This window comes from Natronobacterium haloterrestre (assembly GCF_900112205.1).
Lineage (GTDB): Archaea > Halobacteriota > Halobacteria > Halobacteriales > Natrialbaceae > Natronobacterium > Natronobacterium haloterrestre.
On sequence record NZ_FOKW01000008.1, the window covers coordinates 169,357 to 224,002 of the forward strand.

Annotated in this window: 56 protein-coding genes (1 of these 56 cut by a window edge); 28 read left to right on the top strand and 28 right to left on the bottom strand. The window is 66.4% G+C overall.

From position 1 onward, the window contains the following. A protein-coding gene (locus BM113_RS15745; RefSeq protein WP_089789083.1) for a nitroreductase family protein crosses the window boundary here: on the top strand, nt 1-16 show its final stretch. 602 nt of this gene lie to the left of the window's left edge; 16 of the gene's 618 nt are visible here — the last part of the coding sequence; its start codon lies off the left edge, out of view; its stop codon occupies nt 14-16. A 433-nt stretch (nt 17-449) separates the two neighbouring features. Here BM113_RS15745 and BM113_RS15750 read toward each other — a convergent pair whose 3' ends face one another. Beyond that, a complete protein-coding gene (locus BM113_RS15750; protein WP_089789001.1) occupies nt 450-1,622 on the bottom strand; it encodes an RNA-guided endonuclease InsQ/TnpB family protein in 1,173 nt (390 codons plus the stop codon). A gap of 2 nt (nt 1,623-1,624) precedes the next feature. Continuing rightward, a complete protein-coding gene (tnpA, locus tag BM113_RS15755; RefSeq protein ID WP_089789002.1) occupies nt 1,625-2,014 on the bottom strand; it encodes an IS200/IS605 family transposase in 390 nt (129 codons plus the stop codon). Nucleotides 2,015-2,318: 304 nt separating this feature from the next. Here tnpA and BM113_RS15760 point away from each other — a divergent pair, with 304 nt between their 5' ends. The 5 genes from BM113_RS15760 to BM113_RS15780 all read left to right on the top strand — a co-directional run bounded on the left by BM113_RS15760 (nt 2,319) and on the right by BM113_RS15780 (nt 8,532). Continuing rightward, nucleotides 2,319-3,416, top strand: a complete 1,098-nt coding sequence (locus tag BM113_RS15760; protein ID WP_089789003.1) for a BMP family lipoprotein — start codon at nt 2,319-2,321, stop codon at nt 3,414-3,416. Nucleotides 3,417-3,455: 39 nt separating this feature from the next. Beyond that, nucleotides 3,456-5,027 carry an ABC transporter ATP-binding protein gene (locus BM113_RS15765; protein WP_089789004.1) on the top strand — a complete coding sequence of 524 codons (1,572 nt, stop codon included), beginning with the start codon at nt 3,456-3,458 and terminating at the stop codon, nt 5,025-5,027. 53 nt (nt 5,028-5,080) lie between these two features. Then, on the top strand, nt 5,081-6,157 hold the full coding sequence (locus tag BM113_RS15770) for an ABC transporter permease (RefSeq protein WP_089789084.1): 1,077 nt from the start codon (nt 5,081-5,083) through the stop codon (nt 6,155-6,157). After that, a complete protein-coding gene (locus BM113_RS15775; protein WP_089789005.1) occupies nt 6,154-7,167 on the top strand; it encodes an ABC transporter permease in 1,014 nt (337 codons plus the stop codon). The genes BM113_RS15770 and BM113_RS15775 overlap by 4 nt, the downstream gene beginning before the upstream one ends. A gap of 393 nt (nt 7,168-7,560) precedes the next feature. Then, nucleotides 7,561-8,532, top strand: a complete 972-nt coding sequence (locus BM113_RS15780) for a carbohydrate kinase family protein (protein ID WP_089789085.1) — start codon at nt 7,561-7,563, stop codon at nt 8,530-8,532. 17 nt (nt 8,533-8,549) lie between these two features. Here BM113_RS15780 and BM113_RS15785 read toward each other — a convergent pair whose 3' ends face one another. Beyond that, on the bottom strand, nt 8,550-9,419 hold the full coding sequence (locus BM113_RS15785; RefSeq protein WP_089789006.1) for a DUF8054 domain-containing protein: 870 nt from the start codon (nt 9,417-9,419) through the stop codon (nt 8,550-8,552). 297 nt (nt 9,420-9,716) lie between these two features. Between BM113_RS15785 and BM113_RS15795 the strand changes: the two genes are divergently transcribed. The 8 genes from BM113_RS15795 to BM113_RS15830 all read left to right on the top strand — a co-directional run bounded on the left by BM113_RS15795 (nt 9,717) and on the right by BM113_RS15830 (nt 18,402). Beyond that, nucleotides 9,717-10,793 carry a TrmB family transcriptional regulator gene (locus tag BM113_RS15795; protein WP_089789008.1) on the top strand — a complete coding sequence of 359 codons (1,077 nt, stop codon included), beginning with the start codon at nt 9,717-9,719 and terminating at the stop codon, nt 10,791-10,793. A 316-nt stretch (nt 10,794-11,109) separates the two neighbouring features. Next, nucleotides 11,110-12,570: an extracellular solute-binding protein gene (locus BM113_RS15800; protein WP_089789009.1), complete on the top strand. Its 1,461-nt coding sequence runs from the start codon at nt 11,110-11,112 to the stop codon at nt 12,568-12,570. 2 nt (nt 12,571-12,572) lie between these two features. Next, nucleotides 12,573-13,586 (top strand): carbohydrate ABC transporter permease, encoded by a 1,014-nt coding sequence (locus BM113_RS15805; RefSeq protein WP_089789010.1) that lies wholly within the window; start codon nt 12,573-12,575, stop codon nt 13,584-13,586. A 1-nt stretch (nt 13,587) separates the two neighbouring features. Next, the gene (locus BM113_RS15810; protein ID WP_089789011.1) at nt 13,588-14,601 is read left to right on the top strand and encodes a carbohydrate ABC transporter permease; all 1,014 of its coding nucleotides are present in this window, start codon (nt 13,588-13,590) and stop codon (nt 14,599-14,601) included. Nucleotides 14,602-14,604: 3 nt separating this feature from the next. Beyond that, a complete protein-coding gene (locus tag BM113_RS15815) occupies nt 14,605-15,822 on the top strand; it encodes an ABC transporter ATP-binding protein (protein ID WP_089789012.1) in 1,218 nt (405 codons plus the stop codon). Continuing rightward, nucleotides 15,815-16,042, top strand: coding sequence for a DUF8005 family protein (locus BM113_RS15820; protein ID WP_089789086.1), 228 nt, complete (start codon nt 15,815-15,817; stop codon nt 16,040-16,042). The genes BM113_RS15815 and BM113_RS15820 overlap by 8 nt, the downstream gene beginning before the upstream one ends. A gap of 78 nt (nt 16,043-16,120) precedes the next feature. Beyond that, entirely contained in the window at nt 16,121-17,287 is a 1,167-nt protein-coding gene (locus BM113_RS15825; protein WP_089789013.1) for a Gfo/Idh/MocA family protein, read from the top strand. Between the two features lie 146 nt (nt 17,288-17,433). After that, entirely contained in the window at nt 17,434-18,402 is a 969-nt protein-coding gene (locus BM113_RS15830) for a sugar phosphate isomerase/epimerase family protein (RefSeq protein ID WP_089789014.1), read from the top strand. A 27-nt stretch (nt 18,403-18,429) separates the two neighbouring features. Here the strand turns inward: BM113_RS15830 and BM113_RS15835 are convergent, their stop codons facing one another. Further along, nucleotides 18,430-19,014, bottom strand: coding sequence for a riboflavin synthase (locus BM113_RS15835; protein WP_089789015.1), 585 nt, complete (start codon nt 19,012-19,014; stop codon nt 18,430-18,432). Between the two features lie 140 nt (nt 19,015-19,154). Between BM113_RS15835 and BM113_RS15840 the strand changes: the two genes are divergently transcribed. Next, nucleotides 19,155-20,285 carry a Gfo/Idh/MocA family protein gene (locus tag BM113_RS15840; RefSeq protein WP_089789016.1) on the top strand — a complete coding sequence of 377 codons (1,131 nt, stop codon included), beginning with the start codon at nt 19,155-19,157 and terminating at the stop codon, nt 20,283-20,285. A gap of 5 nt (nt 20,286-20,290) precedes the next feature. On the opposite strand, the gene BM113_RS15845 is transcribed toward BM113_RS15840, so the two are convergent. After that, on the bottom strand, nt 20,291-20,542 hold the full coding sequence (locus BM113_RS15845) for a hypothetical protein (RefSeq protein WP_089789017.1): 252 nt from the start codon (nt 20,540-20,542) through the stop codon (nt 20,291-20,293). Between the two features lie 272 nt (nt 20,543-20,814). Here BM113_RS15845 and BM113_RS15850 point away from each other — a divergent pair, with 272 nt between their 5' ends. From BM113_RS15850 to BM113_RS15860, 3 genes are all read left to right on the top strand, one after another. Continuing rightward, a complete protein-coding gene (locus BM113_RS15850; RefSeq protein WP_089789018.1) occupies nt 20,815-22,053 on the top strand; it encodes an HD domain-containing protein in 1,239 nt (412 codons plus the stop codon). Nucleotides 22,054-22,145: 92 nt separating this feature from the next. Beyond that, complete coding sequence (locus BM113_RS15855) at nt 22,146-23,168, top strand: amidohydrolase family protein (RefSeq protein WP_089789019.1); 1,023 nt, start codon at nt 22,146-22,148, stop codon at nt 23,166-23,168. A 108-nt stretch (nt 23,169-23,276) separates the two neighbouring features. Beyond that, nucleotides 23,277-23,750, top strand: a complete 474-nt coding sequence (locus BM113_RS15860) for a universal stress protein (protein WP_089789020.1) — start codon at nt 23,277-23,279, stop codon at nt 23,748-23,750. A gap of 86 nt (nt 23,751-23,836) precedes the next feature. Here the strand turns inward: BM113_RS15860 and BM113_RS15865 are convergent, their stop codons facing one another. From BM113_RS15865 to BM113_RS15885, 5 genes are all read right to left on the bottom strand, one after another. Next, a complete protein-coding gene (locus tag BM113_RS15865; protein WP_089789021.1) occupies nt 23,837-24,805 on the bottom strand; it encodes a biotin--[acetyl-CoA-carboxylase] ligase in 969 nt (322 codons plus the stop codon). 111 nt (nt 24,806-24,916) lie between these two features. Further along, nucleotides 24,917-25,417, bottom strand: coding sequence for a small multi-drug export protein (locus BM113_RS15870; RefSeq protein WP_089789022.1), 501 nt, complete (start codon nt 25,415-25,417; stop codon nt 24,917-24,919). Between the two features lie 126 nt (nt 25,418-25,543). Continuing rightward, nucleotides 25,544-26,524, bottom strand: a complete 981-nt coding sequence (locus BM113_RS15875) for a tyrosine--tRNA ligase (protein ID WP_089789023.1) — start codon at nt 26,522-26,524, stop codon at nt 25,544-25,546. Nucleotides 26,525-26,622: 98 nt separating this feature from the next. Further along, nucleotides 26,623-26,820, bottom strand: a complete 198-nt coding sequence (locus BM113_RS15880) for a hypothetical protein (RefSeq protein WP_089789024.1) — start codon at nt 26,818-26,820, stop codon at nt 26,623-26,625. A gap of 104 nt (nt 26,821-26,924) precedes the next feature. After that, nucleotides 26,925-27,215, bottom strand: a complete 291-nt coding sequence (locus BM113_RS15885; protein ID WP_089789025.1) for a HalOD1 output domain-containing protein — start codon at nt 27,213-27,215, stop codon at nt 26,925-26,927. A 192-nt stretch (nt 27,216-27,407) separates the two neighbouring features. Between BM113_RS15885 and BM113_RS15890 the strand changes: the two genes are divergently transcribed. Beyond that, a complete protein-coding gene (locus BM113_RS15890) occupies nt 27,408-28,073 on the top strand; it encodes a hypothetical protein (protein ID WP_089789026.1) in 666 nt (221 codons plus the stop codon). A 34-nt stretch (nt 28,074-28,107) separates the two neighbouring features. Here the strand turns inward: BM113_RS15890 and BM113_RS15895 are convergent, their stop codons facing one another. From BM113_RS15895 to BM113_RS15905, 3 genes are all read right to left on the bottom strand, one after another. Next, nucleotides 28,108-28,959, bottom strand: a complete 852-nt coding sequence (locus BM113_RS15895) for an SDR family oxidoreductase (protein ID WP_089789027.1) — start codon at nt 28,957-28,959, stop codon at nt 28,108-28,110. Nucleotides 28,960-29,271: 312 nt separating this feature from the next. Further along, nucleotides 29,272-30,810, bottom strand: a complete 1,539-nt coding sequence (locus tag BM113_RS15900; RefSeq protein WP_089789028.1) for a sodium:solute symporter family transporter — start codon at nt 30,808-30,810, stop codon at nt 29,272-29,274. A 1-nt stretch (nt 30,811) separates the two neighbouring features. Then, nucleotides 30,812-31,327 carry a hypothetical protein gene (locus BM113_RS15905; RefSeq protein ID WP_089789029.1) on the bottom strand — a complete coding sequence of 172 codons (516 nt, stop codon included), beginning with the start codon at nt 31,325-31,327 and terminating at the stop codon, nt 30,812-30,814. Nucleotides 31,328-31,757: 430 nt separating this feature from the next. Here BM113_RS15905 and BM113_RS15910 point away from each other — a divergent pair, with 430 nt between their 5' ends. From BM113_RS15910 to BM113_RS15925, 4 genes are read left to right on the top strand one after another with little or no spacing between them, the layout of a single operon-like run. Next, nucleotides 31,758-32,945: a thiolase domain-containing protein gene (locus tag BM113_RS15910; RefSeq protein WP_089789030.1), complete on the top strand. Its 1,188-nt coding sequence runs from the start codon at nt 31,758-31,760 to the stop codon at nt 32,943-32,945. Beyond that, nucleotides 32,942-33,358 carry a Zn-ribbon domain-containing OB-fold protein gene (locus BM113_RS15915; RefSeq protein WP_089789031.1) on the top strand — a complete coding sequence of 139 codons (417 nt, stop codon included), beginning with the start codon at nt 32,942-32,944 and terminating at the stop codon, nt 33,356-33,358. The genes BM113_RS15910 and BM113_RS15915 overlap by 4 nt, the downstream gene beginning before the upstream one ends. Then, the gene (locus BM113_RS15920; RefSeq protein WP_089789032.1) at nt 33,355-34,377 is read left to right on the top strand and encodes a CoA transferase subunit A; all 1,023 of its coding nucleotides are present in this window, start codon (nt 33,355-33,357) and stop codon (nt 34,375-34,377) included. The genes BM113_RS15915 and BM113_RS15920 overlap by 4 nt, the downstream gene beginning before the upstream one ends. Continuing rightward, nucleotides 34,374-35,159: a CoA-transferase subunit beta gene (locus BM113_RS15925; RefSeq protein ID WP_089789033.1), complete on the top strand. Its 786-nt coding sequence runs from the start codon at nt 34,374-34,376 to the stop codon at nt 35,157-35,159. Before BM113_RS15920 ends, BM113_RS15925 begins: the two co-directional genes overlap by 4 nt. On the opposite strand, the gene BM113_RS15930 is transcribed toward BM113_RS15925, so the two are convergent. Both BM113_RS15930 and BM113_RS15935 read right to left on the bottom strand, forming a co-directional pair. Then, nucleotides 35,149-35,928, bottom strand: a complete 780-nt coding sequence (locus tag BM113_RS15930) for a helix-turn-helix domain-containing protein (protein WP_245758076.1) — start codon at nt 35,926-35,928, stop codon at nt 35,149-35,151. The two genes, BM113_RS15925 and BM113_RS15930, sit on opposite strands and share 11 nt — an antisense overlap. A gap of 182 nt (nt 35,929-36,110) precedes the next feature. Then, on the bottom strand, nt 36,111-36,887 hold the full coding sequence (locus BM113_RS15935) for a 4-phosphopantoate--beta-alanine ligase (RefSeq protein WP_089789034.1): 777 nt from the start codon (nt 36,885-36,887) through the stop codon (nt 36,111-36,113). A gap of 147 nt (nt 36,888-37,034) precedes the next feature. Here BM113_RS15935 and BM113_RS15940 point away from each other — a divergent pair, with 147 nt between their 5' ends. Next, nucleotides 37,035-38,210, top strand: a complete 1,176-nt coding sequence (locus tag BM113_RS15940; protein WP_089789035.1) for a M48 family metallopeptidase — start codon at nt 37,035-37,037, stop codon at nt 38,208-38,210. A gap of 122 nt (nt 38,211-38,332) precedes the next feature. On the opposite strand, the gene BM113_RS15945 is transcribed toward BM113_RS15940, so the two are convergent. From BM113_RS15945 to BM113_RS15955, 3 genes are all read right to left on the bottom strand, one after another. Continuing rightward, a complete protein-coding gene (locus tag BM113_RS15945; protein WP_089789036.1) occupies nt 38,333-41,254 on the bottom strand; it encodes a DUF1508 domain-containing protein in 2,922 nt (973 codons plus the stop codon). 305 nt (nt 41,255-41,559) lie between these two features. Then, nucleotides 41,560-42,393 (bottom strand): pantoate kinase, encoded by an 834-nt coding sequence (locus tag BM113_RS15950; RefSeq protein ID WP_089789037.1) that lies wholly within the window; start codon nt 42,391-42,393, stop codon nt 41,560-41,562. 64 nt (nt 42,394-42,457) lie between these two features. Continuing rightward, nucleotides 42,458-43,516, bottom strand: coding sequence for a zinc-dependent alcohol dehydrogenase family protein (locus BM113_RS15955; RefSeq protein WP_089789038.1), 1,059 nt, complete (start codon nt 43,514-43,516; stop codon nt 42,458-42,460). A 172-nt stretch (nt 43,517-43,688) separates the two neighbouring features. Between BM113_RS15955 and BM113_RS15960 the strand changes: the two genes are divergently transcribed. Then, a complete protein-coding gene (locus tag BM113_RS15960) occupies nt 43,689-44,093 on the top strand; it encodes a hypothetical protein (protein ID WP_089789039.1) in 405 nt (134 codons plus the stop codon). Between the two features lie 398 nt (nt 44,094-44,491). On the opposite strand, the gene aspS is transcribed toward BM113_RS15960, so the two are convergent. Continuing rightward, nucleotides 44,492-45,796 carry an aspartate--tRNA(Asn) ligase gene (gene aspS / locus BM113_RS15965; protein ID WP_089789040.1) on the bottom strand — a complete coding sequence of 435 codons (1,305 nt, stop codon included), beginning with the start codon at nt 45,794-45,796 and terminating at the stop codon, nt 44,492-44,494. Nucleotides 45,797-45,948: 152 nt separating this feature from the next. Here aspS and BM113_RS15970 point away from each other — a divergent pair, with 152 nt between their 5' ends. Further along, nucleotides 45,949-46,428, top strand: a complete 480-nt coding sequence (locus BM113_RS15970; protein ID WP_089789041.1) for a cupin domain-containing protein — start codon at nt 45,949-45,951, stop codon at nt 46,426-46,428. Nucleotides 46,429-46,453: 25 nt separating this feature from the next. On the opposite strand, the gene BM113_RS15975 is transcribed toward BM113_RS15970, so the two are convergent. After that, a complete protein-coding gene (locus BM113_RS15975; protein WP_089789042.1) occupies nt 46,454-47,803 on the bottom strand; it encodes a cytochrome P450 in 1,350 nt (449 codons plus the stop codon). A gap of 150 nt (nt 47,804-47,953) precedes the next feature. Between BM113_RS15975 and BM113_RS15980 the strand changes: the two genes are divergently transcribed. Further along, on the top strand, nt 47,954-48,673 hold the full coding sequence (locus tag BM113_RS15980; RefSeq protein WP_089789043.1) for a helix-turn-helix domain-containing protein: 720 nt from the start codon (nt 47,954-47,956) through the stop codon (nt 48,671-48,673). A gap of 76 nt (nt 48,674-48,749) precedes the next feature. Continuing rightward, complete coding sequence (locus BM113_RS15985; RefSeq protein ID WP_089789044.1) at nt 48,750-49,664, top strand: SIR2 family NAD-dependent protein deacylase; 915 nt, start codon at nt 48,750-48,752, stop codon at nt 49,662-49,664. A gap of 26 nt (nt 49,665-49,690) precedes the next feature. Here the strand turns inward: BM113_RS15985 and BM113_RS15990 are convergent, their stop codons facing one another. The 8 genes from BM113_RS15990 to BM113_RS16025 all read right to left on the bottom strand — a co-directional run bounded on the left by BM113_RS15990 (nt 49,691) and on the right by BM113_RS16025 (nt 54,363). Then, the gene (locus BM113_RS15990) at nt 49,691-49,897 is read right to left on the bottom strand and encodes a hypothetical protein (RefSeq protein WP_089789045.1); all 207 of its coding nucleotides are present in this window, start codon (nt 49,895-49,897) and stop codon (nt 49,691-49,693) included. Next, the gene (locus tag BM113_RS22380) at nt 49,894-50,190 is read right to left on the bottom strand and encodes a HalOD1 output domain-containing protein (protein WP_177209192.1); all 297 of its coding nucleotides are present in this window, start codon (nt 50,188-50,190) and stop codon (nt 49,894-49,896) included. The genes BM113_RS15990 and BM113_RS22380 overlap by 4 nt, the downstream gene beginning before the upstream one ends. A 69-nt stretch (nt 50,191-50,259) precedes the next feature. Further along, a complete protein-coding gene (locus BM113_RS16000) occupies nt 50,260-50,928 on the bottom strand; it encodes a helix-turn-helix domain-containing protein (protein WP_089789046.1) in 669 nt (222 codons plus the stop codon). Nucleotides 50,929-51,009: 81 nt separating this feature from the next. Next, nucleotides 51,010-51,717: a phosphoglycerol geranylgeranyltransferase gene (locus BM113_RS16005; RefSeq protein WP_089789047.1), complete on the bottom strand. Its 708-nt coding sequence runs from the start codon at nt 51,715-51,717 to the stop codon at nt 51,010-51,012. A 78-nt stretch (nt 51,718-51,795) separates the two neighbouring features. Further along, nucleotides 51,796-52,545 (bottom strand): class I SAM-dependent methyltransferase, encoded by a 750-nt coding sequence (locus tag BM113_RS16010; RefSeq protein WP_089789048.1) that lies wholly within the window; start codon nt 52,543-52,545, stop codon nt 51,796-51,798. A gap of 60 nt (nt 52,546-52,605) precedes the next feature. Continuing rightward, nucleotides 52,606-53,799 (bottom strand): threonine synthase, encoded by a 1,194-nt coding sequence (locus tag BM113_RS16015; protein WP_089789049.1) that lies wholly within the window; start codon nt 53,797-53,799, stop codon nt 52,606-52,608. Nucleotides 53,800-53,959: 160 nt separating this feature from the next. Beyond that, nucleotides 53,960-54,136, bottom strand: a complete 177-nt coding sequence (locus BM113_RS16020) for a 50S ribosomal protein L37e (RefSeq protein WP_007143349.1) — start codon at nt 54,134-54,136, stop codon at nt 53,960-53,962. Beyond that, on the bottom strand, nt 54,133-54,363 hold the full coding sequence (locus BM113_RS16025) for an LSM domain-containing protein (protein ID WP_089789050.1): 231 nt from the start codon (nt 54,361-54,363) through the stop codon (nt 54,133-54,135). Before BM113_RS16025 ends, BM113_RS16020 begins: the two co-directional genes overlap by 4 nt. Nucleotides 54,364-54,646 lie beyond the last annotated feature (283 nt).

A 54,646-nucleotide genomic window follows, 5' to 3' on the forward strand; every position in this document is an offset into this window, starting at 1 on the left:
CGGCGGCTTCGCGTGATCGTTTCGGACGCAGAGTACCCGTCGATCTCGCCGTAGTCTCTCGCCCACGAATAGAGAACGGCGGAACCGGAGATCGTCTTCGTCGTCCGCGGCGGTTCCGGCGCGGTCGCCACCACCTTCGACGGGGCAACCAGTCACGCCGGCTACGATCTCGACGCCGTCGACACGATCGGCGCGGGGGACGCGTTCGCGGCCGTGGACGATCACGGGGCTGCGCGAAGGACGGCGGTAGACGAAACGCCCGGGTTCGCCAACGCGGTTGGAGCAGCCGCCACGACGGTCGCGCGATGGAAGCGCTTCCGGACCGCGTGTGCGCCGCGTCGTTCGTGGGAGGTGACGGACCGTATCGCTGGAACCATCTCGGCGATTCGATAGCTGTCCGGTCGAGACCACCGGTAGTCCCTGTTTTCGATAGGTGACTTCTCCCACGACTAAAGTCGTGGGCTTCCCTCACGGAGGGTTAGGCCCACGTCGTCTGGGGAGTTCGCAGGTTCCATCTCGCCATTGGTTCCTTCGAGTACGACCTGCGTTTCGGGCTGAGCCACAACAGCCCCCACCGTCGATAGCGGACTCTGAATGTTCTTACCGACGGCTCGTTTGCCGATGTTCGTCGCGCCATTCTTGTCGCCGTTGTCGTCCAGTCCACAGTCGTGGCATTCAACACGCCCCTGTACTTCCCGCGATGTGTTCTGTGACCCACACCGCCAACACGTCACGGACGTGTCGTACTCCTTGACCGGAACGCACTCTCGTCCGTCGAGGTGGGCTTTGTACGTGAGGATGTTCGCCATCTTCGCATACGGCATCTTGTGGGTCTTGTCATTCACGTACCGTCCCTTGTCGTTGTCGAAGCGCAACCCGGTCATATCACCGAACACGATGACGGCGTTGCGTTCGCGGGCGCGAGCGACGAGTTCGTTCGCCACTTGGTGCAGTTCGTGTTCGACCGTTCGGGATTCCTTGTCACCGAGGCGTTCGATGACCTGCGCTCCCGAGCGAACCTTCGCCTTCCCGATGCTCTTGCGGAGTTGCTTGTAGTGTTCACGGACGCGACGGACTTCCGCGCCGTGGAACTGCGTGTCGCGGTCAGAGAGGAACGTGCTGACGGCTATCCACTTCGCACCCATGTCAACAGCAAGAACATCGTCGTACTCGTCTGAGACGGCCACAGACCGCTTGCAGACGAGATGGATATACCACTCACCGTCCCGGTGGACGAGTTCCGAGTCGCGGATGTACTCGTCGGTGAGCAGGTGCGTATCCTTCTCGGGGACGCGGACGGGAACCCAGATGCTATCTCCGCGTTCTTTCTCGGGGTTGTAGACGGGGAGTTTGAACCACCACGACGAGAGAACCGTGTCCTCGTCGTGTTCGATGGTGATGCAGTCGTTGCGGAGGACGACAGGCTGTTCGGTGTCCTCTCGCGGGTTCTTGTTCGACCGGACTTTGTCCGCCTGTTGCTTGGTGGCGGAGTAGAGGTTCGCGTCGTCGTCACCGTGAACGGCGTCTTGGAACGCGGAGTATTCGCGTTCGACGAATCGGGTTTTCCGCTCGGTGAGTGAGTGGAGTTTGACCCGTACCGTGGTGGTGACTTCTCGGCGCATCGTTATCGTCCAGTCTGTGCTTCGATGTACTCCTCGATGGTCTGACTCGACACCTCGCCTGCTGAGGAGACGAAGTACGAGCGCGTCCATAGCGAGGGGAGGCCGAAGTCGAACTCGTCACGGAGGTTCCGCGAGGTGTAGCCCTTGACCTGTTGGATGATTTTGTTCGGGGCGAGTTTCGGGTCGCCCGTGATGAAAAGGTGTACGTGGTCGGGCTGGATTGCCAGTCGGAGGATGTCGAGGTTGAGTTCGTCGGCTTTCTCCTCGATGAGTTGTTCGAGGCGGTCGGCAACCTCGTCAGTGAGTACCGGCTTGCGGTACTTCGGGCACCACACGAAGTGGTAGTGGAGGTTCTGTACCGACGTTCGCTCTCGACTGTACCCGCGTGGCATACGATTAGATAGACGCCAATCTATATTAGGTGCTACCACTACATCAACTCTCGGTCGGCTATCGAGGATGGTTTGTGTCGTGTGTGGTCGGATTCATCCCACGACTGAAGTCGTGGGCTTTCTCCTCGATTTTGTGTAAAGAGATGAGACAACCGTCACCGACGAGTATTATCCTCGTTGTTTAATATGTATATTACGAAGTAAATAGCATGCATTTTTCATTCTTGGCCATATCTGAACACGTGTCGAAGGAAGTATTCAACTATGAGGAAATATTATGGTGTTGGGTCATACGTACTAATGTATGGCACGGAAGGGAACTGGTGTGAACAGGGGGAAACGCTTCGAGATGGACCGTCGGACGATACTCGCAACGGGTGCTGCAGCGGTCTCCAGTGTTTCGATAGCTGGGTGTCTCGGTGAGGACGAAGGGAGTGCGGGGACGGAGGTCGCGATCATCTCCAGTCCTGCCGGCTTCGACGACAACGCGTTCAACGATAATGCAGTTGAGGGTCTCGAAGCTGCCGCAAATGACTTCGATCTCGAGTACACGACGATCGAAGAAACCGAGGAAGCGCAGTACGAGTCGACCCAGGCCGACACCGCCGAGAGCGGATACGACCTCATCATCTGTGTCGGTGACAACCACACGGATGCGATGGAGACGAACGCCGCGGAGTATCCGGACCAGAACTGGATGCTCATCAACAACATGATCGACGGGGCGGACAACGTCTCCGGGTGGATCGAAATGAACAACGAGATGTCGTTCCTCGCCGGGGTCGTGGCCGGCGTGATGACCGACGAGGAGTTCGCACACGAGGACAGCGAAACGGACCCGGACGAGTCGATCGTCGGTTTCGTCGGCGGCGAAGACATCCCGTTGATCAACGCCTTCGAACAGTCGTACATCGAGGGCGTCGAGTGGGTAAACGACGACGCGGAAGTACTGACCGGCTACGCCGGTAGCTTCTCCGACACCGGCGCAGCAAACGACGTTGCCGAGTCCCAGATAGACGACGGTGCCGACATCGTCTGGCACGCCGCATCGGCTGCCGGCGCAGGGGCGTTCTCGGCGGCACAGGACAACGACCGCTTCGCGCTCGGTGTCGACGTCGATCAGTCGGTCACCGAGGACCAGTACCAGGACGTCATCCTCGGTTCGGCCGTCAAGGCGCTCGACGAAGCGACCTACCAGGTCAGCGAGGCGGTAGTGAACGACGACTTCGAGAGCGTCGTCGGCGAACAGAACCTCAGTATCGAACAGGGAGGCATCGATTTCGTGGTCGGCCAGTCGTTCGAGGGCGAGTTGCCGGCAGCGGTCGGGGAGAACCTCGAGGAGGCAAAGGGGGCCTTCGAGAACGACGAGATCGAACTCACCTGCGGTCCGACCAGCTGTTAACGACCGCAGTTTTCTATGCAGATCGCAGCTTCATGATCAATGACCGGAAGTAATACACCGCCGGCCGTTCGGCTCGAGGGAATCACCAAACGATTCGGGGACGTGGTTGCGAACGACGACGTCGACTTTACGCTCGAACGGGGGACGATCCACGCGCTACTCGGCGAGAACGGATCGGGAAAAACCACCCTGATGAGCGTCCTCTACGGTCTCTACGATCAGGACGCCGGAAGGATTCGTGTCGAGGGCGAGCCACGGACGTTCGAGTCCCCTCGCGATGCGATGGGGGCCGGGATCGGCATGATCCACCAGCACTTCAAGCTGGTGGAGCCGATGACCGTGCTCCAGAACATCGTTTTAGGGCACGAACCGACCGAAAACGGGATGGTCGACGAGTCCGACGCCAGAGCGGATATCGAGGAGATCTGTTCCCGATACGGGTTCGACGTCGACCAGTACCTGGATACGCCGGTGGAGGAACTCGACCTCAGTGCACAACAACGCGTCGAGATCGTCAAGAGCCTGTATCGCGGGGCGGAGGTACTGATACTCGACGAACCGACGGCGGTCCTCACTCCGCAGGAGGTCGAGAGCCTGATGGACGTAATGAACGACCTCCGCGCCGACGGTCGCTCGTTGATCTTCATCTCCCACAAACTCGACGAGGCGCTGACGATCGCCGACGAGATCACCGTACTCCGGGACGGGAAAGCCATCGGTACCGTCCGCGCCGACGAGACCTCGGAACAGGACCTCGCGAGGATGATGGTCGGACGCGAAGTGTTGTTCGATCGACTCTCGCGGGAAACGACGCCGGGCGATCCCGTCCTCGAGGTCGAAGGATTGCGAATGCGGGGCGATCGGGGTCGCGAACGGGTTTCCGGCGTCGATCTGACGGTCCGCGAGGGCGAGATCCTCGGCATTGCCGGCGTGCAAGGAAACGGCCAGGGTGAACTCGTGGAGGGGATCACCGGCCTCCGTTCCGTCGCGGAGGGGACGATCCGTCTCCACGGGGACGACATCACCGATACGAGTCGGCGACAGCGGATCGAGGACGGGATCGCGTACGTTCCGGAGGATCGACAGCGGGACGGTCTCGTCCAGGAGTACAGCCTCGTTCGGAACGCACTTCTCGGGAACCAGACCATCGAACCGTATGCCAACGGCGGCATCCTCGACTGGGATGCAGTAGCGGCCCACGCGGCCGAGATCGTCGACGAGTTCGACGTCCAGCCCGCCGACCCCGAAGTCGACGCGAAATCCCTCTCCGGCGGTAACCAACAGAAGTTCATCGTCGGGCGGGAGATCGGTCACGACCCAGACGTGATGATCGCGTCCCATCCGACCCGGGGCGTCGACGTCGGCTCGATCGAATTCATTCACAATCGACTGATCGAACTCCGTGACGAGGGACTGGCGATCGCCGTCGTCTCGTCGAAACTCGAGGAGATTCGGAAACTCGCCGACCGAATCGCGGTCATGTACGAGGGCGAGTTCATCGACATCGTCGATCCGGAAGCGGTCGACGAGGAGGACCTCGGCCTGTTGATGGCGGGCCACTCGCTAGAGGAGAGTGACGCAAGCGAAACCGACCGGGGGGTTCAGGCGTGACCGACGACCGCGAAGGTCGGGTCCGGGCGATGGTCGACCGTGCCGCTTCCCGTATGCTCGACGCGACGGTCCTCGAGCGGATCGGGATCGCGATCGCGTCGACGCTCCTGGCGTTGCTCATCGGCCTGGGGATCGTCGCGGCGGCGGGACACAACCCGTTCCGCTTTGCCTACCAGTTGATCGTCGGCTCCTTCGGGAGCGAACGGGCAGTAGCGCGTACGTTGCGTTACTCGGTGCTTTTCGTCCTCGCCGGCGTCGCCGTGGCCGTCGCGTTCCGGGCGGGCGTGTTCAACATCGGCGTCCAGGGCCAGTTCGTCGTCGGCGGGTTCGCAACGGTCGTCACGATCGTCCGGGTCGCACCGCACTTGCCGAACGGAACCGGCAGCGGGATCGTTCTGATGCTGATCGGAACGATCGCGGCCATCGTCGCCGGGGGACTGTACGCCGCGCTACCCGGTGTGTTGAAGGCGTACAGCGGCGCGAACGAGATCATTACGACGATCATGTTGAACTTCATCGCGATCGGTGCCGTCGGCTGGCTCGTCGCCGGACGATTCGGCGACCCCGAGGCGACTGCAACCCGGACCGAGCGCCTGCCGGAGCACGTCGAACTCCCGTCGGTCGTGTTCGACGATCCGAACCTCTCGATCGTCGGTATCCTCCTTACCGTCGCCGTCGTAGTGCTCGTTGCCGCGGTTATGGCACGGACCAGTTTCGGGTACGACATGGTGACGAGCGGCTATCAGGAGACCGCGGCGACGTACTCGGGGGTCGACGCCAGGCGGATGATCGTCTCGACGATGACGCTCTCCGGGATGGTCGCCGGGCTCGGCGGTGCAGTGTTTGCGATCATGATACAGGGATATTTCACCGATCCGTCCGGAATCGGGAACTACGGATTCGACGCCATCGCCGTCAGCCTACTCGCCGCGAACAACCCCGTCGGCGTCGTCCCGGCGGGACTGCTGTTCGGCGGGCTCGAGTCCGCGGGATCGCACATCCAGATCAACAGCGACGTTCCCGTCCAACTGATCGACGGGATCGTCGGGCTCGTGGTCCTGTTCGTCGCCGTTCCGGAACTGTTCCGGATCGTGGCTCGACGAACGGGGCTCGGAGGTGACGACGAATGAGCGTCGTCGACGCCGTGGATCGAAGACGGATCCGTCTCGTCGGCCTCGCACTGGTCGCGTCGATCGCCATCGGGACCGTCGTTTCGGTCGGTCTCGACGTTGCGCTCGAGCGGATCTTCACCGTCGGGTTCCTGACTCGGTCGCTGGAGATGGCGACGCCGATCGCGCTCGCCGCCGTTGGCGGGCTCTATGCGGAGAAAAGTGGCGTGTTCAACATCGGCCTCGAGGGGTTCATGATTTTCGGGGCGTTCAGCGCTGCGGCGACGATGTATCTCCTCGGAGGGACCTCTCCGACGCAAGGTCACGTCTGGATCGCGATCGTGACCGCGATGTTGGTCACCCTGCTACTGACCGTCGTCTTTGCCGTCCTCCTGATCCGGTACAAGGCGGACCAGATCGTGGCCGGGTTGGCAGTGTGGTTCCTCGGGCTCGGGTTTGCGCCGTTTACCGCGGCGGTCATCTGGGGGAGTCGCTCTAGCCCCGGATTGGCGAGCATCGACACGATCGCGTTCGGACAGTCGCCGCTGGTACTGCTTACGGTGGTCGTCGTTCTCGCCGCGTGGGTCGTGCTCTACCGGACGCGATACGGCTACTGGATACAGGCCGCCGGAGAGAACCCCGAAGCGCTGGATACGGCCGGTGTCGACGTGAACCGGGTTCGGTACGCGGCGGTGATCTTCTCCGGAGCGATGGCGGGGCTCGGCGGTGCGGTGTTGCTGGCTCATGCCGGCAACTTCGTCGGTACCGGTGAGACGATGGTCGACGGCCGCGGCTGGATCGGGATCGTCGCCTATCTGTTCGGCAACTACAATCCGATCGGAGCGGCCGCGGCAGCGCTGCTGTTCGGCGCTTTGGACATGCTGAACGTCCAGTTCCAGACCGTCGGAATCGACGCTCCGGCGCGGTTGGTCAACCTGCTTCCGTACGCGGCCGTGATCGTCGTTCTCTCCGCGTGGGGGAAGACCCGAATGCCGGCGTCCGTCGGCGAACCGTACGAGAGCGAGGAATAATCGCCGATCGACTGTTTTCCCGTTCCAAGCTCGATTGCTTTTCGTCCGACAGACGAACGCGGGGCATGGAGAACCCGCTGTCGAGCGACACGCTCCGGGGAGACCGCCGGGAGTCGGATCGTCCACTGGGTCCTGCTCGATGCGAACCGATGGCTGCTCGCGGCCGTGCTGTCCGTCCTGACGTTCGCCGCCTTCGTCGCGCTCGTCTCGTTTTTCCTGTTTGCGGCCTATTCTGCGGATCGCGACGATCTCGAAGCGAACCGGTTCGGTCGGGCCCTTCCCTTCGTCCCCCGGCGCGTCGAGCGAACGGCCGCGATCGACTCGTCCGATCGACTGGGACGAGGAGTGGGGGGATCCGTAACGTCTTGTGAGTGGAGAGTCGAAGGAGCCGTCGTGAACCACGAGATACTCGTCACCGGCGAAACCCTGATCGACTTTCTACCCGATGGCCCCGGCCCGCTCTCGAGCGTCGAGGGGTTCGATCGTCGGCCCGGCGGCGCGCCGGCGAACGTCGCCGTCGCGCTCGCCCGCCTCGGAGAGCCGCCGCTGTTCTGGACCCGCGTGGGCGACGACCCGTTCGGTCGCTACCTCCGGGAGACCCTCGAGGAGTATGGCGTCCCCGACCGGTTCGTCGAACGCGATCCGGACGCGAAAACGAGCCTCGCGTTCGTCACCCACGACGAGACCGGCGACCGCGAGTTCTCCTTTTACCGGGACGGAACGGCCGACACCCGGCTCGAGCCCGTCCGGGTCGACGACGCGGCGCTGGCGGACTGCGAGTGGGTCCACGCCGGCGGCGTCACGCTCTCGAGCGGTCGGTCGCGGGAGGCGACGCTGGACCTGCTCGAGCGTGGGGCCGCACAGGGGTGTACGGTGTCGTTCGACCCGAACCACCGACCGGAGCTGTGGCCGGACGACGAGACCTACCGCGAGGTCGTCGGGGACGCACTCGCACACGTCGACGTACTGAAAGCGACCGAAGACGAACTCGCCGCCCTCGGGCTCGAGGGGGAATCGGCGACGGCGCTCGCCCGCGCGGCGAGGGAAGCCGGACCGGACGCGGTCTTCGTCACCCGCGGCGGCTCCGGTGCGATCGCCGTCACCGACGAGGGAACCGCGAGCCATCCCGGCTACGACCCCGACGTGGTCGACACGACCGGAGCGGGGGACGCGTTCGTCGCCGGGACGATCGCCGGATTGCACGAGGGACGGGAGCCGAGCGAGACGCTCGCGTTCGCCAGCGCGGTCGGGGCCGCCGCGACGACCGCCGCGGGCGCGATGGCGGCGCTTCCGGACCGCGAAGGCGTCGCGTCGATCGCCGAGGGGGAGGAGAGCGGGAACGTGGACCCTGCCGACCGGCGGTGAGATCCGAACCGCGACGATTACTCGCGGTCCGCGTCGCCGTCCCCGGGCTCGTCGAAGACGAAGAACCGCTCGTCACACGACGGGCAGAACAGTTTCTCCGAGGGACGCTGCCCCGGGGGCGTCGTCTCGCCGCAGCAACTCGAGCGCGAGACCGTCAACTCGCCGTCACAGAGCGGACACGTCTCGAGCAGCGACCGCAGCGGGCGGCCGGCCGCCCGACGGATCGCGGGATCGTCGATCCGGGACTCGAGAGCGCGGTCCGCGGCGAGTTCCGCGACGGCGACGCCGCGGTGCAGCGTCGTCGGTGGGCCCGCGTCGTCGCAGGCGCTCTCGAGGACGACGACCGGCCGTCCCCAGGTCCGAGTCGGTCGCGCCTCGATCGACGGCGGCGTTCGCTCGTCCGCGACGTGTGCGAGGGCGTCCACGCTCCGATTTCGTAACGCCCGACGTTCCCGACGCCAGTCGGCCCGGAACGCCTCCGTCAGACGGATTTCGTCGTCGGCGGCGGCGACGGCGTCAGCCTCGAGGAGTGCGGCGAGGACGTCGTCCCCGTCGGGACCTTCGCTGTCCGCGGTGCCCTCGGCTCCGGCCCTCGAGGCGGCCAGCGAGCCGGTAGTGGCACCCGGTTCGCCGTGGTCGAACGGGTCGATCGGGAGCCACGCCACGAGACGCGGCGCGACTCGCGGCGTGTAGGGGACGAGGTAGCCGCGCAGCGTGATCGCACCGGTTCCGACGACCGCGAGCGCCGCGGCGGCAGTTCGCCGCCCGCGACGGAGTGCGATGGTGACCGCGACGACCAGCAGAAGGGCGTTCGTGATCGTACACGGCCAGCACCGATCCTCGCCGGTGTACTCGGGTCGACGAACGCGGTCCAGCGGATCCGTCATGCCGCGTGCGTTTCCGCCGAACGGTCTTGAGTGTAGCGCAGCGATACCCTTTTTTCCGACAACTGATATACTCTGACAGGAATGAACGTAATCGTCCCGGTCGGGAACGGGGAAACTCCCTCCGACGGCGCCATCGCTCCCGCCGACCCGTCCAACCTGTCCGACCCGTCCCACCTGTCCGATTCGTCCCACCTGTCCGATTCGTCCAATTTGTCCGATTCGTCCCACCTGTCCGACCCGTCCAAGCGGACGACACGACGATCGAACCCGAGTCGGAACCGCAACCGGTGATCCCCGATGGACAACGACGAACTCACGGAAACCCTCGAGGACGCGGGCCTCTCGCCGTACCAGGCCGACGCGTTCGTCACGCTGCTCGAGTTCGGCTCGGCGTCGGCGACCGACGTCGCGCAGGCCAGTTCCGTCCCCGATCCGCGGATCTACGACGTGTTGCGCGACCTCGAGGACGAGGGATACGTCGAGACCTACGAGCAGGATAGCCTCCACGCGAGGGCTCACGATCCGGCGGAGGTCCTGGCGGACCTGCGGTCGCGCGCCAACCGGTACGAGACCGCGGCCGACGAGATCGAAGACCGCTGGAGCAGGCCGGACATCGAGGAACACCGGGTCAGTATCGTCAAACGGCTCGATACCGTGTTGGCCCAGGCCGACGAGTTGATCCGATCGGCCACGACGCAGGTCCAGATCGGCCTGACGCCCGGACAGTTCGACGACCTCTCGGACGCGCTGTCGGTCGCCGTCGAGAACGGAGCGGACGTCAAAGTCTGTCTGTTCCCGTCGACCGAGGAGGAGCCGGAGCTCCCGTCGACGGAGGCCCTGGCGGGGACCTGTACCGAAGCGCGGTACCGCGACATTCCGTCGCCGTTCCTCGCGCTGGTCGATCGCTCCTGGACGTGTTTCTCGCCCCACGGCGGGTCGACCAACGAGTACGGCGTCATCGTCAACGATCGGACCCACGCCTACGTCTTCAACTGGTACTTCCTGACCTGCCTGTGGGAGGTCCACGAAATGATCTACTCCGAACGCAACGACGAGCCGCCGATCTCCTACGTCGATCTGCGGCAGTGTCTCCGCGACGTCGTCCCGCTGCTCGAGGAGGGACGGACCGTCGACGTGACCGTCGACGGGTTCGACACCGAGACCGGTCGAGAGGTCACCCGACGCGGGACGGTCGTCGACGTCACCTACGCCGGAACGGCGGCCAACGACGGGCGCACAACGCCGCTCTCCCAGCTCGCCGGCGAGGCGTCGCTGACGCTTTCGACGGACGACGGCACCTGTACCGTCGGCGGCTGGGGGGCGATGATCGAGGACTACGAGGCGACCCGTATCACGATCGAGTCGGTCGACTGAACGGTCGTGCGCGGAGGGGATCGTTCGCGGTGAAGAATCCGCAGTGACTCGTTTCTCGACGACGGGTGCCGTCGACTTTCTCCGCCCTCCTTTTCCGCTTCTCGTACCCTCGAGCGAGACGGTTTCCCGCCGATGCGGTACACTCGAAGATCGACACCGGAATTTCTGATCGATCCATCCTCGGAATATACCGCATAAGTCCCTCCCGAAGTCGCCCCCGTCTGCTTGCCCCGTCGCGATCCGACCAACCTGATTAACTACACCCGTTGTACCTCTCCATTAACTATAAATAACCATGACCATCATACACGTTTGCATGAGTGGAAGTGACTCACAGGCTTCGGAGAACGAGGGATCGAGCGTCTCGCGGCGAACGTTCGTCAAGGCAGCGGGAGCCAGCGGGGCGACGGCGACGCTCGCGGGCTGTATCTACGGCGAGGAGGCGGCGGACGATGCGGTCGTCGTCGGCGCCGACCCCAACATGATCGACGCGGTCGGCGACAGGGTCGTCGACCTGATCGAGGAAAACACCGAGGGCGACGTCAGCGTCAGGCTCCAGGCGGGCGACGAGGATACGGGCGACCGGCGAGACACGTACACGAATCTGTTGCAGGCCGAAGAGACGGAGCCGGACCTGCTGCTCATGGACAACGGCTGGGTGAACGTCTTCATCCAGCGGGGGCATATCGCGAACCTGAGCGACGCGCTCGACGACGACGACCTCGAGCGGATCGAGGACGAGTACTTCGAATCCTTCACCGCAACGGCTCGAGCGCCGGAGACGAACGACCTCTACGGCGTTCCGATCTTTCCGGACTACCCGACGATGCAGTACCGCAAGGACTACGCACGGGAGGCCGGCTACGACGAGGACGACTTCGAAGAGTGGGCCACCGAGCCGATGACCTGGCAGGAGTGGGCGGAACTCACCGAGGAGATCGTCGAAGCGTCCGACGCGAGCTACGGGCTCGCGACCCAGTGGGACGTCTACGAGGGAACGTCCTGCTGTACGTGGAACGAGGTCATGTCCTCGTTCGGCGGCGCGTACTTCGGCGGGTTCGACAACCTCTTCGGCCCGGTCGGGGACCGCCCCGTGACGGTCGACGAGCCGGAGTTCGTCGACGGGCTACGGATGATGCGGACGTTCGTCGCCGAGGAGCACGGCGACCACACGGACGACGACTACCCGACCGGGATCGCGCCCGATTCGATCCTCGGCTGGCAGGAGGAAAACGCTCGAGAGGCGATCCTCAGCGGCGAGGCCGTCATGCAGCGCAACTGGCCGTACGCGATCAACCTGAACGTCCAGGAGGCAGAGGATCCGCTCGACGTCGAGGATTACGGCGCGATGCCGATCCCGTACGCCGTCGACGAGGACGAGGCGAACCAGCCCGGAACCGGCGGCTCGACGGCCGCCCTCGGCGGCTGGCATCTCACCCTCAATCCCCACTCCGAGCGGACCGAGGAAGCGGTCGACGTCCTCCGTGCGACCATGACGGACGACTTCAACCTCGGCATGTTCGACCTCTGGGGCTGGATCCCGCCGAAGCCGCACCTGTTCGACACCGAGGAGGCCGCGTCCGTCGAGCCGATGGGGCAGTACATGGATACGCTCCGCGTCGCCGGGGAGAACGCCATGCCGCGACCCGTGACGACGGTGTGGCCGGACCAGTCGGAGCTCATCGCCGAGGAGGTCAACGCCGCCGTCGCCGGGGAGAAGAGCCCCGAGGACGCCGCCGCGGATCTGCAAGACGGACTCGAGGCCACCGAAGAGTAAGCATGGGCACCGAAGACCGGACCGCCGGCCCCGCGCGGCAGACGAACCGTTCGGGGCCGGTCGTCGCGTTCACGCGATGGATGGAGAATCTCGGCGAGACGGGGTTCGCCTACCTGTTGCTGACGCCGGTGTTTCTCCTGCTTGGAACGATCGCGCTCTACCCGTTGTTGCGGACCTTCGAGCTCTCGCTGTACCAGAACGTGTTGAGCGATCCCGAGTTCGTCGGCCTCGAGAACTACGTGCAACTGTTCACCGGGGCGGCGGACGCCCGGATGCCAGGGACGACGACGTTCCTCCCGGAAATCGCCGTCAGCAGTAGCTTCCCGTTCGTTCACGTGAGCGGACTGTTGCGGAGTGCGCTGGCGGTGACGATCATCTTCACGGTCGTCAGCGTCCTCTTCGAGACGATCATCGGCTTCGGGCAGGCGCTGGTGCTCGACCGGGAGTTCCGCGGTCGTCGCTGGGTCCGGGCCGCGATCATCATCCCGTGGGCGATCCCGATCGTCATCCAGGGGATGATCTTCTACCTGATGTTCCACCCCGACACCGGATTCCTCACCGAGTACCTCGCCAGTTGGGGCCTGGTCGCGCCGACGAACACGCTCAACGATCCGGCGAGTTCGCTGCTGATCGTCACGGTCGCGGACATCTGGAAGACGACGGCGTTCATGGCCCTGCTCATCCTGGCCGGACTCCAGAGCATCGACCGCAGTCTCTACGACGTCGCCGAGGTCGCCGGCGCGAGTAAGTGGCAGCAGTTCAAGCTGATCACCTTCCCGCTGGTCCTCCCGGCGCTCGGGATCGCGGTCCTGTTCCGGACGATCGACGCCATGCGGATCTACGGGCTCGTCGACTCGGTCTCCGGCTGTACGACCGTCCCGTCGCTGTCCTGTATGGTCGTCGAGACCTTCAACACGAACCGCGGGCTCGCGTCCGCCATCGCGTTCGTCACTGCGGGTATCATCGCGATCGCGGTGCTGGGCGTGATCTACCAGCAGTACAAGGAGGGGTTCTGAGATGGCCACCGCGAACGAACCCCCGACGCAGTCGAGCGACGACGAGAACCCCGGGCCGCTCGAGCGCTGGACCGTCGGCGTCGTCAACGACCCCGACAAGCGCAGCCGGCTGTACCGGGCGCTGTTTTACGTCGCCTGCGGGTTCTTCCTCGTGACGACGCTGTTCCCGTTCTACTGGCTGCTCGTGCTCGCACTGACGCCGAACGCGGCCATTCTCTCCGGCGACTGGGAGGTGACGCTGCCGATCGTCGGTACCGAACTGCCGTTCCCGACCCCGCAGGGCTTCAACGTCTCCGCGTTCGTCGAGGTGTTCCAGCAGGTCCCGTTCCACCTCTACGTCTTCAACAGCTTCGTGCTCGCGACGGTGACGACGGTCATCGTCATCGTGCTCGCGAGCCTCGCAGGGTACGTCTTCGGCCGACTCGAGTTCCCCGGACGCGGGCTGTTGATGCTCGCCGTCCTGGCGATCTCCTATTTCCCGCCGGCGGCGTTCCTGATCCCGCTGTTCGACGCGTTCCTCGGGAACGCCGTGGTCGTCCCGTTCCTGGGAATCGAACTGTTCGCGCCGCCGCGACTGGTCAACACGCCCGGCTCGATGATCATGCCGTTCAGCGCGCTGTTCCTGCCGCTCGCGATCTTCATCCTCACGACGTTCTACAGCCAGATTCCCGACGGGCTCGAGGACGCCGCGCGGGTCGAGGGGACGACGCGGCTGGGCGCGCTGTTTCGCGTGATCATGCCGCTGTCCGCGCCGGGCGTCGCGACGGCCGCCGTGTTGACGTTCATCGCCGTGTACAACGAGTACTTCTTCAGCTCGATCATGGCGCTACAGAACGAGCCCAACCAGTGGTCGCCGCTGGTCGGCGGGATTCTGAGCTATCAGACCCAGTACACCACGGACTTCAATCTCATGGCGGCGGCGAGCATCGTGGGCGTCCTCCCGATGTTGATCCTCGTCGTGGTGGCACAGGAAAAGATCGTCAGCGGACTCACTGAAGGAGCACTCAAGGAGTAATTTATGGCACGAGTCACACTCGAACACGTCACGAAACGGTACGAAGACATCGTCGCGGTCGACGACATGAACCTCGAGATCGAGGACGGCGAATTCGTCTGTCTCGTCGGTCCCTCCGGCTGTGGGAAGTCGACGACCATGGAGACCATCGCCGGCCTCACGAAACCGACCGAGGGGACCGTTCGCATCGGCGACGCCGACGTCACGACCCTTCCGCCGAAGGATCGTGGCGTCTCGATGGTCTTCCAGAACATCGCGCTGTTCCCGCACATGGACGTCTACGACAACATCTCGTTCGGTCTCCGGTTGCGGGACTACGACAAGGAGGAGATCGATCGGCGGGTCGACCGGGCGGCGGACATCGTCCAGCTCGAGGGGATGCTCGACCGCGAACCGAACGAGCTGTCGGGCGGCCAGCAACAGCGGGTCGCGATCGCACGCGCGATCGTCCGCGAGCCGGCGGTCTTCCTGATGGACGAGCCGCTTGCCAACCTGGACGCGAAGCTCCGAGTACACATGCGGACGGAACTCCAGCGGCTGCACAAACAGCTGGATACGACGATCATCTACGTCACGCACGACCAGGCCGAGGCGATGACCATGTCCGACCGGATCGCGGTCATCAACGACGGCAGGCTCCAGCAGATCGCACCGCCGCTGACCTGCTATAACGAACCCGCGAACCTGTTCGTCGCCGGGTTCATCGGCTCGCCGTCGATGAACTTCGTCAACGGCGACCTCGCGAACGACGGACTGCGAACCGATCACTACGACCTCGAGTTCGATCCCGCCGCGTTCCCGCTCGAGGGGATCGACGAGGTGACCGCCGGAATCCGACCCGAGGACATCTACCTCGAGCGGAACACGGAGTCGGTCGTCGACCCCTCGGCGACGATCGAGGCGACGACCGACGTGCTCGAGCCGATGGGCGACGAAATCTTCGTCTACCTCTCGCTCGACGGCTCGAGCGCCGAGATGATGACGAGCGACGAGGCGTCGACGGCCTCGAACCAGTTGCTCATGAGCGTTGATCCGGACGAGACGATCGAGGCGGACCAGCAGGTGTCGATCGTCCTCGATCGGTCGAAGGTTCATCTCTTCGATGCGGCGTCCGGCGAAGCGATCACGCACGGAGTCGCGGACGAGTCGGTCCACGAAGCCCCGACCGCCGACGCGGAGGGCGGGGCCACGGAGGTCGAATCGGGTGGTCAGCGTGACTGACCTGATCCCGATCGTCTACTACGGCGGCCTCTCGATCCTGTTTTTCTTCTGGATCTACGGGATCGTCTCGTTCGCCCTCGACCTGAAGAACACGGTCATCCCCGGCATTCGCCAGTATCGCCGCGGCGACAGCCGCGAGAACGAACGCGATCCCGACGACTTCGACTACGATTACGACACCGATGATGAACGCGCCACCCTCGAAGAGCAGTTGTACTGAGAGCGAGATCCCGCTGTCCAGCGGTTCCGGCCGCCCTCGGTCGCCCGCCGACGGCGAGTCGCCGGAGGTGAACCCCCGATGACGCCGGGGGAGTCGGGGCCGATCCGGACCGGCCTCGTCGGCCTCGGAAACATCGGCCACCACCACGCCGACCGACTGATCGAGCAGGGCGCCGACGTCCGACTGGCCGGGGGAATGGACGTGGCCGCGGAGACCCGCGAACGGTTCGCCGAGACCTACGACGTCGCGGCCTACGACGACCACCGGGACCTGTACGACGCCGTCGACGCCGTCATCATCACCACCCCCAACCGGTTCCACGAGGAGTACGCCGTGGACGCCTTCGAGCGCGGACTCCACGTCCTCCTCGAGAAACCCCTCGCCCACTCCCTCGAGAGCGCCCGGCGGATCGCCGTGGCGGCGGACGATGCCGACGGCGTCTGTATGGTCGGGTTCGACAAGCGGTTCCTGAACGCCGTACGTCTCGTCCGCGACCGAATCGAGCGCGGCGAGTTCGGCGAGGTGACCCACGTCGAGGCCAACTACGTCCGCCGGCGGGGGGTTCCCAGCCGCGGCTCCTGGTTCACCCGCCGGGAGATCTCCGGCGGCGGCGCCCTGATCGACCTGGGCGTCCACGCGCTCGACCTCTCGATGTACCTGCTGGGCTACCCCGACCCGGTCGACGTCTCGGGAGTTACCCGTTCGGAGTTCGGCTCCCGCGAGGAGTACGCCTACCTCGAGATGTGGGGCGACGACCGGGGAGCCGACGCGTTCGACGTCGACGACTCCGCGAGCGCGTTCGTCCGCTGTGCGGACGATCGCACGATCTCGCTGGAGGTCGCCTGGGCGACCAACCGGCCGGCGACCCACGAGTTCGTCGTTCGCGGGACCGAGGCCGCGGCGCGGTTCGACCTGCTCACGAACGAACTCAGCGTCCACACCGCGAGCGCCGACGGACCGGACCACCTGATCGATACGAGCATCGACGCCGGGGAGAACGACACCCACGCCGACGAGCAGGCGGCGTTCTTCGAGGCCATCGCGGCCGGCGGGGAGGCCGGCGGGAGCGTCGCCGACGCGCTGACCGTCCAGCGGATCGTCGACGGCATCTACCGCTCGAGCGAGACCGGGCGGACGGTCCGTCTCGACGGGCCGACGCTCGAGTGCGATCCGGAGCGAGCCCCGGAGATCGACCCGGATGGCGCGGGCGCTGACTCGGAACCGGAGGCCGAACTCGATTCGTAACGACTGCCGGCCATCCCGGATCCTCTGCAGGTCCGAACGCCGGCGTCGATCACACGTTCCGTTCGGCACGGCCAGCGACATCGCTCCCTATATAATTAACTCGAATAATAGTAAGTAATTTATCGATCGGTGTCGTAGCCACGCGTATGGATATCGGTGTCCACACGCCACCGCTGGCCGACGAATCGCTCGAGGGAGCGCTCGCCTACCTCGCCGAGATCGGGGTCGACGCGATCGAACCCGGCGTCGGAGGGTATCCCGGCGAGGACCACCTCCCGCGACGGGAGTACCTCGACGACGAGGACGCCCAGGCGGAACTCGAGGCGGTCCTCGACGAGCACGACATGCACGTGAGCGCGCTCGCGACCCACAACAACCCGCTGCACCCCGACGACGAGCGAGCGGAGGAGGCCGATACGGAACTCCGGGAGGCCATCCGGCTGGCCGACCAGCTCGAGGTCGGTGTCGTCACCTGCTTCTCCGGCCTGCCCGCGGGCGGCCCCGATGACGACGTTCCGAACTGGATCACCGCCCCCTGGCCGTCGGAACACGCCGACGCCCACGAGTACCAGTGGGAGGTCGCCGTCGACTACTGGTCGGATCTGGCCGCGTTCGCCGACGACCACGGCGTCGACCTGGCGATCGAGATGCACCCCAACATGCTGGTCTACGAGCCCCACGGGATGGCCAGGCTCCGCGAGGAGACCAACGAACGGGTCGGGGCGAACTTCGACCCCTCGCATCTCTACTGGCAGGGGATTTCGATCACCGACGCGATCCGCTTCCTCGGCGAGCGCGACGCCATCCACCACGTCCACGCCAAGGACACGAAGGTCTACGAAGAGCAGGCACGCGAGAAGGGCGTCCTCGACACGACCGCCTACGACGACGAACCCAACCGCTCGTGGCTGTTCCGCTCGGTCGGCTACGGCCACGGCGAGTCCCACTGGAAAGACGTCGTCTCGACGCTGCGGATGGTCGGCTACGACGGGGCGCTGAGCATCGAACACGAGGACTCGCTGACCAGCGGTCGCGAGGGCCTCGAGAAGGCCGTCGAACTGCTCGAGCGGGCAGTCTTCCGGACCGAACCGGGCGAGGCCTACTGGGCGGAGTAGTCGGCGCAGACGTCGTATTCGTTAGTATCACGCTACCGTTCGCTGGCGTTCGACGTACTTCGCGAGGATGTCCGCCTCGAAGTGAACGGGATCCCCGGCCGTCTTCTCCGAGAGCGCGGTCACCTCGTCGGTCGTGGGAACGACGGCGACGCTGAACGTTTCTTCGGAACAGTCGGTGACGGTCAGACTGATGCCATCGAGCGCGACCGCCCCTTTTTCGACGAGATACTGCCGATACCCCTCGGGAATCGAGAACGTAAACCGCCGGTCGTCGCCGAGACGCGTCACGTCGACGACATCGGTAACGGTATCGACCGTCCCCTTGACGACGTGCCCGTCGAACCGTCCCGTCGTCGAAAGTGGCCGTTCGATGTTGACGGCAGCCGGTGGCGTGAGATCCGCGAGATACGTTCGGCGAACCGTCTCGCTCGAGAGAAACGAGTCGAACCCGTCGTCGTCGACGGATTCCACGGTCAGACAGACGCCGCTGACGTTGACGCTATCCTCCGGCTCGATACCCGTTGTATCCGCAGCTATCCGGACTCTCGCTCCGTTTTCGTATCGACTCACGTCCCGAATCCGTCCCGTGGATTCGACGACTCCAGTATACATGCGACCGAACCGATGGGTAGGGATAGTATATTTGTTATGAATAACAAATTTGGAATGGTAAAGGTGAGAGGCTACTGGCGGAGATACCGGATTACGCCGTGACGAAAACCTCTAACTACACGTATTGTGAACTTCGAGGCATGACACTCGAGGTCGGTGTACTCGGCTATCGGTTCATGGGCAAGGCACACGCGAACGCGATGGCGCGGCTGCCGATGTTCTTCCCGGATGCGCCGAAGATCGAACGCTCGGTGCTCGTCGGCCGCGACGAGGAGGCGCTCGCCGACGCCGCCGACCGGTTCGGCTTCGAATCGACCGCGACCGACTGGGAGGCGGTCGTCGACGACGTCGACGTCTTCTACAACCTCGGTCCGAACCACGTCCACCCCGAGCCGTCGATCGCCGCGCTCGAGGCCGGCACACCCGTCTTCTGCGAGAAACCGCTCGCGCCGACGCTCGAGGAGGCCGAGCGGATGGCCGAGGCGGCCCGCGAGGCCGGCGACGACGTGCCCGCCGGCTGTGCGTTCAACTACCGGTTCGTCCCCGCGATCCAGTACGCGAAGGGGCTGCTCGAGGACGGCGAACTCGGCGAGATCCGCCACGTCCGTGGCCGCTACCTGCAGGACTGGCTGGTCGACCCCGAGGCACCGTGGTCGTGGCGCCTCGACGAGGAGCTTGCGGGCTCGGGCGTGCTCGGCGACCTGGGCGCGCACACGGTCGACCTGGTCCGGTTCCTCGTGGGCGACGACGACCTCGCAGGTGATATCGAACGACTCAGCGGCCACTTACAGACGTTCGTCGACGAGCGGCCCGTGGAAGGGGGGGACGAAACGCGCCCCGTCACCGTCGACGACGCCTACTCCGCCCAACTCGAGTTCGAGAACGGCGCGGTCGGCACCCTCGAGGCCTCCCGCTACGCGACGGGCCACAAGAACGACCACACGATCGAGATCCACGGCTCGGAGGGTAGCCTGCGGTTCTCGCTCGAGCGGCTGAACGAACTCGAGGTCCACCGCGAGGGCGACCGCGGCTACGAGACGATTCTGGTGACCGACGAGGACGACCCCTACGTCGATCACTGGTGGCCGCCGGGGCACGTGCTGGGCTGGGAGCACACGTTCGTCCACGAGAACTACGAGTTCCTCTCGGCGGTCGCGGCGGGCGACGCCGACGCGTTCGAACCCAGTTTCGAAGACGGGCTCGCGGCCCAGCGGATCCTCGCGGCGATCCAGGAGGGCGACGAGCGCGGCGAGTGGGTCTCCCTCGAGTGAGTCAGCTACTCGGCGTTGTCGAGTTTGACGAGGGTGTGGATCTCGTCGTAGCGCGGACTCCCCTCGGCCGGCGGGTTGCCGTCTAGCTCGAGGTAGCCGGCTTCGATCCCGGTCACCTCGCCGGTCGTCTCGGGGTCGTCGCTCCCGGTGCGGTCCATCTCCCGGACCTCGACCACGTCACCGACCTCGACGTGATCGGCGACGAGTTCGGCGGCTCGCGTCCCGTCGGCGCCTGGCGGAATCGTCAGTTCGGTCATCGTCGGTACGAGGGCGGCCGTGCGGGTAAACGACCCCGCGTCAGGTGACGGGGCCTTTTGAGGGGCGGCTCACTCCTCCCAGTGAGTCGAGATGTACAGCAGCGCGATCAGACAGAGAATAACGACGACGAACAGCGCGATCGTCAGCAGCGGCGGTCCCGGAACGTCCATACCGACGGTTCGAAATCGTCCTCCTAAGCAGTATCGCTCTCCTGGCCCCTCGGCACGTCGATTCGCCGACGTTTTTTGTACGGACCCGCCGAAAGCCCGCCATGAAAGTCATCAAGGACAGCGTCCACGACCACATCCAGGTCGACGGGGTCGCCCGCGCCCTCCTCGATACCCCCGCGCTCCAGCGCCTCCGCCGGATCCGCCAGCTCGGAACCGTCTCGCTCGTCTACCCCTCCGCGAACCACACCCGCTTCGAACACAGCATCGGCGTCTACCACCTCGCCTGCGAGGCCCTCGAGCAACTCGACGTCGACGGGAAACGCGCCGAGCGCGTCCAGGCCGCCGCGATGCTCCACGACGTCGGCCACGGCCCCTTCAGCCACAACCTCGAGTCGCTGACCTACCGGCGCACCGGCCGTTACCACGACGACGTCCACGACCTGCTCGTCGACGGCGAGGTCGGCGAGGTACTCCGGGATCACGGGCTCGAGCCCGAGACGGTCGCCGATCTGGTCGCCGGCGAGGGCCGGTTCGGCCAGCTCGTCTCCGGCGAACTCGACGTCGATCGCATGGACTACCTGGTACGGGACGCCCACCACACCGGCGTCCCCTACGGGACGATCGACCCCGGACGCATCCTGCGGGAGCTCGTCTTCGTCGACGGCGAACTCGTCCTCGACGAGGGCAACGTCCAGGCCGCCGAGAGCCTGCTGGTCGCCCGCGCGCTGATGAACCCGACCGTCTACAGCCACAGCGTCGCCCGGATCAGCAAGGCAATGTTGCGCCGGGCGGCCGAACGACTGCTCGACAACCCGGAGACCGACGTCGACGCCGCCACCCTCCAGCGGATGGACGACCCCGACCTGCTCGTCGCCCTGCGCTCGTGTGACCCAACGAGCGAGTTCTCCCGCCGACTCGACGAACGGGACCTGTTCAAGCGGGCCGTCTGGGCCGAAATCGACGCCGTCCCGGGTGGGGTCATCGAGGCTGACCACGACAAGATCCGGTCGTTCGAGCGCGAGATCGCCGACGCCGCCGACGTCGACGACGAGGACGTCATCCTCGACGTGCCGAGTCGCCCGTCGATGAAGGAATCGACGTCCCGAGTGATGGTCAGCGGCGAGATCCGGCGCCTCGAGCAGCAGTCCCCGCTGGTCGAGGCGCTCCGGGCGGCCCAGTACTCCCAGTGGCGGCTCGGCGTCTACTCGCCGCCGAACGTCCGCGAGCGGGTCGGCCAGGCCGCCGTGAAGGTGCTCGGCCTGGACATCGACGGGGCGCTGGTCAGCGAGGTCCGGAACGGCGACGACCTCGAGACGACGCTGGATCAGTTCGTGGACTGATCGCGACCCGTCGGCGCGATCCCGCGCTCGAGGAACCATCCCACGGCGTCCGGAACCGGAGCCGTTGAAGTGTTCGGCCCCGAACGAAGGGTATGGAACTTACCGGTACGATCCTCCGCGGGCGAGCGTTCGAACCCGTCGAGGGCCGAGTCGTCGTCGACGACGAGGGTCGAATCGAGGCCGTCGAGGAGACGGCCGTCGACAGTTCGGACATCATCCTCCCGGCGTTCGTCAACGCCCACACCCACATCGGGGACTCGATCGCCAAGGAGGCCGGTCGCGGGCTCTCGCTCGAGGAACTGGTCGCACCCCCCGACGGCCTGAAACACCGGCTGCTCCGGGACGCCTCGCAGGCGGAACTCGTCGAGGCAATGGGCACCTCGCTGCGATTTATGCACGAGAGCGGGACTGCGGCCTGCCTGGACTTCCGCGAGGGCGACGTCGAGGGCGTCCGCGCGCTGAAGGAAGCGGCCGACGGGACCGACGTCGACGCCCTCGCGTTCGCCCGCGGCTCCGTCGAGGCGATGGAGGAAGGCGACGGCTTCGGCGCGAGCGGAGCCAACGACGACGACTTCGAATACGAGCGCCGGGCGACCCGCGAGGCGGGCAAACCGTTCGGGATCCACGCCGGCGAGGTCGACGAGACCGACATCGACCCCGCGCTGGATCTCGAGCCGGACTTCCTCGTGCACATGGTCCACCCCGAACCCGACCACCTCGATCGGGTCGCCGAGAGCGAGGTGCCGATCGTCGTCTGTCCCCGGTCGAACCTCGTGACCGACGCCGGGCTCCCGCCGGTCGAAGACCTCCACGAGCGGACGACGGTCGCGCTCGGTACCGACAACGTGATGCTCAACTCGCCGTCGATGTTCCGCGAGATGGAGTTCCTCGCCAAGTTCTCCGACCTCTCCGCGCCCGACGTGCTCCGGGCGGCGACCGCCAACGGGGCCGAGATCGCCGACCTCGAGTACGGGCTGATCGAGCCGGGACGGAAGGCGCGGCTGACGGTTCTGGACGGCGAGACGCCGAACCTCGAGGGCGCGCGCGATCCGGTACGGGCGGTCGTTCGGCGGGCCGGCGTCGACGACGTTCGCGAGGTCGTGACGGCTGGGTGACCGCTCTCGCTCCGTTCGTCCATCGATTCCGACGCCTGACGTCGGGTTCGCGGCGAAACGCACGACAACGTTATTACAGTCGGGGGTAGTACGTTATCACATAACACGATGTACGACCGTATCCTCGTCCCGACGGACGGGTCCTCCGAGGTCGAGCGTGCGCTCGAGTACGGGTTCGAGCTCGCTGGGGCCCACGACGCGACCGCCCGGGTGATCTACGTCGTCAACGCCGCCAACTACGGCGGCCTGCCGATGGAAACCGCCTGGGAAGGGATCAGCGATGCGCTCCGGGACGAGGGACAGGAGGCGGTCCGTCGCGCCCGGGACCTCGCGCCCGAGGACGTTACGGTCGAAACCGAGGTACTGGAGGGCGCGCCGAGCCGGGTCATCGTCGATCAGGCGGCGACCGCGGACTGCGACCTGGTCGTGATGGGGACCCACGGCCGGGGCGGGATCGATCGGCTCCTGCTGGGCAGCGTTACCGAACGGGTCGTTCGCCGCGCACCGGTGCCGGTGTTGACCGTCCACGTCGAGCCCCCGGAAGCCGACGAGGAACCGGAGCGTCAGGTCGCGGCGGAGTGAGTGGAAGCGGGATGGAAGCGGTACCGGTCGAACTCGAACCCGTTTTCCGATCACGCTACCCCCGCGGAGCGGCGCCGATACTCCCGTCAGACCGGACGCAGGTGCTCGCAGTCGCCCGCAGTGACCGTCTCCCTCTCCCTCTCTCTCTCCCGGCCGTCGTCCGTTTCCACGACGAGCGCGCCGGTGTCGGTCACGTCGACCGCCTCGCCGACGACCTCCCCGCCCGGTCGGTCGACGCGAACCCGCTGACCGATCGTTAGCGCCAACTCGCGCCAGGCCGGTACGATCGAATCGAGGTCGGTCCGGAACGCGTCGAACTCCTCGAGGAGACGCTGGACGAACCGGCGACGGTCGACGTCGCCTGCCTCGTCGCGGATGCTGGTCGCGCCCGCCGGCAGGTCGTCGGCGTCGACGTTCGCGTTGACGCCGATCCCCACGACGAGCCACTCGATGCGGTCGGTTTCCCCCTCCATCTCGGTGAGGATGCCGGCGAGTTTTCGGTAGCCGGTATCGTCTCCGTCGTCTTCGTCGCCGGGGACCACCACGTCGTTCGGCCACTTGATCCCCGCGTCGACGCCCGCCTCGCGGGCCGCTCGAGCCGCCGCGACCGCCGCGGCGAGCGTAAAAAGCGGGGCTCGCAGCGGTGCGATCCCCGGCCGGAGGACTGCGCTGGCCCAGACGCCGCCGGACGGCGCGGCCCACTCGCGCTCGAGTCGTCCCCGGCCGCCGGTCTGTTCGTCCGCGAGAACGACGACGTCCTCGGCTCCCTCGGTCGCGAGTTCCCGGGCGCGGTCGTTCGTACTCCCGACGGCGTCGTGGTACTCGATCTCGAAGGGGGCCTCGAGTCCGAACTCGACCGTCGGCCCCCCGTAGGCGGCGACACCCTCGAACCGATAGCCGGTCGGATCGCTCTCGATCTCGAACCCCGCGTCCCGAAGTTCCTCGACGTGTTTCCAGACCGCGGCTCGAGAGACCCCGAGCGCATCGGCGAGTTCCGGGCCCGAGACCGGGCCGGCGGAGAGTTCCTCGAGGATCGCGCGTCGCGTCTCGTTCATACGCGCTCGAGGGTGCCGCTCGTACTTCAAGGTGCTTCAAGGCGCCTCGAGGTGTGCCAGGGTACGAGACATGGGGACGGCCGACCGTCGCCGACGTACAGGTCCGCCGACTTACGGGATTCCGAGCACCGACAGCCCCGCGACCGAGGCTGCGACGAGGGCCCCCGTCCAGGCCGCGAGGCCGGCGACGAGCCACGCGATCGTCACCCGGTCGTTCGGACCGACGACGCTCGCCAGCAGCGCCGTGAGGTGGATGCCCGCGAGTATCGGTCCCGCCACGGCGAGGCCGGCGAGCCCGTACCGTTTCCAGACTCGCCGGGCCCGACCGTACCGGTCGCTCGAGTCGGTTACGTCGGTGCCGGTCTGCCGTCGCCACCACTCGGTGAGCCGGCTACGGGCAAGGACGATTGCGACGACCGCAGCGACGCTGCCACTGAACGCGGCGACGCCGGTCAGAAACGGATCCAGCCCGAGACCGATCGCGACCGGAATCACGACGAAGGGTTCGACTGCTGGAACCATCGCGAGGGCGAACACGAGCAGGTACTGGGAGACGCCGGTCGTACTCTCGAGCGTCGAGGCGACGTCGAGGAGGGTCGTCGTGTGGGTCATAGGAGACCGCTGTCCGTCGTCGACGGACGTGTTACTCGAGCGAAACGATCGGCCAGAATATAACGGTTTCCGTCCGGTCGCGCGACGGCGATCCCATACTATCGGGACCCCGGGTTCGGTTCCGGTTCAGTCCCGAATCTCACGCAACTTCTCGCGACCTGGCGCGATCAAGTCGTCGAGGTAGGTCGCCAGCGTCCCCTTCGCGTCCGCCGGGTGGAGTTCGCCCGACTCGAGGTCCGCTGCCAGCGACTCGTACTCCTCGTAGGTGAGGTCGCCGCCGTACTTCTCGGGACGCTCGACGACGATCTCGTCGAACCGTGGGAAGACGTGGTACTCGAACAGTTCGAGCACGGGGTTCTCGAGGTCGCCCTCCGGGTCGCGGGTCGGCGGGCAGAACGCCGAGTTGACCTTCTCCTCTAGGTCTTCCGTCGAGTCCTCCATCGAGATGGTGACGCCCTCGCTCGAGGACATCTTCCCCTCGCCGGAGGTGAGGTCGGCGACGATCGGCGTGTGCAAAGCGGGCCGGACGTCGTAGCCGAGTTCCGGCAGTTCCTCGCGGGCGAGCATGTGGACCTTCCGCTGGTCTAGGCCGCCGACGGCGAGGTCGAGGTCGAGGTACTCGATGTCGAGCGTCTGCATCAGCGGGTAGACGACGTGGCTCACCTTGGCCGTCTCGCCGCCCTGGATCTCGGCCATCGCGCGCTGGGCGCGGTTGAGCGTCGTCGAGAGCTCGAGTTCGTGCAGGTCGAGCGTGTACTCCTCGTCGAGCTGGAACTCGGAGCCGTAGACGAACTCGGTCGACTCCTCGTCGAGGCCGTACGCGATGAACTGCGCCTTCATTTGCTCGGCAGTGTCGCGGATCTCCTCGAAGGTGCCCTTCCCGTTGAGGTAGGCGTGGACGTCCGCCAGCAGGACGACGACCTCCATGCCGGCCTCCTGGAGGTCGATGAGTTTGTTCGCGGTCAGCAGGTGTCCGAGGTGGAGCACGCCGGAGGGCTCGTAGCCGACGTAGACCCGCTTTCCGTCGGGATCCTCGGCCAGTTCCCGCACCTCCTCCTCCGTGACGACCTCCTCGGCGTTCCGGGTGATCAGGTCGTAGGTATCCATCACTGTCCGAGTGGTATCCACGGACGGATTTATGACTTCTTGAACGACGGTCGTATACCGGACGGTCATACGCCGCTTTGCTGTCGACCGCCGCGACGCTAGAAGGGCTTTAGCACCGACTCGACGCGGTCGCGGGCCGTCCCGGCGAGATACCCCGTCGCCGCGCCGACGCCGGCACCGACCGCGCCCCCGGCGGGACCGGCGACGCCGCCGACCTTGCCGCCCAGTTTCGCTCCCTCGGCGGCCCCTTTCGACGCGTGCTCCGATCGTAGACACGGTGGCTCGAGCGATGGCATCGGCTGCGGGTTCGAGCGTCGGTACAATAGTCGTTGGGGAGGCCCAGCCTTGCCCCGATCACGGACCCGGAACATAAACCGGATCGGTCCGGAACCGACCCTGGTCAGGCCTCCGACCCCTGGAACACCGTCGTCGTCCCGTCTTGTTCGACGCGGATCCGGTATCCCAGATACGAGAACGTCACCGTCGCGTCGGCTTCCTCGGGCGGCGGCGAGGAGAACAGATCCGCGATCAACGAGTCGACGCAGTTGTAGATCGGAGAGACGTTCATCGGATCTGCCCCCTCGAGTTCGGCGACGATCTCGACGATCTGCGTCGCGGGGGTTTCCTGCTCGGTCTCGAGCCGTTGCTGTGCGACGATATCCTCGTCGACGGAGTCGATCGGCCCTGTCATCTATCGGACGGTCCCGACGCGGCACCGTAACCGTTGGACCGGCCGTTGCAGGCGACTTCGGGTAACGTAGCCACCGGTCGATCGAACCGGGTCCCTCGGCCGATCGTCCGCCCCGCCCAGCGTCCCCACGGCTGGGAGACTCGGAAACTGCTTGCCGAACACTCTCGATCCCGCCTTGCCTACGACCGACGGATGGGCTACACCGACGACTTCGTCAACGCGGTGCGCCGGAGCTTCCTCCCCCAGCTCCACTACCTCTTTCGGGGTACCTTCGGCGGCTACGCGGTCAGTCACACTACCGCCGACGAATACGTGCTGACAGCCCACTGTGGGGAAGACATCCTCGAGGACGTGCTCGACGAACTCGGCTTCTCGCGGAACCCGATTGCCTCGCTGAAGGTTCGACTGGACGGCAACACCTCAGAGGGGTCGTGGGTGTGGCGACCGTCGCCCCTCGCTTCCACCCAGCTACACGTCGTCCTCCACGACCTCGAGGGTGCCGAGGGCGTCGACGTCTACGCTCACTGGGAGTGTTCCTGGATCCGCCACCCCTACAAACACTACGTCGCGCGGGGGTACGACGCCGAGACCGGCGTCGCGCTCGCCCGACGCTGGCTCGTGAACCTCGACGGAGAGGGGCTCGAGGCGGCCGACGGGATCGAGTACGAGATCGACGATTCGCTCGCCCGACGCGTCAGCGAGTACCTGTCGCTGTCCTACTATCGCGGCATCGAGGCGGTGGGGTCGCTCCGGTCTCGAGTTCCGGTCCTCGAGGACCTCGAAGACTCACGGGACACGCTCACGATCGATCGGGAGGACGAACGGGACGACGTCTCCCCCCGGATCGCGGAGCTTTGAGCTCCAGCCGCGCCCCGTTGCGGAGAACGGCGGGTTACTCGTAGGTGTGAGTGTAGCCGCCGTCCCACAGCAGGTCGTTCCCGTTGAGGTGGCGGGCGTTCTCCGAGAAACCGAAGGCGAAGAGGTTCCCGACCTCGACGGGCTCCATCATCTCCTTCGTCCGGGCCTGCCCGAGCATGACGTCCTCGACGACCTCGCGCTCGGTGATACCGCGGCTCTCGGCGGTGTCTTCGATCTGGTTCATCACGAGCGGCGTCTTCACGTAGCCGGTGCTGACGGAGAACGAGCGATTCTCCCCCTCGCCCTCGGCGGCGATCGATCGCGTCAGGCCGCGGATTCCGAACTTCATCATGTTGTACGCGACCTTGTCGCGGGTGACGTAGTGGCCGTGGACGGAGGCCATGTTCCCGATCACGCCGCCGCCGGCCTCCTCCATGTGGGGCAGACAGAGCTTCGAGAGGTACAGCGGTCCCCGGAGCATCACCTGGTGCATCACGTCGTAGGTGTCCATCGGGAACTCCTCGATGGCGTCGATGTGTTGCATCCCGGCGATGTTCGCGAGGAACCGGATATCGCCCAGTTCGGCCGCCTCCTCGACGACGGCCGCCATCTCGGCGTCGTCGGTGAGATCGCCCGGCAGCGCGTGGATCTCCCCCTCGACGCCCAGTTCCTCGCCTTTCTCGACGGTCCCCTCGAGGCCGTCCTCGTCGACGTCGGTCGCGACCGTCGTCACCCCGTTTTCCGCGAGGACGATGGCCGTCGCCCGGCCGATTCCCGATGCGCCCCCCGTGACGATGGCCACGCTGTCGGCGGTGAATCGGTCGTCGCTGAATCGCTCGATGTCCGACCGCTCGAGTTCGGCCGGCGCTACGGTGTCTTCTGACATCGTCCGTGACTTCCACTGCTATCAGGATATATCTTATTATATTCGAAGCGGTATGTCTCGAGAAGGTCCGACACGGATACTACCGATTCGAGGATCAGACCGATTTTGTTCGGCTTCTGTGGCACCCTCTACCGAATACTATCAATAAAAATATCTGTAATAGTAAATACCAAATCGAAAATATCTCGGGAACGTTGTAATTAGATTCGGAGCCCTTTCCCTAGATCTTCATGAACGCGACGATCAGATTGATCAGCACCATCCCGACGAAGCCGATCAGCCAGAGTGGGAGTTCCATGCGTTGTCACCTCCTTACAGGTCGAACACCGGTTTGAGTCGCTCGGGCATGTTTTCGCCGCTCGCGCCGTCCGTTACCAGCGAGACCGCGACCGTCACGACGATCGCCGCAACGATCGCGATGAAGTAGAAGTCCATCCCGATCGGGAACGTGTAGCCGAGTTGGGTCGCGACCAGCAAGGCAACGTTCAGCAGCACCGCAGTCGAGAGACCGGCGACGACGCCTTCGCGGCTACAGCCCTTCCAGAGGAGTCCGATCACGACGGCGGGGAAGGTACCGCTGACGAAGGTCCCCCACCCGAAGGTGCCGAGGATCGCCACGAGGTGGCCCCCGTAGAGGCCGAACAGGACCGAGAGAACGCCGACGACCAGCGTCGTGATCCGGCCGACCCACGTTTCGCGGGACTGGCTCAGGTCCCAGTCGAACATCCGGACGAAGTCCCGGGCGATCGCACCCGACGCCACCGACAGGAAGAAGCCGGCGGTCGACATGATCGCCGCGACGAGTCCCGCGTAGATGATCAACTGGATGCCGATGTGGAGTTGCTCGACGAACTGGAGCGCGGCGAAGTCGGGGTCGGCCATCGGCGCGACCGTCCCGTCGGCGACCATCTCCAGCGCCGCGAAGCCGATCAGCAGCCACAGGAGGCTGCCGACCGCGTAGGTGATTCCGCTGATGAGCCCGACGGTACGGAGCCCCTCGGGGTCGTCGATCGAGTACATCCGCTGGAGGACCTGCGGTTGGCCGACGACGCCGACCGAGAAGACGATGGGCCAGATGAGCAACAGGCCGGGCGCGGACGCTTTCGCGAGCCCGAAGCCGTCCAGCATCTGCGGCGTGAACGCCTTCACGATGTCCCCGTTGGACACCTCGCCGGCCTCGGCGACGGTCATGGTCACCTCGGTCATCCCGCCGGCGACCTGGAAGAACCCGACGACAGCACCGGCCGCACCGATGAGCATCACCGCGCCGGTGTAGGCGCCGGACAACTGTGCGGCCGCCATCCCGCCGAAGGCGATGTAGAGGATGATCGCGCCGAAGACGGTCCAGACGGCGACCTCCATGCTCACGCCGAGCAGTACGGAAAGGACGTAGCCGCCGCCGGCCACCTGCGAGGCGAGGTAGGAGATACACGCGATAAAGAGGATCAACGCGAGCAATCCGCGCGCGGCCGGACTCTGGAACCGCTCGTCGACGATGTCCGGCAGCGTCCCGATATCGGCCGCGTCGGCCATCCCGCGGACGCGTTTGCCGACCATCCAGTAGGCCATCGCGAAGCCGAGCCCCGCCGCGAAGGTCATGTACAGCGAGGACGTCCCCATCTGGTAGACCAGACCGGGGCCGCCGATGAACCCGAACGCCGACATGATGCCCGACATGCTCGCGAGCGTGATCACCGCCGCGCCGAACAGTTTCGTCGCGCCGTAGTACTCGTCGGGGTCGGAGATCAGCCGTTCGGCCCACAGCCCGACCAGCACCGTCGAGATCACGAACAGGATCACGAACGCCGTCTGGACGACCTGTACACCCTCGAGCCACGATGCGAGTGTCACGTCAGTTCACCTCCGTCGCTTCGGCTACCGGTTCGGACGTCGACTCCGACGCCGCGGTCTCTTCGGCTTCGATCTCCTCGAGTTCCGCGAGGAACTCGTCCCAGGCCCCGTCGGGCAGGAAGTGTTCGCGGTAGTAGAGGCCGTAGGCGAGGTTGACGCTCATGAACCCGCCGATCCAGTACAGCCAGAAGACCGCCGCGAACGACGGGTGCATCCCGGTGATCAGGAACTCGGGAGTCTGGCCCATGAAGGCCTCGCTGTAGTACTGGGCCCCGCCGAAGCCGGCGAGTCCGAGTACGGTGAACACCCCGAGCGGGTACACCAGAAGCTTCAGGCTGATCTCGTGGTCGTGGGCCGCGCCCACGACGAAGTACGGGTGGAACACGAAGACGGTTACGAGCAGTGCTTCGAACCAGTACCCCGCCACCCCCAGCAGGAGCGAGCCGAGCCACAGGGCCGCTCCCGCGACCATGAGATGGGTGACGTAGGGTTCGACGTCGATTTTCCTGTCTAACATGTATATTCTCGCGTTCGGATCGATCGGTCGAGGTGTGGTCGGCGACGGCCGGTTTCCCGACGGGACCGCCAACCCTGGGCCTCGATCGTTCCGGATCGATCACTCGGTATTGTTAGATGCCGTGGCGACCGGGTAAACGGCCGGGTTTAGGCGTAAACCTCGAGTAGCGGCGTCGAAAACCGCGATCCGCGTCGACGGGTCGCCCGATCGTCGCCGACGGCCCTCGAGGCAGTGCCGGACGCGGCCGTAACGACCGGCCGCCGAAACGATTTTTGATCCGTTCAATCGAGTGGCGATTGTCACCACGGCACGAGAGTCCCCGTCACACAGCGAGGATCGAATACAGCCGGCTTAACTCATTTAACGGCCGACTCTCGAGGGTTACATGTCAACCCGCCGTTTTTCCACCGTCTGACGCCACGATACACGTATGAGAGACGTATTGATAGCTGGCGTCGGTGCAACCGACTTCGGCGAGCACCCCGACAGAACCGGTCGGGAGCTGTTCGCCGAGGCGCGGTCGCTGGCGCTCGAGCGAAGTGCCGTTCCGCCCGACGAGGTGGACGCCCTCTACTACGGGAACTTCATGGGCGAGACCGCCGAGGGCCAGAGCCACGGTGCGCCGCTGATGGCCGAGGGGCTCGGCTCGTCGGGACTCGAGGCGACCCGCATCGAGAACGCCTGTGCGTCGGGCGGCTACGCGGTCGCCGAAGGGGTCAGGGCGATCCGCAGCGGGGCAGCGGACGTCGTGCTCGTGGGCGGCATGGAGCGGATGACCGACCTCGGCACGGAGGGAACGACGGCTTCGCTCGCGCGGGCCGCCGACGAACTGTACGAGATCAGCGCCGGGATGACCTTCCCCGGCGCGTACGGCCTGCTCGCGGACGCCTACCTGAGTCGGCACGACGGTACCCGGGAGGATCTGGCCCACGTCGCGGTCAAGAACCACGCGAACGCGACGACCAACCCGAAGGCCCAGTACAGACAGGAGATCACGGTCGAGGACGCCCTCGAGGCGCCACGGGTCGCCTCCCCGCTCGGACTGTACGACGCCTGTCCGATCACCGACGGGGCCGGCGCGGCGGTCCTCGTCTCGCCGGAGTACGCCGACACCGCGGGCCTCGAGCCGAAGGCGGTCGTGACGGGATCGGGCCGGGGAACTGACGCTCTCTCCTTGCAGGGCCGCGACGATCTGACGCGAACGCCCGCGGCCGAGGCGGCGGCCGAGACCGCCTACGAGCAGGCGGGAATCTCCCCCGGCGACGTCGACTTCGCCGAGGTCCACGACTGCTTTACGATCGCCGAAGTCCTCGCCCTCGAGGCGCTCGGGCTCTACGAGCACGGCGAGGCGATCGACGCCGCCCGCGAGGGCGAAACCGCCCGCGACGGCGCGACCCCGATCAACCTCTCGGGCGGGCTGAAGGCGAAGGGCCACCCGGTCGGCGCGACCGGCGTCACCCAGCTCGTCGAGGCGACGAAGCTGCTCGCCGGCACCCATCCGAACGCCGACGCGGTGCCCGACGCGTCGACGGCCGTCACCCACAACGCGGGCGGAACGGTCGCCACCGCGGCGGTCCACGTCCTCGAGGCGGTCGACGCCGAGGAGGTGGGAGCATGAGCGAAGGCGACGCCGCCTCCCGAGTCGGCTACGACGAGTGGCTCGACGCCCTCGCCGACGGCGACGGGTTCTACCTGCGAAACGGCGGGGACGAGGCGACGGTCCCGCCGGCCCCGGGCCGCGGCGGCCTCGAGCGCGAACCGCTCCCCGCGAGGGGGACCGTCGAAGCGGTGAGCACGATCCACGTCCCGCATCCGGAGTTCGGCGACGACGCGCCGTACGCGATCGCGGTGGCGTCGTTCGGCCCGGTACGGCTGACCGGCCAGGTACGGGGCGTCGATCCCGAGGCGGCCGACCTCGAGCGCGGCCTCGAGGTGGAGCCGACGGTGGTATCGAAAGGCGAGAACGAGGATCACACCGAATCGCGGTTCGTCGGGTTCATTCCCGTCGAAGCGAACCCATCAGAACGATGAACGTGCACGCAGAAGGCGACGGCGAACTCGTCGGGTGGGAACACCCGGACGAGGTCCGACGGTGGAACAGGGAGAACCGAACGCGCGCCTACGAGGACAAGCGCATGAGCGCCGCCGAGGCGGTCGACCGCTACGTCGACGACGGCGACGTCGTCGCGAGCGGCGGCTTCGGCCACGTCCGCATCTCGACGCCGGTCCTCCACGAGATCGTCCGACAGGGTATCGAGGACCTCACGCTCATGGGCAAGACCACGGTCTTCGACGCCGACCTGCTCATCGCTGCCGGCGCGGTCTCGCGGGTCGAGAACGCCTACTGTTTCGCCCACGAGACCCGCGGCCTCGCGCCCGCCGGCCGTCGGAAGGTCGAGAACGGCGAGGTCGAGGTCGTCTCCGAGGCCAGCAACGCGACGCTCCAGTGGCGGTTCCTCGCCGCGAAGATGGGCGTCCCCTTCGTCCCGACGCGGATCCTCAACGGCACGGACACCTTCGAGAAGAGTTCGGCGAAGGTCGTCGAGGACCCCTGGAGCGGCGACCCTGTCACGCTCGTGCCGGCCTGCTACCCCGACGCCGTTTGCATCCACGTCGACAAGGCCGACAAGTACGGCAACGCCGTGATAGAGGGCATCGGCGTCGAGGACCCGCAACTGGCGGGCGCGGCCAAGCGACTCATCGTCACCGCCGAGGAGATCGTCGACGACGAGGAACTCCGCGACCGGCCGAAGGACGTCGAAATCCCGTTCTTCCAGGTCGACGCGGTCGTCGAAGCACCGTACGGCAGCCACCCCGGCGAGATGCCCTACCACTACTACTTCGACGACGACCACCTCGAGGAGTGGATGGAACTCACGGAGACCGAGGAGGGCACACAGGAGTACCTCGAGACGTACGTCACCGGCACCGACGACTTCGAGGAGTACCTCGAGGCGGTCGGCGGCGCGGAACGGCTGGCCGAACTCGAGGCGATCGAGAACTACGAACGCCCGGAGTCGGGCGGTCCGGAGGGAGGTGATCGCGCATGAGCGACGTCGCCGAGGGCGAGGACGAGGGCGAGGAGTACACGCCCACCGAACTGCTGACGACGGTCGCCTCGACCCTGATCGAGGACGAGAGCACGGTCATCGTCGGCACCGGGATGCCGATGCTCGCGGCGATGCTGGCCCAGAAGACCCACGCGCCGGACGCGACGATGATCTACGAGGCCGGCGGCATCGGGCCGGACGCTCCGGAGCTACCGGTCTCGGTCGGCGACGAGCGGACGTTCCACCGCGGCGTCAAAGCCGCCGGCATGCACGACGTGATGTCGTACATGCAGGCCGGTTTCGTCGACTACGGCTTCCTCGGCGCGGCCCAGATCGACAAGTACGGCAACCTGAACTCGACCGTCATCGGCGACTGGGAGCGACCCGCGGTCCGGTTCCCCGGCAGCGGCGGGGCGAACGACATCGGCTCGCTCGCGAACTCGACCATCGTCGCGATGCGCCAGGACGACCAGAGCTTCGTCGACGAACTCGACTTCCGGACGACGCCGGGCTACCTCGACGGCCCCGGTGCCCGCGAGGAGGCCGGCCTCCCCGCAGACACGGGCCCACAGAACGTCATCACCCAGTACGGCGTCTACGGCTTCGACGAGGACTGCGAGATGGAACTCGAACTCCTCCACCCGGGCGTCGACGTGGAAACGGTCCAGGAAAACAGTAGCTTCGAGATCGAGGTCGGCGACTACGAGCGAAGTCCTGAGCCGACCGCGGAACAGCTCCGCCTCCTCCGCGAGGAGATCGACCCCCGGGGCGTTATTCGCTGATCGGCTCCGGGTCCCGCGACTCGTCGCTGCCGCCGCTGACCCGCGGGCCTTCCTCGAGGTCCAGTTGCGCCTCGACGTCGTTGATGACCCGTACGAGTTCCGTGAGAACCTTCCGCTGGCTCCGCCGGAGATTTTTCGAGGCCCCCATCTTCGAGATGTCGAACTCCTCGGCCAGCCCCTCGAGATTGGTCTTCCGGGGCGTCGAGAAGTAGCCCTTCTCGACGGCGGCCTCGAGGGTCGCCCGCTCGGTGTCGGTAAGACCTTGTAGCGCCGACAGCAGGGCACACAGCGAGTCCACGTTCTGCATGACGTCGAAGAACTCGTCGATGTGGATCGAGTCGTCGTTTTTCACCGTGAACTCGTTGTTCCGGTCGAGTTCGGCGAGCGCGTCGTCGGCCTGTTCGCCCCTGTCGAACCCGACGTTCCAGAGTTCGCTCCCGTCGCGGATGACGAACGGCCCCGTCACGTAGCCGTCGTTGTGCAGGATCGTTCGCATCGCGTCGGTCTCGTCGATCCGGGACCGCAGCACCGCCGTGTTCTCCTTTCGCGCGAGCAGATCGTAGTCCCGCAACATCTGGTACTCCCCGAGCGTCTCGAGCCCCCCGCTTAGCTCCTCGCGGCTCTCCCCGATCACCATGAGCCGCGTCTCGAGCGTCCGGTCCGCGTGGTTGAAGTCCCAGTGTTGGGCGTGAAAGGCGACGTCGTGTTCCCGGGTCGTCCGGATGTACGGACAGTCGTACTGGACCATGTCCAGTTTGAGAGACTTCATAGTATCCCCTCTCCCCGGAGGTAGCCGACTACACACTTTTTTAGATTGTGGATCGTAACGGAATATAATTCCTTGGCGAACAACTTATAAAATTAGCACGTATGCAGAGGCGCCGTTAGATCGGGACCGCTTCCGCGGCCGACGTTGGGGCGGGAACCGTCCGCGTACCGACCCCGTGGGGGTTACAGGCCGTTTCGAATCCGCTTTTCCGCCGCCTCGAGTGCTCGGTCCGGGTCGAACTCCTCGACGATCCCCCGGAGGCGGTCGTCGTCGGCGTCGGCCAGGTCCCGCGCGTGTGCGGTCACGTTCGGGATCGCCCGAATGATGTTGTCGACGATCGGTACGTCCGCCACCTGCGGCGATCGCGAGAGCGGGTTGAGATCCACGACGATCTCGGTCTTGCCCATCTCATCGAGCGCTTCGGCGCGGTCGCCGTCCTCGAGCGGGACGAGCACGACGTCGGCCGCGTAGATGCCGTCCTCGTCGACCTTCGCGCGCTGGTGGTCCAGATTGGGGATCCGGGCGTCGGCCTCGAGCCCTTTCACGTCCTCGGCGCCGTGATCGCGCAGGTGGTCGGCGATCGCCTCCATCCGCTCCGGCGTGCGATTGAACAGATTTACCTCGAGGTCGGCGTCGACGGCCTCGGCGAGGTCGACCATCTCGCCGGGGACCAGCGCCGCGACGTTGCCGTTGATCGAGAGCACGGGACGGTCGGCGAGCAGGAGGTGGGCGGCCGCCGCCCGTTCCGCCTCCTCGGCCGTCGGGATCGTCTCCTCGCCGAGCAGGTAGTCGAACGCGCTGCCCCGCCCCTCCGCATGCATTCCCTGGAGGTGGGTGATCCCCTTCTCGACGCCTTCCTCGATCCGATGACGAGTGAGTAGATCCTGGTATCTGGGGTGGTCCTCCGGGATCTCCTCCTCCTCTTCGACGTCGGCCGAGACGGTGTCGTAGTCGGTCACGATCGATCACTGGGTTCGGTCGATAAAAAACGGCCCGATCGATCGTCGGCCTGCCGTGTTCTGGATGATTCGGGGATCGGACGAACATCGAGACCTCAGCCCTGCTGTCTACGTAACCTATTACCCTTGCCGAACCGACAGTACACCATGGCACTGACGCCGGACCGACGCCTCCGGGTTCGGATCGCCGGCGCGCTCGCGCTGGTGGTGGCCATCAACGGGCTCTTGCTCTCGGTGCTGGTCTGGAGCGCCTACTGGGCCCTGTCCGCCAGCGGCCACGGCGAGACGCTCGAGTTCGCGCTCCCTGGTCGTCTCCCCCTCTTCGTCGGGTCGATCCTCCTCGGTGCGATCGGTCTCGTCGCCGTGCAAGCGCGGTACGGTACCCGGACCGTCACCGACGGTCTCGGTCTCGAAGACGTCGGTGGTGACGACGATGGCCCGCGAAACGTTGCCGCACGGGTGCGCCGGCTGGCCGCACAGGCCGACGTCCCGATCCCGTCGGTGGCCGTCGCCGACCGCGAGGAACCGGGCTGTCTAACCGTCGGCCCCCAGCGATCGCCCACGATCGTAGTCACGATGGGGCTACTCGAGACCCTCGATGACCGGGAACTCGACGCGGCCCTCGCTCACGAAATCGCCCACGTCGCGAACCGCGATCTCCCAGTCGTCACCGCCGTCGCCGCGACCGTCGCGATCGGCGATCGGTTGCTCGAGCGCGAGCGAAAACTCCGAAGCGTGCTCTGGGGTCTCACGCTGGTCGCTTTCTTCACCGGCGTCGGACTCTTGCTCCTCGCGGTGCCGATCGTCGCGCTCTCTCTCGTCTATATCGCGGTGAGCGTCGTCGCCCGTGCGCTGCTCGGCGTGAACGCCGTCGCGCTCGGCCTGTTCTCGAAGACCCGCGAGTATGCCGCCGACCGCGGGGCAAGCCGGCTCACCGGCGATCCCGCCGCGCTGGCCAGTGCCCTCGAGGCACTCGAGGGCGTTCGCCCGGAGCGAGACGCACGCCTGCACGCGACGGCCACCCTCGGGATCGTTCCGCAACCGCTGTCGCTCGAGCGGTCGACCGTGGACGGCGATCGAACCTGGTTCGATCGGTGGTTCGTCGATCAATTCGCGGTCGAGTCCGACGACACACGGTCGACCGGCACGCCCGGATACGTAGACCGGGCGGTCGACCGCGTCGGGGCGTGGCTCCGGACGCGAGTCGTCGACCCAGTGACGACCCGATTCCGGCAACTCCTCGGCTGGCGACCGTCGACGCATCCTCCGACTGACTCGCGAGTCGATCGTCTCCGGGACCTCGAGCGACGTCGACGGAACTGAAGCGACTCGAGGCCGAACACCGAGGCGGTCGGGTCGGGATCACTGACGACCGTTCGAGACGTTTCGGACATCGACGACAACGGCAAAAAGGAGCGTCGGTCAGCGACCGATTCGTGGCCGGCTCACTCCGTGAACGTGATCCAGCCGTCCGGCGCGTGGGACTTCACCGCGTTCATCGCTTCGCGGGCCTCGGTGCGGTTCTCGTAGGTCTGGGTGCTCTCGGCCATCGTCGAGCCGAACTCGTCGACCAGCCGCCACACCCAGCCGTCCTCGTCGGTGTGGAGTTCGAACGAGACGCTGTCGATCTCGAGGATGCTCGCGTTCTCGATCAGGTCGCGAGCGTCGTCGAGCGCGGCGCGTGCGGCCTCGCTCGAGTCGTACGCCTCGGTCCCGGTCGCGACCGGCGTGCCGTCCTCGTCGATGAGCCGCCAGCGCCAGCGGTCGTCTTCGTCGGCGACGAGTTCGAACGACGCGACGTCGAAGTCGACCCGGCCGGCCATCGGGGCGAGCTGGCGGATCTCGTCGACCCGCTCGAGGGCCGCGTCCTTGTCCTCGGCTCCGGTTTCCCCGCTCGCGAGGACCGTCCGTTCCTCGTCGACGAGGTCCCAGCGCCAGCCGTCCTCGCCTTCCTCGAGGCGGATCGCCGCGTCCTCGATGGTGAAGATCGGCGCGTCGACGGCGTGGTCGCGCCACTCGTCGACGTGGTCGATCGCCGCCTCGCGGTCGTCGTACGCGACCGCACCGTCGGCGATCTCCTCGCGGTCGCGATCGAGCAGCCGCCACGCCCAGTCGCCGTTGCGGTAGAGCTGGATCGTCGCGTCGCCGATCGTCGACCGCCGCGCCTCGGTTGCGCCGCGGCGGATCGAGTCCAGGTCGTCGACGAGCGCGTCCCGGGTCGGGTAGGATTCGTCGTCGACCGCGACGACGTCGCCGGACGGCAGGACGAACCGCCAGTGCCAGTCCTCGGCGACGTACGTCTGGAACGCCGCACGATCCATCGTCCGCACGTCGGAGTCGAGGTGCTCCAGCAGTCGGTTCATCGCCTGACGAGCGGCACCGCGGGTCGGGTGGGTCGCGGGGTCCTCCGCGACCAGCTTCCCGGCCTCGTCGATGAGCCGCCAGCCCCACTCGTCGTCCTCGTTGACGAACAGCTCGAAGGCTGCCGTTTCGATCTCGAGGAGTTCGGCGTCGGGTGCCTGCTCTTTCAGCGTCATCATCGCCTCGGCGGCCTCGCTACGGGAGGTGTGTTCCTCGCCGCTGTCGGCCAGGACGTTCCCGTCCTCGTCGATGAGCCGCCAGCGCCACTCGCCGGAGTCGGCCTCGTAGACCTGGAACGCCGCGTGTTCGAACTCGATCAGGTCTGCCTCGCTTGCCTGCTCGCGGACGCGGTCGATCGCGTCGGCCGCGGCGTCCGCGTCGGGGTGGGGTTCGGTGCTCGCGGCGACGACCTCGCGGTCCTCGGTCACGAGCCGCCAGTGCCAGTCGGGGCCGGCGGGTTCGCCGCCGTCCTCGCCCTCCTCGAACGTGACGGCCGTTCCACCGTCGGTGGCTGCAGCCTCCTCGAAGGGGGCCGGGAGGTCGCCGTCGGCGTCTCCGTCGGTGTCGTCGCTGGCGGTGGTGTCAGCGGACGGATAGACCTCGTACTCCGCGTCCTCGATCTCGACGACGTCGGCTTCGGTAGCGTTCTCGCCGAACTGCTCGGTCTGCCACTCGCTCCGGCCGTGCTCCGCCTCGCCCTCGGGACTGCGAGCGACGACGTCCTCGCCCTCGTCGACGAGCCGCCAGTGCCACTCCTCGCCGGATTCGTACAGTTCGTAGGTCGGCTCGCCAGCGACCGTGACCGACGCCGACTCGAGGGCCGGCAGCAGCGCCTCGGCGGCCTCCTCGGCGTCGCGGCGCGTGTCGTAGGCGTCGACGGCGTCGGCGACGACGTCGTCCGCGTCGTCGACGAACCGCCAGGTCCAGTCCCCGTCCTCCTCGTAGAGTTCGACCCCGAGATGCTCGACGTCGAGCAGCCGGGCGTCCTCGAACCGCTCGGCGAAGGTCCGGGCCGCGCTCTCGGCCTCGTCCTTGTCCCTGTAGCCCTCGTCGTGTCCCGCAAGCGGCGTGTGGTCGTCGTCGACCAGTTGCCAGTACCACTGGCCGCGGTCCTCCGAGTAGGTAAACGCCGCCCCCTCGATCTCGATGACGTCGGCCTCCGGGCCGCGGTCCTTCAGGAAGCTCACCGACTCCTCCGCGCCGTCCCGCTGGTCGAACTCGAGCCCGCAGTCGGCGACGACGCTGCCGTCGTCGCGTGCGAGCGTCCACTGCCAGGTGCCGTCGCGGTCCTCGTAGAGTCGGAACGCCGAGGTGGTCAGCTCCATCAGCCCCGCCGAGCTGATCTGGGACTTGACCCGCTCGATCCCCTCCCGGGCCTCCGGGCGCGTGACGGCGCTTTTGTCGCTCGTCGCGAGCGCCTCCCGGTGGAGCACGTTCCACTTCCAGTCGCCGTGTTCGTTTCTGAAGACGGCGAACTGCGCGTCCTCGAGTGCGTTGCCGGTGAGAATCGGTGGATCTTCCGTCGTCCCCTCTTCTTCGACGAACATCCCTTTCTGCCCCGTAAACACCGGAACGAGGGCTGCGACACCTGTGATGATAGCGATACCGGCCGCGTATATCGAGATCACTTCGACGTCTAGCCCCCGCCCGAGATGCCGCCAGTCGTCGGGGTAGACGACTCCGAACGCCGCGACGCCGACCAGCGAAACCAGCAGTCCGACGACGCTCGCCTGTATCCCCCGTCGTCGTACCGGGAGCATCAACCCGATCCCGAACAGACAGAACGCGAGTCCGGCCGACGCCGCGACCCCCGAGATACGGATCATCATCTCCTCGGCGATGTTGCCACCGTAGCCGACGATGAAGCCGACGATACCCGCGGCCCCGATGATGTAGCCGAGAATGAACAGCCAGTAGCCGTATACGTCCTTCCCCGAGTCCGGTTCCCCAACGTAGTGTTCGTAAAGCCTGTATAGGCTCTGATGAATTTCGCCTGCGACTGACATTCGTAATCTCGGGCGCATAACTCTGACGTAATATAATAAAGCTTCGGCCATTGATACGTTGGATTATATGTATGTCGAGACACATTCGCGAGCGAGACAGCCGTGAGGAGCCCTGATCCGTCGAGATCCTGACACCGGAGGAATCGAGGGGCGGTACGCCCGATTACGGGGCAACCGAGGTAATACCTGTCCGCTCGCGGAATGAAATTCGACCCGTCGACGGAAAAATCAACCCCGGAACCGCCGAACCGTACGCCGATTCCGGCGGCCGCTCGAGCCAGTGTAAGACGGCTGGTAGGTGAGGACTACTTGAGTACTGCGCCTGCGGGGTGGGTCGCACAGACCGAGGGCTCGTACCCTGCGTCCGAGAGCCCGGTCCCGAGCGCGAAGACGGTCTCGCCGAGCATGGCCATCGACGCCTGGCCGTCCGCCGCAGCGACCTCGGCGATCGTCTCCGCGACACGGTCAGTAAGGAGGCCGGCCTCTCGAGCGAACAGCCGCGACGCGTACATGAAAGAGAGCAGCGTCGGCTCCTCGACGACCCGCGAGAGCGCGTTCCGGCCCGCTTCTGTCAGCCGGTCGGTGTCGCCCGAGAGCACGTCGGCCGTCGAGAGTTCGCCGAACGAGAGGTACTCGACGCGCGCTCGAGCGGGGATCGAGTCGAGTTTATTGTCCTGGGGACCGCCGGGCTCGAGGCGGACCGGGATCCCGCCGTGGGCCTGGGCGACGACGTCGCCGAGTCCGGTCCCGGCCTGTACCTCGGCACCGTGAGCGATCGTCACCAGTTCGTTCGTCGAGAGCGTCCGCTCGAACACGCGGTTCGCGGCCAGCGCCGTCCCGAGCGCCATCGCCCCCGAGATACCGAAGCCGGCTCCGAGCGGCAGATCGGATTCAGCCTCGACGCGTGCCGGCGCGTCGAGCGTCTCGAGGACCGTCCGAACCGGCTCGACCTCGATCTCGTCGCCGTCCAGGACGACGGTCGGCTCGCTCGCGGTCGTGGGCTCGACCGTCACCTCGACGCCGTCGGTGAGGGTGAGTCCGGCACCGCGGGAGCCCGCCTTCGTCGGATCGTCGTGGGGATGGGCGCTGAAAAACCCCGTAATGTGGCCGGGGACGAACGCTGTCGCCTCGTCGCGCATTACCCCGCCGTTTCGGCCCGAACGGTAAAACGTTGAAGATTTCAGCCCCTGTGCCGGTTCGGGGTCACAACTCGGTGACGACTTCGATCCCGCGGGTGTCGTAGCTGGTCATCGCGGCGAGGCGGTCCGACACGTCCGCGAGGGCGACCTCCCGGGTGACCAGCCGGGCGGGCTCGAGTCGGCCCGCGTCGATCAACCCGAGCAGTTCGTCGTACCTCGAGGGCGGCATCCCCCGCGAGCCGACGAAGGAGACGTCCCAGCGGGTGAGTTCGTCGATCGGCAGCGACACCTCGCCGCGCTCGGCGTCGGTCGTCAACCCGACCTGGACGTGGGTCCCGCGCGGGCGGAGACAGCCAAGGCTGTTGCGACAGGTTTCGGCCCGTCCGAGCGCGTCGACGGAGACGTGAGCGCCGCCCCCGGTCGCGGCCTCGATGACCGCGGGAACGTCGGTCCGATCCGCGCGAACCGTCTTCTCAGCGCCCAGGTCCGTCGCCATCGAGAGCGGTTCGTCCCGCACGTCGACGGCGACGACGCGTCCCCCGAGCGCGGCGGCGATCTGTACCGCGGCGAGTCCGAGGCCGCCACAGCCGTGGACGGCGACCCAGTCGCCGGCCCCGACGTCGGCACGGTGGGCCAGTCCGTGGAAGGCCGTCACGTACCGACAGCCGAGCGCGGCCGCCTCCGTCGCGGAGACGCCGTCCGGGAGCGTCGTGAGGTTGTAGTCGGCGTGGGGGACGTGGACCCGTTCGGCGAACGCGCCCGGGACCTCGGGTTCGAAGCCGAGCGCGTATCCGTCCGTACAGACGTTCCCGTGGCCGTTTCGACAGTACCGACAGGAGCCTTCGCCGAGGTTGAACGGGACGGCGACCCGGTCGCCGACCTCGAGCGAGTCGACGCGGTCGCCCGTACGGACGACGCGACCAGCGGGTTCGTGCCCGAGGATCTGCCCGATCGGAACGCGGTCGTCGGCCCACTCGCCGTGGCCCTGCCAGGCGTGCCAGTCGCTCCGACAGATCCCGCAGGCCTCGACCTCGACGACGACTCCGTGCGGGTCGAGGGTGGGGTCGTCGACCGACTCGATCGACAGCGGTTCGCCGTAGGCCTCGAGGACTGCAGCGCGCATACCTCGAGATCGGTCGACCCCGAGTTAAGCCTGCCCGTCGGGACCGACTCTTTCGGGCCGGTACCGCGTGACCCGTCGGGATCGAGCGTCCGCAGCGTTCACCACTGCCGAACTTTCGTCAGTCGATGAATGTCAGGGAAGCGTATTTGTAGCCGATCGTGGACGTACGAGTATGTCCCCCAGCGGCGATCCACCCGCAGTAGAGTCCTCCTACACGGAACTCCCGACGACCTCGAGCGCCGACGCTGACGGCGAAACTGACGGCGAAGCTGACGGCGATACCGACTCGAATTCCGTCGACGGGCCGACCGGTGTCCGGCCGTCGGAGCGTCCCGCCGTCGAGGTAGCACACGACACCTGTGCCGCCTGTGGCACAACCATTGGACCGACGGACTACCGGCTCAGTTGGCAGTTCTCCGACGGACCGGCGAGCGTCGAGCGCCATTACTGCAGCGAGTCGTGTTTCCCCGATCTCGACCTCGAACACGAACACGAACACGAACGCGAGCACGAAAACCAACGCACCGACCGGACGGACGAGGGCAATCGACCGCAGGACTGGTCCTACTGTCGGTGAACGTTCCGCCGAACCGGACTCGAGCGAATCCACTCGGGATAGTGATGGCTCCGACGTCGGGGAGAGCGAGGGGAGAACGAAGGGAGAACGAAGGGAGAACGAAAACGAAACCGGACGGTCGCTTCGCCCTCGAGTGTACGCTTTCCCCGCGAAAATCACCGACGATCCGGCGTCCTCGTCAGGGGCTCGGACGTCGACGTTCTCGCGGGAACGACGCGGGATCTTCGATCCTGCGAACTCTCGCCCGACGAACAGCGCCTCGCCTACGGCGAGAGCCGCTGTCGGTCACGCGAGACTCGTTTCACTCGTCTCGCTTGCTCTCAGCGTCTTCGTTACGGACTCAGACGCTGACGATCTCGTGGGAACACGGTCGGAGTAAAGCTGCTCCCACGCGACCGTTACGGCGAGAGCCGTTGCCGGTCGCGTGGGAACAACACAGCCTCTCGGATGTTGTCCAGCCCGAGCAGCGTCATGATCAGGCGCTCGCCGCCGAGGCCGAAGCCGGCGTGGGGCGGCATACCGTACTTGAACATCTTCGTGTAGTACTCGAACTGGTCGGGGTCGAGGCCCTGCTGCTCGAACCCTTCGATGAGGTGCTCGTGGCGGTGCTCACGCTGCCCGCCCGAGACCAGTTCCATCCGCGGGTGCATCAGGTCGAAGCCCGTCGAGAGCGTCTCGTCGGACTCGGTGTCCTTGATGTAGAACGGCTTGATCTCGCTTGGCCACTCGGTGATGAAGTAGTGGCCGCCGACGTCCTGCCCGAGCGCCTTCTCGGCTTCCGTCGGAAGGTCGTCGCCCCAGACGAGTTGCTCGTCGAGTTCGCCCGTCGCGTTGATGCGCTCGATGGCCTCCTCGTAAGAGATACGCGGGAAGTCACCCTCGGGAACCTCGAACTCCTCTTCGAGGTCGAGCGCCTCGAGTTCCTCGCTGCAGTTCTCGTTGACCGCCTCGTAGGCTGCCTTGACGATGCCTTCCGCGACGTCCATCGCGTCGTGGGCGTCACAGAACGCGCCCTCGAAGTCGATCGAAGTGGCCTCGTTGAGGTGTCGGGGCGTGTTGTGCTCCTCGGCGCGGAAGATCGGGCCGATCTCGAAGACCCGTTCGACGTTCGAGCCCGCGATCAGCTGCTTGAACAGCTGGGGCGACTGGTTCATGAAGGCTTCCTCGCCGAAGTAGGTGATCGGGAACAGCTCGGTGCCGCCCTCGGTCCCGGTGGCGACGATCTTCGGCGTGTTGATCTCCGTACAGCGGAACTCGCGGAACTGCTCGCGGACGGCCCGCAGGATCTCGGCGCGGATCTCGAAGACGGCCTGGACCTCCTCCTTCCGCAGGTCGAGCGTTCGGTTGTCGAGTCGCGTCGAGAGGTCGGCGTCGACCTTTCCGGAGGGGTCAAGCGGCAGTTCGGGGTCGGCCTCGGACACGACCTCGAGCGATTCCGGCGTGACCTCGACGCCGGTCGGCGCGCGCGGCTCTTCCTCGACGTCGCCGGTGACCTTGATGACGCTCTCGCGAGCGACGTCGAGGCCGGTCTCGACGAGATCGTCGTCCATCTCGTCTTTCTCGAACTTGATCTGGATCTTTCCGGTGGTGTCCCGGAGGATCAGGAAGGCGATGCCGCCGAGGTCGCGGATCTCGTGGACCCACCCGGCGACGGTAACTTCGTCGCCCGGCTCGGCGTCTTCAGTATAGGTTCTGTCCTGCATACCCTCCGATTCCGGTCGCCGGAACTTAAGCGCAATCGTTCTGGATTGCCAGTTCGGGCACGGTCGAGGCGACCGTCCCGGCGCTCGGTCGCCCTAGCGCCTCGATCCGTCCGTCCCGGGAACTCTTTGCCGGTCCGGAGTGTCGTCCCCGTATGACGAACCCGATCAACGAAGCCGACCTCGAGTGGACCGAGTACGATCAGGGGTCGTCCCGATTCCGCCGCAAACAGCTTTCTGAGTCCGTCGGCGCGACCGATCTCGGCTGCAGCCTGTACGAACTGCCTCCGGGCGAACGTTCCTGGCCCTACCACTACCACACCGCGAACGAGGAGGCGATTTTCGTCCTCGAGGGCGAGGGCACCCTTCGGTGCGAGCGTGGAGCGGAACCGCTAGCGGCGGGCGACTTCGCGACGTTCCCGGCGAACGAGGAGGGTGGGCACCGGATCGTCAACGACAGCGACGAGGTGCTTCGCTACCTGCTGGTCTCGACGATGATCGAGCCCGACGTCACCGTCTACCCGGAGATGGACAAGATCGGCGTCTTCGTCGGCTCGCCGCCTGGCGGCCGGGGGGAGCGATCGGTCCACGGCTACTACCGGCTGGACGACGACGTCGACTACTGGGAGGAGTAGCCGCGAACGGCCGGTACCGAGCCCCCTATCGTTCGGAGACGGTCATCGGAATCTCGTCTTTCGGACGGGCAGTGATCGTCGCCCGCAGGTTCAGTTCCGTCCCCGGGACGAGTTCGAGGTGGTACCGCTGGTAGACGGTCGCAAGCAGGAGCCGCGCCTCGAGCATCGCGAACCGGTCGCCGATACAGCGCCGCGGCCCCGCCGCGAACGGGAAGTAGGCGAGTTTCGGCAGGTCGGCCTCCATCCCGTCGGTCCACCGCGCCGGCCGGAAGGCGAGCGGATCGTCGTACCACCGCGGGTCGCGGTGGACCACCCACTGGTGCATCCGAACCGTCGCCCCCGGCGGGATCTCGTAGCCGCCGATGATGTCCGGTTTGACCGGCTCGCGGACGATTCCCGGCACGGGCGGGTAGAGCCGCATCGACTCCTTGACGACCTTTTCCGTGTAGGAAAGCTCCGGAAGGTCCGCCATCGTCGGCGGGTCGCCGTCGAGCACCGTCTCGAGTTCGTCGACCAGTTCCCGTTCGACGCGGGGGTTCTTCGCGAGGAGGTAGAAGGTAAGCGTTAGCGACAGGGCCGTCGTCTCGTGGCCCGCCAGCAGGAGCGTGACGACCTCGTCGCGGATCTGGTCGACGGACATCCCCGTTCCCGGGCCGTCCCCGCCTTCGTCGCCCTCGAGGAGCTTCGAGATGACGTCTCGCTCCGTCGGGTTTCGCTTGCGTTCCTCGATCAGGTCGTAGACGACCTCGTCGAGGTCCTCGCGTGCGCGCTCGATCCGCCGTCGGGCTGGCGTCGGGATCCCGGCCGGCAGGACAAGATGTGCGAGGTTCTCGCTGGCCGCCATGAACTCCCCCAAGGCCGCGCCGACCGTGTCCACGTGCTCGTCGACGTCGGCCCCGAACAGCGCACGGGCGACGATGCGCAGGGTCACCTCCATCATGTCCTCGTGGACGAGGCGAGTCTGGCCGTCCTCCCAGTCCTCGAGGGTCTCCATCGCGAAGTCGGTCATCATCGTCGCGTACTCCCGGATCCGGTCGGGGCGGAAAGCCGGCTGGATCTGGTGACGATTGCGTCGCCAGACCGCACCCTCGCTGTTCAGGATGCCGTTGCCGGTGATCGGACCGAGGATGTGCTGGAACCGTTCCCCTTTGACGTAGTTCTCGTTGTTCTGGACCAGCACCTGCTCGATGTAGTCGGGATGGTTGAGCTGGTAGACGGGGCCGGTCGGATCCTCCCAGTGGGCGATATCGCCGTACTCGCGTGCCGTCCGGGTCATGAACCCGTACGGGTCCCGCAGGAAAGCGAGCTGGTTGCCGAGCAGCGGCAACCCGTCCGGTCCCGGCGGCCGATCGCTGATCGACGAAACGTTGCTCATGTATCACTGCCAACCACGTCCGGCCGTCTCCCTCTGTATCCGATCATACTAGCCGTACTTATATGCGGACGTCGAGGCGAGTGACGTGAGCGCAAGCACGAACGCGACCCCCGACCGAATCGGAACGACCGTCCCGGGTGGTGGTCCCCGATGAGGTACGCGACCGTCGTCCTGACCTGGCCCGACGAGCACCTGACGGGTATCGACGAGGCGTTCGCCGCACGCGAGGGAGTCTCGCTCGAGGCGATCCGGCACCTGAACCCGATCGACGCCGACGACGGCCGACACGCCGAACTGCTCGAGATGCGGGGCGACCTCGAGCGCGCCCGAACCGCGCTGGCGGACGCGCCCGAGGTGCTCGAGTACGACGTCGCCGGCGACGACGGCCACGGGGCCGCGTACGTTCGGTGCCGTACCGTCCCGCCGGTCGACGACCTCCTCGCGGTACCCCGGGAGTACGAGGTCGTGATCGACTGGCCGCTGCCGTTCGTCGCCGCGGGCGGGAGCGACAGCCGGGGAAACGCCGACCGCGGCCTCGAGGTGACCCTCGTGGGGCCGGGCCGGGCGCTCAGGCGGGCGACGCGGACGCTCCCGGCGGGAGTCGAGTTCGACCTCCGGCGGACGGGGGCGTACGAGGCCGAGTCGCTCAGGAGCGGATCAGCGGACTCGCTGTCGCGCTCGGTCCGGCTGACCGACCGCCAGCGGGAACTGTTCGCGGTGGCCCGCAGCGAGGGGTACTACGAGGTGCCGCGGCGAACGACGCACCGCGAACTCGCGGACCGGCTCGGGCTGTCGCCGGGGACCGTCGGGGAACACCTCCAGCGGATCGAGGCGAAGCTGGCGGCGGCGTACGGGTCGTCGATGAGGTAGGGCGGCTACCGAAGCCGCAGCCGAAACCGCATCCGCAGCCGTTCCCGTTTTTGTCTCTCGAGGCCGAGGAACCGCCATGGACGAGTCCGATCGGGAGTCAGACCGTGATGGCGACCGCCTCGAGCGACTCGCGGCCGAGATCGATCGGGACGCGACGGTCGTCGCCCTCACGGGTGCGGGGATTTCGGCCCCCTCGGGCGTCCCGACGTTCCGCGGCGAGGACGGCGTCTGGGAGCACTTCGACGAGGGACAGTTCACCTACGGACGGTTCCGGAGCGATCCAGAGGGGTTCTGGGCCGACCGGGTCGCCCTCCAGCGGGAACTGTTCGGCGAGGAGTACGAGCCCAACGCGGCCCACGAGGCCCTGGCCGCGATGGGGCGGGACGGCTACCTCGACGCTGTACTCACGCAGAATACGGACGGATTACATCGTGATGCGGCCGACGTGGCCGACCGGGCCGACGTGGCCGACCGAGCCGACCGAGCCGACCGGGCCGCCGAGGACGGAAACCGCGGGGACGACCCAGGGGCCGGGGATGACACACCCGCAGGAACCGGGCAAACGCCGATCCTCGAGCTACACGGCAACGCCCGCCGCGTCCGCTGTACCGACTGCGGGCGGCGACGCGACGGTGACCCGATCTTCGACCGTGCCGCGGACGGCGACCTCCCGCCGACCTGCGACTGCGGCGGGATCTACAAACCCGACGTCGTCCTCTTCGGCGAACAGCTCCCCGGGGCGGTCGTCCAGCGAGCGCGGACGCTAACCCGCGACAGCGACGTCTTCCTCGCGATTGGCTCGTCGCTGGTAGTCGAACCTGCCGCCTCGTTCCCACGGGAAGCCGGGGCCACCGGTGCAACGGTCGGTATCGTCAACCTCGAGTCGACCCCGGTCGACGGGGCCGCCGACGTGGTCTACCGGGACGACGTCACCGAGGCGTTGCCGCGGCTCCGGTCGCTCCTCGAGCGCGGGGCGGACGGCGGTGAGTAAGCGGCAAGCCGACGGACTCGATCGACTCAGGCGGTCGGATCGGCCGACGGCGAGAGTTCCCGGACCAGGAGTTCCGCACAGACCGACGGCGGCGTCGGGCGACCGGCCGAGTCCCGCGTGTCGATCGCGTGTCCGGTTTCGACGAAGTGCTCGACCGCGAGCCGCGAGCGTTCGGTTTCGGTAGCTCCGTCGTCCGCGGAGGCGAACCAGTCGCAGGCGAGACAGACCTTCATGTGGAACGGCGCGAGGAGCGGTCGACTTCGGGGGACGAATCGATCGCGATTTCGCCGTCGGCCCCGACGGTGACCTGTTTGCCGTCGTGATCGAAGGTCAGGCTGCCGACGCGCTCGCCGGATCTGGCGGGGCCGGTCGGTTCGAATAGAGAATCCAGCGCCGCGGGGTCGATACTGGCGTACAACGGCGGCGAGAGGTCGATCGGATCGACCCCGTCGTGTGCTGCGATCGCGCGAACGACCCTGACCGACAGCGGCTCGTCGGCAGGGGGAGAGGAGGGCTGCGTTGCCATCATCATCGGGAAGGGACTGCGCGGCATAAGCGTGACGACCGACCGCAAGTGCACTTTCGGTACCGTCCCCTACCGCGGTTGGCCCCTGCCCGATACCACGTGCTCCTCGACCAGACTCGACTGCGCCCGTCGTAACCGCTCGCTGACTGCCTGGTTCGAAATCTCGAGTTCGTTCGCGATCGCCGAGAGATCCGCCTCGCGGGGCACCTCGAAGAAGCCGGACTCGAACGCGATCTCGAGGGCCTCGTACTGGGAGTCGGTCAACAGATCGTCGTCGTGGCTCGGCGCGTCGTCCTCCGAGAGGCGATGAAGCGCGATTTCAACGCCCTCCCCTTCGAGGAACGAGTGGTACCGCGTGAACGCCTCACGGTCCGGAAACCGCATCTCGATACGCCAGCGACCGTTCGATCCCCGGCACTCGAGGAGTTCCCCACCGAGTGCGACCCACCGACGGTACGCCCCGACGATGTCGGATCCGCTGCGACGGATGCGGTACAGCGCCCCGTCGTGAGCGTCCCCGATCCGCTGGAATTCGGCTACCGTGTCGTCGTCGCCCAGGGTTCGCTCGAGTCGGTTCCGGTCCCGGTCGGCACACCGCATCCAGCAGAACGCGATCGGCCGGGACGGATCGACGGCGTACTGCCGCTCGAGATCCACCTCGAGCGAGGGCAGCGCCTCGAGCGTGGGACCGAGGACGAGTTCCGTCGAGGCCGCGTCGAACTCGGCGAAGAGCGCCATACCATCCGATGGAGAACGGAGACGCAAAACAGTTTAGGCCAAATGCCCTTTTTCAGCCCCGAGAAGAGCTAATTCCAACGATCAGGCGTCCGAAGCGCCCTCGACGGTCGCGCGGACCGCCTCGACGCCCTCGTCGTGGGCCAGGTCGCCGACGACCACGACGTCGGCGTACTGGGCCATCGAGTACGCGGAATCGTAGTCGTGGATGCCGCCGCCGTAGAACAGGGTCGCGTCGTCGGTCGCCTCGGCCGCCGCCCGGACGATCCCCTCGTCGCCCAGTGTTCCCGAGTACTCGAGGTAGACGATCTCCTGGCCGAACATGCGTTCGGCGACGGTGGCGTAGGCGGCGACGTCGTCGGCGTCGAGATCACAGTCGGCCTCGGTGTAGGTGGCGACGTCGGCCTCGGGGTTCATCACGATGTAGGCCTCCGTCGTCGTCCGGTCCCAGTCGTAGTCGTCGTCGACACGAACCCACTCCTTGTGCGCGCCGGTGATCCAGAACGGCGAGCCGGCGTTGAAGACCGTCGGGATGAGATACCCCTCGAGCGCGTCGTCCTCGAGGACGACCTCGGGGCTCGAGGGCTCCTGGTAGAGCGGCACGTCGTGTTCGGCACAGGCCTCGATGACGTCGGCCATCTTCTCCTCGGTAATACCCATCGTGCCGCCGATCTCGATCGCGTCGGTACCGGTCGCACAGAGATCGCCGTAGGTGACGCCCTCGGGGAGGTCCTTGTCGGGGTCGATTTTGAGAATATGGTCCCAGTCGTCCCAGGGTGTCGTGGTAGTCATACCCCTCCGTTTCCCGACAGCCGGCAAAAACGCTACGAAACGAGCCCCGTGCACCGGTCCCTGCCGCGGACGCCGGGATCACCGCTCGGCGATCCAGACCATCTCCTGGGAGACGTCCTCGAGCGGGTCGCCGTCGAACCCGCCGGAGACCTCCCACGACGAGAACGGCGAACACCGAAAGAGGAGAGCGAACTCGGCTTTCGAGACGAGGGCGATCCGATTGCTGGCCTCGACGACCCGCTCGCCGTCGGCGTCGCGGACGTCGGTCCTGATTCGGGCGATCCCCTCGAGTTCGTCGACGAGTTCGGTGACCGTGCGGTGGGTGTACTCCCGGCCGTCGACCGCGAAATCGGTCTCGATCCACTCGCCGTACTCCTCGCAGATGATCTCGAAGTTCGGGGCGAAGGCATTGAGCGCGAGTCGTCCGCCGGGCGCGAGCGCGTCGTGGAGCCGCTCGAGGGCGGCGAGCCGGTCGTCGACCTCGAGCAGGTGGAGGAACGCCCGGAAGGGGACGATCGCCAGCCCGTACTCCCTGTCGGGATCGAAGTCGGTGACGTCCGCCTCTCGGACCGAGGGCTTGAGTCCCTCCTCGGCCGCCTTCTCGCGGAGCACCGCGAGCGAGTCGCTCGAGACGTCGATCCCGTCGGCGTCGACGCCGGCCCGGAGCAACTCGAGGTGGATGCGGCCGGTCCCACAGCCGACCTCGAGCACGGGGCCGTCGGCCTCGAGCGCGAGGTCGCGGTAGAACGCCACGTCGTCTCCTTCGTCGTGTACCGCATCGTAGAACTCGGCGAGGTCGTCGAAGTACGCGCTGGCGCCGGAATCCATGTTCCGTCCGAGGACCGTCGTGATCAAATAGCTATCGTCGGTCTGGCAGGTCCGGTCGGTTCAGACGCCCTGGCTCATCAGGTGGCTCCGGAGCACGTCCGCCTCCTTGTTCCCGGCGCCGGTGTTGAGGATGACGATCGTCTCGTCGCCGTCGAACTCGCCGCGTTCGGCGAGGTCCCAGGCCCCGCTCGCTGCGGCCGCCGAACTGGGGCACATCTCGAGGCCCTCCTGTTTGGCAACCTGGACGCCTGCCTCGAGGATGTCCGGATCGTCCGTCGAGACCGCGCCGCCGTCGGTCTCCCGGAGCGCCTCGAGGATCCACGGACTCGCGCCGGGGTCGGGGATCTCGAGGCCGCCACAGATCGTGTCGGGGTGTTCGACGGGGTCGTGCTCGTCTCGCCCCTCCTCGTAGGCTTCGACGATCGGATCACAGCCCGAGGCCTGCGCGGCGTACAGCCCCGGAAGGTCGTCGATCAGGCCCAGATCGCGGTACTCTTTCGCGGCCTTGTACATCCCGATGAGGCCGACCCCGCCGCCGGTCGGGTAGACGATGGCGTCGGGCGTTTCCCACTCGAGTTGCTCGACGACCTCGTAGAACATCGTCTTCTTCCCCTCGTGGCGGTAGGGGGTGACGAACGTCTGGAGCGGGTACCAGTCGTCGTGGTCCGCGCTGGCCTCCTCGTAGGCTTCCCCGGCGTCGCCGATCCGGCCGCCGACCACGCTCATGTCGCCGCCGTGGACGTTGACCATCGCCTTCTTCGTGAAGCCGGCCCGCGAGGGCAGGAAGACGTGTGAATCCATGCCCGCACGGGCGGCGTAGGCCGAGGCCGCCTGCCCCGCGTTGCCCGCCGAGGCGAGGACGACGTCGCTCGCGCCGTGCTGGCTCGCCGCCGTCACCGCCACCGTCTGGCCGCGGTCCTTGAACGTGTTCGTCGGGTTGCGTCCCTCGTCTTTGATCAGGACGCGCTCGACACCGAACTCGTCGGCGAGGGCCGGACAGTCGACCAGCGGCGTCGTCCCCTCGTCCATCGTGACCGCCGACTCGCGTCGGAACGGCAGCAGTTCCTCGTAGCGCCACATCGAGTCGAACGACCGCGACTCGAGGGTCTCGCGATCGAGGTCGATCGCGTCGTAGTCGTATGTCGGGTCGAGAACCCCGTCGCAGTCCGGACACCGGTGGGTCTCCTCGGCAGCGTCGAACGCGGTCCCGCAGTCGACACACTCGAGGCCCGCGAAGGCGGCTGTCGTCTCCATACTCATATCGGAGTGTTCGCGGCCCAGGACTAATGGTTGTTCATCGGCGAAGATCGAGCCGCCAGGAGAGATGGGAAAAGACGCGCCGCTCGAACGGTGGAAAGCGAAGAATTCGGTCGAGATCGATCGCGGCAGGTCAGCGAGAGCGAACGGCGCGGCCTCAGTTGTCGCCGGTCTTCGACTGCCACTCGTAGTCGCGGCGCTTCGACGACTTGCCGAAGCCACACGACGAGCAGACCTTCTTCTTCACGTGGTAGGACTTCTCTCCGCAGCGACGACACTTGACATGGGTCGTCTTGTTCTTCTTTCCTTGGCTCGGGGTTCCTGCGCCAGTCATGGAGTGATCGAAACGACGTTATCGCCGCGTATAATGGTTGTGTCTTCGATCGGCTCGCCGTCCCCGGAGATCGATTCCTCCGCGGGAATCGTGACTTCCTCGAGCACGAGGTTCATGTGCTGGTCGTAGCCGGCGAGTTCGCCTACGTACTCGTCGCCACTCTTGAGTCGTACCGCGACTCGTTCGCCAAGGGACGCCTCGAGGACGTCCAGCGGTCGTCCACTCATACGAAAGAGCGTTAGTGACGGCTACTTAATCGTACCGGAACCCACCGAATCGGAAGCGCTTCAACCTGAGGCTAATTCGGCGGCACAGCCGGAATCCCGATCGGTCGTCCGCCGGGGAACGTCGGCGTGGTCGCATACTGACACTACTGGACAGAAGTCAGTACACACTCGATCGCGTCTCGACGCCCGTCGACGCGACGGCGTCTCGAGCGCGATCGGCGTGGGCATTGGTTTGTCCGGAAATGAAGTCCGACGGGATCCGTCGCGCGAACGTAAGCCGAAC

What these genes read in the sequence shown, in the direction of transcription:
- BM113_RS15980 (WP_089789043.1), top strand. Translation starts at nt 47,954, where the DNA reads ATGAGGTACGCGACCGTCGTCCTGACCTGGCCCGACGAGCACCTGACG.
- BM113_RS15950 (WP_089789037.1), bottom strand. Translation starts at nt 42,393, where the DNA reads ATGCGCGACGAGGCGACAGCGTTCGTCCCCGGCCACATTACGGGGTTT.
- BM113_RS15865 (WP_089789021.1), bottom strand. Translation starts at nt 24,805, where the DNA reads ATGAACGAGACGCGACGCGCGATCCTCGAGGAACTCTCCGCCGGCCCG.
- BM113_RS15985 (WP_089789044.1), top strand. Translation starts at nt 48,750, where the DNA reads ATGGACGAGTCCGATCGGGAGTCAGACCGTGATGGCGACCGCCTCGAG.
- BM113_RS15890 (WP_089789026.1), top strand. Translation starts at nt 27,408, where the DNA reads ATGGGCTACACCGACGACTTCGTCAACGCGGTGCGCCGGAGCTTCCTC.
- BM113_RS15870 (WP_089789022.1), bottom strand. Translation starts at nt 25,417, where the DNA reads ATGACCCACACGACGACCCTCCTCGACGTCGCCTCGACGCTCGAGAGT.
- BM113_RS16000 (WP_089789046.1), bottom strand. Translation starts at nt 50,928, where the DNA reads ATGGCGCTCTTCGCCGAGTTCGACGCGGCCTCGACGGAACTCGTCCTC.
- BM113_RS15860 (WP_089789020.1), top strand. Translation starts at nt 23,277, where the DNA reads ATGTACGACCGTATCCTCGTCCCGACGGACGGGTCCTCCGAGGTCGAG.
- BM113_RS15840 (WP_089789016.1), top strand. Translation starts at nt 19,155, where the DNA reads ATGACACTCGAGGTCGGTGTACTCGGCTATCGGTTCATGGGCAAGGCA.
- BM113_RS15845 (WP_089789017.1), bottom strand. Translation starts at nt 20,542, where the DNA reads ATGACCGAACTGACGATTCCGCCAGGCGCCGACGGGACGCGAGCCGCC.
- BM113_RS15835 (WP_089789015.1), bottom strand. Translation starts at nt 19,014, where the DNA reads ATGTATACTGGAGTCGTCGAATCCACGGGACGGATTCGGGACGTGAGT.
- BM113_RS15785 (WP_089789006.1), bottom strand. Translation starts at nt 9,419, where the DNA reads ATGACGGATCCGCTGGACCGCGTTCGTCGACCCGAGTACACCGGCGAG.
- BM113_RS15795 (WP_089789008.1), top strand. Translation starts at nt 9,717, where the DNA reads ATGGACAACGACGAACTCACGGAAACCCTCGAGGACGCGGGCCTCTCG.
- BM113_RS15940 (WP_089789035.1), top strand. Translation starts at nt 37,035, where the DNA reads ATGGCACTGACGCCGGACCGACGCCTCCGGGTTCGGATCGCCGGCGCG.
- BM113_RS15960 (WP_089789039.1), top strand. Translation starts at nt 43,689, where the DNA reads ATGTCCCCCAGCGGCGATCCACCCGCAGTAGAGTCCTCCTACACGGAA.
- BM113_RS15810 (WP_089789011.1), top strand. Translation starts at nt 13,588, where the DNA reads ATGGCCACCGCGAACGAACCCCCGACGCAGTCGAGCGACGACGAGAAC.
- BM113_RS15855 (WP_089789019.1), top strand. Translation starts at nt 22,146, where the DNA reads ATGGAACTTACCGGTACGATCCTCCGCGGGCGAGCGTTCGAACCCGTC.
- BM113_RS16020 (WP_007143349.1), bottom strand. Translation starts at nt 54,136, where the DNA reads ATGACTGGCGCAGGAACCCCGAGCCAAGGAAAGAAGAACAAGACGACC.
- BM113_RS15775 (WP_089789005.1), top strand. Translation starts at nt 6,154, where the DNA reads ATGAGCGTCGTCGACGCCGTGGATCGAAGACGGATCCGTCTCGTCGGC.
- BM113_RS15895 (WP_089789027.1), bottom strand. Translation starts at nt 28,959, where the DNA reads ATGTCAGAAGACACCGTAGCGCCGGCCGAACTCGAGCGGTCGGACATC.
- BM113_RS15770 (WP_089789084.1), top strand. Translation starts at nt 5,081, where the DNA reads ATGCTCGACGCGACGGTCCTCGAGCGGATCGGGATCGCGATCGCGTCG.
- BM113_RS15990 (WP_089789045.1), bottom strand. Translation starts at nt 49,897, where the DNA reads ATGAAGGTCTGTCTCGCCTGCGACTGGTTCGCCTCCGCGGACGACGGA.
- BM113_RS15910 (WP_089789030.1), top strand. Translation starts at nt 31,758, where the DNA reads ATGAGAGACGTATTGATAGCTGGCGTCGGTGCAACCGACTTCGGCGAG.
- aspS (WP_089789040.1), bottom strand. Translation starts at nt 45,796, where the DNA reads ATGCAGGACAGAACCTATACTGAAGACGCCGAGCCGGGCGACGAAGTT.
- tnpA (WP_089789002.1), bottom strand. Translation starts at nt 2,014, where the DNA reads ATGCCACGCGGGTACAGTCGAGAGCGAACGTCGGTACAGAACCTCCAC.
- BM113_RS15830 (WP_089789014.1), top strand. Translation starts at nt 17,434, where the DNA reads ATGGATATCGGTGTCCACACGCCACCGCTGGCCGACGAATCGCTCGAG.
- BM113_RS15970 (WP_089789041.1), top strand. Translation starts at nt 45,949, where the DNA reads ATGACGAACCCGATCAACGAAGCCGACCTCGAGTGGACCGAGTACGAT.
- BM113_RS15750 (WP_089789001.1), bottom strand. Translation starts at nt 1,622, where the DNA reads ATGCGCCGAGAAGTCACCACCACGGTACGGGTCAAACTCCACTCACTC.
- BM113_RS15915 (WP_089789031.1), top strand. Translation starts at nt 32,942, where the DNA reads ATGAGCGAAGGCGACGCCGCCTCCCGAGTCGGCTACGACGAGTGGCTC.
- BM113_RS15920 (WP_089789032.1), top strand. Translation starts at nt 33,355, where the DNA reads ATGAACGTGCACGCAGAAGGCGACGGCGAACTCGTCGGGTGGGAACAC.
- BM113_RS15885 (WP_089789025.1), bottom strand. Translation starts at nt 27,215, where the DNA reads ATGACAGGGCCGATCGACTCCGTCGACGAGGATATCGTCGCACAGCAA.
- BM113_RS15880 (WP_089789024.1), bottom strand. Translation starts at nt 26,820, where the DNA reads ATGCCATCGCTCGAGCCACCGTGTCTACGATCGGAGCACGCGTCGAAA.
- BM113_RS15815 (WP_089789012.1), top strand. Translation starts at nt 14,605, where the DNA reads ATGGCACGAGTCACACTCGAACACGTCACGAAACGGTACGAAGACATC.
- BM113_RS16025 (WP_089789050.1), bottom strand. Translation starts at nt 54,363, where the DNA reads ATGAGTGGACGACCGCTGGACGTCCTCGAGGCGTCCCTTGGCGAACGA.
- BM113_RS15765 (WP_089789004.1), top strand. Translation starts at nt 3,456, where the DNA reads ATGACCGGAAGTAATACACCGCCGGCCGTTCGGCTCGAGGGAATCACC.
- BM113_RS15825 (WP_089789013.1), top strand. Translation starts at nt 16,121, where the DNA reads ATGACGCCGGGGGAGTCGGGGCCGATCCGGACCGGCCTCGTCGGCCTC.
- BM113_RS15955 (WP_089789038.1), bottom strand. Translation starts at nt 43,516, where the DNA reads ATGCGCGCTGCAGTCCTCGAGGCCTACGGCGAACCGCTGTCGATCGAG.
- BM113_RS15945 (WP_089789036.1), bottom strand. Translation starts at nt 41,254, where the DNA reads ATGTCAGTCGCAGGCGAAATTCATCAGAGCCTATACAGGCTTTACGAA.
- BM113_RS15805 (WP_089789010.1), top strand. Translation starts at nt 12,573, where the DNA reads ATGGGCACCGAAGACCGGACCGCCGGCCCCGCGCGGCAGACGAACCGT.
- BM113_RS16015 (WP_089789049.1), bottom strand. Translation starts at nt 53,799, where the DNA reads ATGGAGACGACAGCCGCCTTCGCGGGCCTCGAGTGTGTCGACTGCGGG.
- BM113_RS16005 (WP_089789047.1), bottom strand. Translation starts at nt 51,717, where the DNA reads ATGACTACCACGACACCCTGGGACGACTGGGACCATATTCTCAAAATC.
- BM113_RS16010 (WP_089789048.1), bottom strand. Translation starts at nt 52,545, where the DNA reads ATGGATTCCGGCGCCAGCGCGTACTTCGACGACCTCGCCGAGTTCTAC.
- BM113_RS15875 (WP_089789023.1), bottom strand. Translation starts at nt 26,524, where the DNA reads ATGGATACCTACGACCTGATCACCCGGAACGCCGAGGAGGTCGTCACG.
- BM113_RS15930 (WP_245758076.1), bottom strand. Translation starts at nt 35,928, where the DNA reads ATGAAGTCTCTCAAACTGGACATGGTCCAGTACGACTGTCCGTACATC.
- BM113_RS15760 (WP_089789003.1), top strand. Translation starts at nt 2,319, where the DNA reads ATGGCACGGAAGGGAACTGGTGTGAACAGGGGGAAACGCTTCGAGATG.
- BM113_RS15975 (WP_089789042.1), bottom strand. Translation starts at nt 47,803, where the DNA reads ATGAGCAACGTTTCGTCGATCAGCGATCGGCCGCCGGGACCGGACGGG.
- BM113_RS15800 (WP_089789009.1), top strand. Translation starts at nt 11,110, where the DNA reads ATGAGTGGAAGTGACTCACAGGCTTCGGAGAACGAGGGATCGAGCGTC.
- BM113_RS15925 (WP_089789033.1), top strand. Translation starts at nt 34,374, where the DNA reads ATGAGCGACGTCGCCGAGGGCGAGGACGAGGGCGAGGAGTACACGCCC.
- BM113_RS15905 (WP_089789029.1), bottom strand. Translation starts at nt 31,327, where the DNA reads ATGTTAGACAGGAAAATCGACGTCGAACCCTACGTCACCCATCTCATG.
- BM113_RS22380 (WP_177209192.1), bottom strand. Translation starts at nt 50,190, where the DNA reads ATGGCAACGCAGCCCTCCTCTCCCCCTGCCGACGAGCCGCTGTCGGTC.
- BM113_RS15850 (WP_089789018.1), top strand. Translation starts at nt 20,815, where the DNA reads ATGAAAGTCATCAAGGACAGCGTCCACGACCACATCCAGGTCGACGGG.